Here is a 54,065-nt window from a genome sequence, read left to right on the forward strand (position 1 = left end):
GACCAGGCGCATCTGAACGACGTGATGGCGAAGCTCGTGGCTGCCGATTTCAAGGCGCGCTGCACCTGAGTGGCGTGCCCTCCAATTTAGTCTGGAAATGGATGTGTGGTGATGTTCAAGTCCATCCGGCATATCTCCGACGTCGAGCCGGCCGTCGCCGGGAAGAAGGAAATCCGTTTCCTCTCTCAGCCCCACGGCGTTACGCTCGGCTGCTACCTGTTCATGGATTCCAAGACCTTCGATTCGCCGGAGGCGATCGAGTGCCGCGGCATCGCGTTCGATCGTACCGGCCACATCGTGTCGCGGCCACTGCACAAGTTCTTCAATGTCGGCGAGAAGGAATGGCTGGCGCCGGACCGGCTGGCCTCGCGCGACGACATCGTCGCCATCTATGACAAGCTCGATGGCAGCATGGTCGCAACCGCATGGGTGGACGGTGAGCTGAAATGGCGATCGAAGAAGTCTTTCAACTCCGATGTCGTCAAGCTGGCGACGCAGCTGATGGATCAGCCGGAGCATGGCCGCATCAACGCCTTTGCCAAGGAGGTCGCGAGCGCCGGCATGACGGCGATCTTCGAGTTGACTCATCCCGACGCCCGGATCGTCGTCGCTCAGAATCAGCCGGAGCTACGGCTACTGCATGTGCGCGACAACGTTACCGGCCAGTATGTCATGCTCGACAGAGGTCATGCCGTTCATGACCTGATCGTCCGCCATGGCATCCCGCTGGTCCACCGTTTCGACGGCCTGTCGCTCTCGGCCGCGATCGATTCGCTGGCCGACATGCAGGGCAGGGAGGGCTACGTCGTTCAGTTCGCCAATGGCGACATGGTCAAGATCAAGTGCCCCTGGTACTTGCGCATCCATCGCAGTCTGTCGTTCCTGCGCGAGCGTGACATCGCGTGGCTGGCGCTGAACGAGGAGCTGGACGACGTCAAGGGTCACCTGGTCGAGGTCGGCATCGATCTGGGCGCCGTGAACGAGGTGGAGGCGCGGCTTAAGAGCATGCTGTCAGGATTTCTCGATGAGATCGAGGCGATCTGGGAGCGGGGCCGGGATCTCGACCGCAAGAGCTTTGCGATCGCCAACAAGGATCATCCGCTGTTTGGCCTCGCGATGCAGCGCTACCTCGGCAAGGAGGTGACCTTGCTGGAATGGTACGGACGCACGCGGCTGAAGGACGATTTCAGCCTGCGTGCGCTGGTCGACGAGACGCTGATCGATGCGCTCGATGGTTGAGCACGGGAGGTGACGCCGCCCGTGCATCTGATGGATATGCGCTGCAAGGCGTCGACCTGCCGCTGGCTGGTGCGGCGACAAGACCCGCTGCGCCCTACACCCAGCCGCCGTCCACGACATAGTGCTGGGACGTGCAGGCCGACGCTTCATCGGAAGCGAGGAATACGGTGAACTTCGCGATTTCGTCGGGAATGAGCTTCCGCTTCAGGCATTGCCGCTGCATCAGCTCGACCTCGCCCTCCGGTGTCATCCATTTTTCCAACTGGCGCTCGGTCATGATCCATCCCGGCGCGATCGCGTTGACGCGGATGTTGTAGGGGCCGTAGTCGCGCGCCAGCGAGCGGGTGAGACCGATCACGGCTGACTTGCTCGCGGTGTAGGCGGCCATGCCGCCTTGTCCGGCCATCCATGAGATCGAGCCGAAATTGACGATGGCGCCGGCCTTCGCGGCCTTCATGTCCGGCAACACGGCCTGCGCCGCGAAGAACTGGTGCTTCAGGTTGACCGCAACGCGGTCGTCCCAATATTCCGGCGTCATCTCTTCGGTGCTGTGGCGTTCGTCATTGGCCGCATTGTTGATGAGGATGTTGATCGCGCCGTGCGCCGTGCGTGCCTCGGCGACGCCGGCGCGCAACGCGGCGGTATCGGTGAGGTCGACGCACTGGAAATGCGCGCTCAGACCTCGATCCGACAGCTCGCGTTCCAGACGTCGGCCTTCGTCGACCTTGATGTCGAAGAACACGACATCGGAACCTTGATCCGCAAAGCGCCGCACGATTGCAGCGCCGATTCCCGATGCTCCCCCGGTCACGAGAACGACCTTGCGGGCGAGATCGGAATAGGTGGCGGCCATGGGCTTCTCCCGACTTTTATTTTTGTGGGCGAGGGGCCGCCCAATTCGCTCCCCAAGCCTAATCGTTCGAGGTGTGAGGTGTACAGGTCAGAATTATAGTTGCGCACCTCAGAAAATGAGGACAGGATTACCGGAATAAGAGAAGACGGTTGGGAGGAATGGGATGAGACTGCTCGCAAAGCTGGGACTCGCCGCTGCCGCATGCCTGCTCTGGGCCAACGCCGCCAGAGCCGACACCACCGTCAAATGGCTGCACATCGAGGTCAATCCGGCCCAGGTAAAGATCTGGGAGGAGGTTGCCCGCGCCTATGAGGCGTCGCATCCGGGCGTCAAGGTCGAGATGCAGTTCCTCGAGAACGAGGCCTACAAGGCCAAGCTGCCGACCATCCTGCAATCCAAGGACCGGCCGAACATCATCTACAGCTGGGCCGGCGGCGTCCTGAAGGCGCAGATCGAGGCCGGCGTCCTCGAAGACATCACCGATCAGGTCAAGGGCTACAGCGACGGCCTGACGCCGGCGGCGCTCGCCGCCTTTACCAGCGACGGCCATGTCTACGGCCTGCCGATCTCGCTCTCGCAGGTCGGCTTCGTCTGCAACAAGGAACTGATGGCCAAGGCCAAGGTCGATCCGGCCACCATCAAGAGCTGGGACGATCTGCTGGCCGCCGTGAAGACGTTGAAGGCCGCGGGCGTCACCCCGATCGTCGTCGGCGGCGCCGACAAATGGCCGCTGCACTTCTACTGGACGCATCTGTCGGTGCGCATCGGCGGCAAGCCGGCTTTCGAGGCGGCGCTGCGCGGCGACAATGGCGGCTTCGCCGGCGAGACCTTCGTCAAGTCCGGTGAGCTGTTCAAGCAGCTCGTCGATCTGCAGCCGTTCCAGAACGGTTTCCTCGGCTTCAAGAACCCGCAGGCCGTCGGTTATTTCGGCGACGGCAAGGCGGCGATGACGCTCGCGATCAGCTCCATCTACAACCTGCAGCGCGCGCTCGCGGCCGACAAGGTCGGGTTGAGCGAAGACAAGATCTGCTGGTTCGATTTTCCGACCGTGGACGGCGGCAAGGGTGCGCCGACGGATACGCTCGGCGGCATCACCGGCTGGCTGATCACCAAGGGCTCACCGAAGGAGGCGGTCGACTTCCTAAAATACTTCATCTCGAAGGACGTCCAGACGCGGCTCGCGGCAGGCAATTTCGTCATTCCGGTGGTGCAGGGCGCGGAGGCCGGCCTCAACAATGCCTTCATGAAGCTGATCGCGGCCAACCTGGCGAAGTCGAACTATCACCAGAACTTCTATGACCAGAGCCTCGGCCCGTCGGTCGGCCGCGTCGTCAACGATGTCAGCGCGGAAATCGCCGGCGGCAGCATGAGTCCGCAGGAGGCGGCCAAGGCAATCGAGGCGGCGCGCAAGCAGGGCAACTGACGTGGTGCGTCCGATCGCGACGTCGCCGGCGATGGATGTCGCGCCGGCATCGCTCTCCTCGCATGCGGTGCGCGGCCCGAGCTGGGACGGCCGCTTCACCGTGCTGATCCTGTTCCTGCCGCCGGCGCTCTTGCTGTTCACACTGTTCGTCGTGCTGCCGATCGGCGAGGCCGCCTGGTACTCCGGCTTCAACTGGAACGGATTCAACAAGCCGACCAACTGGATCGGCTTCGACAACTACCGCTTCGTGCTGGAGACGCGGGCGTTCTGGCTCGCGCTGCGCAACAATGGCATGATCATCGTGGTCTCGCTGGCCGTCCAGCTGCCGCTGGCGCTGACGCTGGCCGTGATGCTGGCGGACCGTTTTCGCGGCGCCGTGGCGCTGCGCATGCTGTTCTTCATGCCCTACATCCTGGCCGAGATCGCGACCGGGCTGATCTTCAGCTTCGTCTATGACGGCGATTACGGCCTCGTTGCCTCGATCTGGCGCAGCTTCGGCGCCGAGCCGCCGCATCTGCTGGCCTCGACCGACACGGCGATGCCCGCGGTGCTGGTCGTGGTCGTCTGGAAATATTTCGGCTTCCACATGATGCTGTTCATCGCGGCGCTGCAGAGCCTCGACAAGAGCCTGATCGAGGCGGCCCACATCGACGGCGCGACCCGGTCGCAAACCCTGCGCCACGTCATCATCCCATTGCTTTATCCGACGATCCGGCTTTCGGTGTTCTTTGCGATCATCGGCTCGTTGCAATTGTTCGACCTGATCATGCCGCTGACGCGCGGAGGCCCCGCCGACTCCTCCAACACGATGGTGAGCTTCCTCTACAACAACGGCATCTCGCGGATGCGGGTCGGCTATGGCAGCGCCATCGGCGTCATCCTGTTCGTGATCTGCGTGACCTTTGCCTTCTCCTACAAGCGATGGTTCATGCGCGATGAGTGACGCCGAGACCACCCGTGCGCCGTTCGATCCCGCCGTGCTGCTCAAGGCGGTGTTCCTCGCCCTTGTCGCCATCTTCGTGCTGGTGCCGCTGCTCGCGACCCTGCTCGGCGGCTTCAAGTCGCTCGGCGAATTGCGCGTCAACCCGTTCGGCCTGCCGCGTCATTGGGAATGGCAGAACTATGCCGACATCCTGTTCTCCGGGCGCTACTGGCAGCTGCTGCGCAACTCGCTCATCATCTCGACGCTGACCGTGACGTTGACGCTGATCGTTGCCTCGATGGCGGCGTTCACCTTCGCCCATGTGCGGTTCTACGGCAGCTCGATGCTGCTGAGCTATCTGACGCTCGGCCTGCTGTTTCCGGCGGCGACCGCGGTGCTGCCGCTGTTCATCAAGGTGCGCGATCTCGGCCTGCTCGACACCTATTTCGGCGTCGCGCTGCCGCAGGTCGCCTTCAGCCTCGCCATGAGCGTGCTGCTATTGCGACGCTTCTTCAAGGACATTCCCTACGAGCTGCTCGAAGCCGCGCTCGTCGACGGCTGCAGCTACATCAAGTTCTTCCGTTACGTGACGCTGCCGCTGTCGCGGCCGATCCTGGCGACCGTCGGCACCATCACCTTCGTCAACAGCTGGAACGCCTATCTGCTGCCGCTGGTGATGCTCAACACCGATGCGCTCTATCCATGGCCGCTCGGCATCATGGTCTATCAGGGCGAGTATTCGGCCGAATGGCACCTGATCCTGGCCTTCATCACGCTGACCATCCTGCCGACGATCGTTCTCTTCCTGTTGGCGCAGAAGCACATCGTCGCCGGCCTCACGGCGGGCGCGGTCAAGGGATGAACGGCATCTCACGGAGATCACAATGCGACGAATAGGAATAGGTATCATCGGCTGCGGCGTCATCAGCACCGCCTATCTGAAGGCCGCTCAGCGCTTTCCCGTCCTGGACATCAAGGCGCTCGCCGACATGCGCAGCGATGCGGCGGAGCGCCAGGGCGCCGCGTTCGGCCTGCCGGGGATGCGGGTCGATCAGTTGCTCAAGCGTGACGATGTCGAGATCGTCGTCAATCTCACGGTGCCGCTCGCCCACACCGACGTCAGTCTGGCGGTGCTGAACGCCGGCAAGCACGTCCATTCGGAGAAGCCGCTCGGCATCGACGTCGCGGAGGCCCGCAAGGTGATGGATCTCGCCGCCGAGAGGAACCTCCGTGTCGGCTGCGCGCCCGACACGTTCCTCGGCGGTGGTCACCAGACCGCGCGCAAGCTGATCGACGACGGCGCGATCGGCCGGCCCGTGGCGGGCAGCGCCTTCTTCGGCTGCCCCGGCCACGAGCGCTGGCATCCGGCGCCGGGGTTCTATTATCTGCGCGGTGGCGGGCCGATGCTCGACATGGGGCCGTATTACATCACCGATCTCGTGCAATTGCTCGGCCCGGTCGCGAGCGTGATGGGGTCGACCGCGCGCCCGAGATCCGAGCGCCTCGTGACCAGCCAGCCGATGAACGGCACGCTGATCCCGGTCGAGGTCGCGACCCATGTCGCAGGCACGCTCGAATTCGAGAGCGGGGCGGTGGTCTCGATCACGATGAGCTTCGATGTGCCCAAGCATCGGCACGCGCCGATCGAGATCTATGGCGAGGCGGGCAGCATGCTGGTGCCGGACCCGAACCGCTTCGGCGGCGAGGTGCAGGTCGCCAGGACCGGCGGCGAATGGGAGACGGTGCCGCTGACGCACGGGCATGTCGACGGTGAATTCCGCTCCATCGGCGTCGCCGACATGGCCTCCGCGATTCTGAACGACCGGCCGCATCGCGCCAGCGGCGCGCTGGCCTTCCATGTGCTGGAGGTCATGGAGGCGTTCCAGACCTCGGCGAACGAAGGCCGGCGGGTCAGGATCGAGAGCCGCGTCGAGCGGCCGGCGATGCTGCCGGTGGGATGTGAAACCGGACAGATCGATTGAGGACGGACCGATGCGCAAGGCAATGATTGTGTGGGGCGGCTGGCCGGGGCATGACCCCGATCTCTGTGCCTCGATGATCCGCGGGTGGCTGAAGGCCGAAGGCTTCGAGGTCCGGATCGAGACCACGACGGCGGCATTCGCCGATCCCGCGATTCACGACCTGTCGCTGATCATCCCGATCTACACGATGTCCAAGATTGAGAAAGCGGAAGCGCTCAATCTCTGCGCGGCGGTCCGCAACGGCGTCGGGCTTGCCGGCCATCACGGCGGCATGGGCGATGCCTTCCGCGATTCCGTCGACTACCAGTTCCTGTGCGGCGGCCAGTGGGTTGCGCATCCCGGCAACATCATCGACTACCGGGTCGACTTGACCAGGCCGGACGATCCCATCATGAAGGGCCTGACGAGTTTCGAGCATCGATCCGAGCAATATTACATGCATGTCGACCCGGCCAACGAGGTCTTGGCGACCACGACCTTCACCGGCGAGCACGCGCCCTGGATCGAGGGCGTGGTGATGCCGGTGGTCTGGAAGAAGCGATATGGTGCGGGCAGGGTATTCTATTCCTCACTCGGCCATCGCGCCTATGAGCTCGACGTGCCGGAGATCCGGACGTTGATGACCCGCGGCATGCTATGGGCGGCGCGCGAGTGACGGACGCAGCGACCCCGTCGCCGGTGCGCGCCACGCTCGAGGACGTCGCGCGGACGGCGGGTGTGTCGCTCGCCACCGTCGACCGCGTCATCAACCGGCGCGAGGGCGTGCGCGCCAAGACGGTGGCGCGCGTCGAGGCGGCCGTCGCCAAGCTCGGCTACCGCGCCGACATCGCCGCCGCACGGCTCGCACGGGGCCAGAGCTTTCGCTTCGCCTTCGTGCTGCCGACCGGCGGCAACACGTTCATGACACATCTGACCGAGCAGGTTCAGCGCACGGCGGAGTGGCTGGCGGGCCAGCGCGGCTTCATCGACATTCTGCATGTCGACGTGTTCGATCCGGACGTGCTGGCCGGCGCGCTCGAAAACCTGTCGCCGGTCTATCAGGGCGTGGCCGTCATCGCGCTCGACCACCCCAGGGTGCGCGCCGCGATCGACGACCTCACCGGGCGCGGGGTCGCCGTGGTGACCCTGGTCTCGGATGCGCCGACGTCACGGCGCCTGCACTATGTCGGGATCGACAACCCGGCGGCGGGACGGACCGCAGCCACGTTGATGGGCCGTTACCTCGGCGGCCGCGAGGGGACGGTCGCCGTCATCGCGGGATCGTTGTCGCTGCGCGATCATTCCGAGCGGCAGTTCGGCTTTCACCAGATCCTGTCCAGCGAGTATCCGCATCTGCGCGCGCTGCCGACCATCGAGGGCCGCGACGACAGCGAGCGTACGCGGGAGCTGACGGCGGCGCTGCTCGCCCGCCACGCCGATCTGCGCGGCATCTATTGCTGCGGCGCCGGCAACCGCGGCATCGCCGATGCGCTCGAAGATTCGGGCCGCGCGCGCGAGGTGGTCTGGATCACGCACGAACTGACCGATTACACGCGGCGGTTCCTGGTTCGCGGCACGCTCGATGTCGTCATCAACCAGGATCCCGGCCACGAGGCGCGGTCGGCGGCGCGTGTCCTGCTCGCGCATTGTTCGGGCGAGCCGATCAGCCCCGACCAGGAGCGCATCCGCATCGACATCTTTCTGCGTGACAACCTGCCGTAGCCGAGGGGCCTAGAGCCAGCCGAAGATCGCGACCGCCAGCACCGCCTGGGCCAGGAAGCCGATGACGAAGGCGGCGGTGCGGAACAGCGGCAGCCCGAGGGTGTAGACGATCACATGGGCCACGCGCGACCAGAAATAGACGGCGCAGGCGAGCACCGTCCATTTGGTGGAATAGTCGATGGCGCTGAGGATCAGCACCAGCGGCACGAAGATGACGAGGTTTTCCACCGCGTTGTCGTGCGCGAACATCAGCCGCGTCGCCCACGGCGCGTGCGGCTTGTCGTTGCGGGTGGGATTGGCCATCGCGCCGCCGAGGCCACGGACCTGGCAGCGGTTCAGGATGTAGGGAACCCACAGCAGGCCGGTCAGAATGACCGTCAGCGTCAGCCAGAACAGTTCGCGCGTCATCGAGATCCCCTCAACTGATTCCCATCCCGTCCCGGCGGGACGGAGCGGTTATAGTCAATCGCGGTGACCAGCGCTATGCGCGGACGCGGACATACGACCCCGGCGCGTCCTCGAGTGGCGGATAGGCCTCGCTGCCGACGCTGCGGGCGGGAACTTCCTCCGGATCGAGCTGGCCGAGCCATTCGCGCCAGTCGGGCCACCACGAGCCCTTGTGCTCCTGCGCGCCCTTGATCCAGTCCTGCAGCGAGATGTCGTGGATCTGGTCGTTGGTCCAGTACTGGTATTTGCCGGAGGAGGGCGGGTTGACGACGCCGGCAATGTGCCCCGAGCCCGAGAGCACATATTTCACCGGGCCGCCGAAGAATTGCGAGCCGTAAAGCACGGAATCGGCCGGCGCGATGTGGTCCTCGCGCGTCGCCAGATTGTAGACCGGCACCTTCACCTTGGAGAGATCCAGCAGCGTGTTGTCGAGTACCATGGTGCCCGAGGTCAGCCGGTTCTCGAGATAGCAGTTGCGCAGGTAGTAGGAGTGGTTCGCCGCCGACATGCGCGTGGCGTCCGAGTTCCAGTGCAGCAGGTCGAACGCGGACGGCGGCTGGCCCTTCAGGTAGTTGTTGACGACGTAGGACCAGATCAGGTCGTTCGACCTGAGCATGTTGAAGGCCATCGCCATCTTGCTGCCTTCGAGCACGCCCGAGGCCTGCATGTCGCGTTCCAGCGCCGAGATCTGGGTTTCGTCGACGAACACGAGCAGATCGCCGGCATGGGTGAAGTCGACCTGCGCGGCCAGGAAGGTCGCCGACGTCACCCGCTGGCGGCGCTTGTCGGCGAGCCAGGCGAGCGTTGTCGCGAGCATGGTGCCGCCGACGCAATAGCCGATCGTGTGCACCTTGAGTTCGCCGGTCACCTTCTCGATGACGTCCATCGCGGTGAGGGGACCTTCCTTCATGTAGTCGTCCCAGGTCTTCGTCCCGAGCTTCTTGTCGGGATTGACCCAGGAGATCACGAACACCGTGAGCCCCTGATCGACGCACCATTTGATGAAGGATTTCTCGGGGCGCAGATCGAGGATGTAGAACTTGTTGATCCAGGGCGGCACGACCAACAGAGGCGTCCGCAGCACCGTCTCCGTCGACGGCGCGTATTGGATCAGCTGCATCATCTCGTTCTGGAAGATCACCTTTCCCGGCGTCGTCGCCATGTTGACGCCGACCTCGAGATTGGCCGGATCGGACTGGCGGATCTTCAAGGATCCCTTGCCGGCCTCGATGTCCTCGGCGAGCATCTGCATGCCGCGGACCAGATTGTCGCCGCTCGATGCCACCGTCTGCCGCAGCACCTCCGGATTGGTGAAGACGAAGTTCGACGGCGCCAGTGCGTTGGTGATCTGGTTGACGTAGAACTCGGCCTTTTTGCGCGTGTGCGGATCCAGCCCCTCGGCATTGTGGACGAGGTCCTGCGCCCACTGCGTCGTCAGCAGGTAGGCCTGCATCACGAAATCGAAGAACTGGTTGGACTTCCATTCCGGGTCGGCGAAACGCTTGTCGCGCGGCGACGGCGAAATGGCCGGCGGCGCCTCTTCGCCGGCGAGCCGCCGCGAGGCGGACCCCCAGAGATCGAGATAGCCCTTGGCGATCTTGGTCTGGATGTCGCTGGCGCGATCCTTGTCCGACAGCCAGTAGTCGGCGACCGCCGTGAACGACTTCACGACTTCGGCGAGTTCGGTCGGCGGCCGGTCCTGAACTTCACCGGTTTCCCGCGGCTTCAGATAGGCCGCGAGAGCCTTGCCACTGGTCTCCATCGCGCGCGCGATGTTGGTCGCGAAGGCTTCGGCGTCGAATGTTTTTGTTGATTGGGCGGTGCTGTTCGGAACGTCGGTCATGGCGTCCTCACACTATCGCGTCCAAGACGTTTCGTCACCGCGCGAGATCAATAATCCGCGAGTTTGCGGCGAATTCGATTTCTGCGTGTTGCGTTGCGAAAAAGTCTCTTGCTTTGGCCTTGTTTACAGCGCACGGGGAAGTCCTGTTCAAGCAGCCAATGTTTCGAGTGACAATTGGTTGTGCTGCGGCAAAATGTGCCGTGTTGCGATTGGCGGTTGGTGGAGTTCAGGGGGAGCCTTGGCGTGACGGGGGTGATGGACCAGAGTTGGCGGACGTGGGCACGCGCCCTTGCGGCGGGATTGGCGCTTGGCGCATCCTTGTTGCTCGCCGGCTGTTCCAGCCCGATCGCCGACATGCCGTCGCTCGAGGCCGACGCCAATGCCCGCCCGCGAGAGCCGGACGGCTACCTTCCCGTGAACGATCTCCCGCGCGACCGCGAGACACCGATGATCTCGCCGGAAGAGCGCGCCAAGATCGAAAAGGAGCTGAAGGCCGCGCGCGACCGGCAGGCGTCGGCTGGGACGGGCGTCAAGGACCGCTGAGCCGCCAAGCCCGATGACGTAATTTTCTGGCGCGCCGCGGCGTCCATGGTAAAACGTCGGAATCAACCGCACGTCAGCGTGTCGCCGCCAACCAGGCCGTAAGGCCGTGCTAAGCTCATGTTTCAGCACGGATTTCAGGGCATGACCCGCGGCGCCGCAGAGCCAGCGATGCTGGCTCGTCCGCCCCCGGTTGCCGGAGCCGAGAGACCCATGGAAGATTTCTATCGCATCCGCCGTCTGCCGCCCTACGTGTTCGAGCAGGTCAACCGGGCCAAGGCGGCCGCGCGGAACGCCGGGGCCGACATCATCGATCTCGGCATGGGCAATCCGGATCTGCCGGCGCCGCCGCATGTGCTCGAGAAACTCAAGGAGACCCTGGGCAAGCCGCGCACCGACCGCTACTCCGCTTCGCGCGGCATCGTCGGACTGCGCCGGGCGCAGGCGGCCTATTACGACCGCCGCTTCGGGGTGAAGCTGAACCCCGACACCCAGATCGTCGCTACGCTGGGCTCCAAGGAAGGCTTCGCCAACGTCGCGCAGGCGATCACGGCGCCGGGCGACGTCATCCTGTGCCCGAATCCGAGCTACCCGATCCATGCCTTCGGCTTCCTGATGGCCGGCGGCGTGATCCGCTCGGTGCCGTCGGAGCCGACGCCGCAGTTCTTCGAGGCGGCGGAGCGCGCGATCGTCCACTCGATTCCGAAGCCGCTGGCGCTGATCGTCTGCTATCCAAGCAACCCGACTGCCTATGTCGCGAGCCTCGACTTCTATCGCGACCTCGTCGCATTCGCAAAGAAGCACGAGATTCTCATTCTCTCCGACCTCGCTTATGCCGAGGTCTATTTCGACGACCAGAACCCGCCGCCCTCGGTGCTGCAGGTGCCCGGCGCGATGGATGTCGCGGTCGAATTCACCTCGATGTCGAAGACCTATTCGATGGCCGGCTGGCGCATCGGCTTTGCGGTCGGCAACGAGCGCATCATCGCGGCGCTGGCGCGCGTGAAATCCTATCTCGACTACGGCGCTTTCACGCCGGTGCAGGTCGCGGCGACCGCCGCGCTGAACGGTCCGGACGACTGCATCCGCGAGATGCGCGACGTCTATCGCAAGCGCCGCGACACGCTGGTCGAATCGTTCGGCCGCGCCGGCTGGGAAATCCCGTCGCCGGAGGCCTCGATGTTCGCCTGGGCGCCGCTGCCCGAGAAGTTCAAGAGCCTCGGCAGCATGCAGTTCGCGACGCTGATGGTGGAGAAGTCCGGCGTCGCGGTGTCGCCCGGCGTCGGCTTCGGCGAGCATGGCGAAGGCTATGTTCGCATCGCGATGGTCGAGAACGAGCAGCGCATCCGGCAGGCCGCCCGCGGCGTCCGCCGCTTCCTTGAAAGCGGCATCGAAACGTTGCACAACGTCGTTCCCATCGCCAATCGGCGCTGAACCCTCCGGTATTTTCCTTTCGACAGGTTCTTTGATTCCATGGTCGCACCCCTGAGAGTGGGCATCGCGGGCCTCGGCACCGTGGGTGTCGAGGTCGTTCGTCTGATCGAGCAGCAGGGGCGCGTGCTCACCGAGCGGACAGGGCGCCCGGTGCGCGTCGTCGCCGTGACCGCACGGTCGAAGGCCAAGAAGCGCGGCATCGATCTGTCCGGCATCACCTGGGCCAAGGATCCGCTGGCGCTGGCTGCCGATCCCGAGGTCGACTGCCTGGTCGAGCTGATGGGCGGCGCCGGTGATCCCGCGCTGTCGGCGATCGACACCGCGCTCAAGGCCGGCAAGTCGGTGGTGACGGCCAACAAGGCGCTGATCGCCAAGCATGGCCTGAAGCTCGCCAAGGCGGCCGAGAAGCATGGCGGCGCGCTGAATTTCGAGGCTGCGGTCGGCGCTGCCATTCCTGTGGTCAAGACCTTGCGCGAGGGGCTGGCCGGCACCGGCATCAACCGTGTCTATGGCATCCTCAACGGCACCTGCAACTACATCCTGACCCGGATGGAGCAGGAGGGCCTGTCGTTCGACGAGTGCCTGAAGGATGCGCAACGTCTCGGCTATGCCGAGGCTGATCCATCGTTCGACATCCACGGCCACGACACCGCGCAGAAGCTTGCGATCCTGGCGAGCCTCGCCTTTGGCACCCAGGTGGCGCAGAACGCCGTCTACGTCGAAGGCATCTCCTCGATCGCGCCGGAGGACCTGCGTGCGGCCGCCGAGCTTGGCTACCGGGTCAAGCTGCTCGGCGTCGCCATGCGGACCGCCAAGGGCATCGAGCAGCGCGTGCATCCGACCATGGTGCCGAAATCCTCGTCGATCGCCCAGGTGATGGGCGTGACCAACGCGGTCACGATTGACGGCGAAGGCATTCCGCCGATCACGCTGGTCGGTCCGGGAGCAGGGGGCGCCGCCACGGCGTCCGCCGTCGTCGCCGACATCGCCGACGTCGCTCGCGGCATCCGCGCCGCGCCATTCGGGCGACCGGTCGAGAAGCTGCAGGCGACCGAGAAGGCGCCGATGGAGCGGCATGAGGGCGGCTACTACATCCGTTTGTTGGCACGCGACCATGCCGGCACGGCGGCGACCATTGCGACCCGGCTCGCCGAGCAGAAAATCTCGATCGAGTCGATCGTGCAGCGCCATCCCAACGGCAGCGAGCCGGCGAAAGCCGCCGGCAAGGCTGCGCCGGTGCCGGTCATCCTGATCACCTATGCGACCCATGAGGACGCGGTGTACAAGGCCCTGCAGGCGGTGCAGCGCGACAAGGTCATCAGCGGTAAGCCGCAGGTCATCCGGATCGAGAAGAACTAGGGCATGATGCCCACGGAACCGCTTGTCCCTGCTCAAACAAACGCATGGCGTTTGCCCAAACTTCATGCTCAAAGCGGGGGAGTCGGCAGGCGCGAAACGGCCATCCGGGCCAGCCGTCTGATCGGTGCGCCGCCTGTGCTGGCGACGTTTGAGCGGTAGAATTTGATGGCGGATGTCCGCCGTGACGCCTTGAGGAGTTGACCGATGTCGACGCAGATTTCCGTCCCGCAGCAATTGTTGCTCGAGCGCATCCTGACGCTGGAGCTGGTGCGCGTGACCGAGCGTGCGGCGGTGTCGGCAGCGCGGTTGCGCGGCCATGGCCAGGAAAAGCCCGCTGACCAAGCGGCCGTGGACGCGATGCGCCGCGAGCTCAACAAGCTGCCGATCGAAGGCACGGTCGTGATCGGCGAGGGCGAGCGCGACGAGGCGCCGATGCTCTATATCGGCGAGAAGGTCGGCCTCAATGCCGGCCCGAAGGTCGACATCGCGGTCGATCCGCTCGAAGGCACGACCTTGTGCGCCAAGAACATGCCGGGCGCGATCGCGACCATGGCGATGGCCGATGGCGGCACGCTCCTCCATGCTCCCGACGTCTACATGCAGAAGATCGCCGTCGGCCCCGGCTATGCCAAGGGCGTCGTCGACATCGACGCGACGCCCGTCGACAACGTTCGCCGCCTGGCGAAGGCGAAGGGCGTCGAGCCCGGCGCGATCACCGTGCTGGTGCTCGACCGTCCGCGCCATGCCGACATCATCCAGGCCGTGCGCTCGACCGGCGCTGCGGTGCGGCTGATCACCGACGGCGACGTCGCCGGCGTCATCCACTGCGCCGACCCGGACAACACCGGCGTCGACATGTATCTCGGCACCGGCGGCGCGCCGGAAGGCGTGCTGGCGGCCGTGGCGCTGCGCTGCATCGGCGGGCAGATGCAGTGCCGCCTGATCCTCGACACCGAGGAAAAGCGCGAGCGCGCCCACAAGATGGGCGTCGGCGACCCCAAGATGATCTACGGGATCGAAGACATGGCCCGCGGCGACTGCCTGTTTGCGGCCACCGGCGTCACCACCGGCTCGCTGCTGTCGGGCGTCAAGTTCCGCAAGGACGGCGTCATCGAGACCGAGACCGTCGTGATGCGCTCGGTCACCGGCACGGTGCGCTACATCCGCGCCGAGCACCGGCAGCTGGAGAAGTTCCACCTCGACTGACGGCGGAGCGTCGCGATGTCTGATCTCTCGATGGTCAAGGCGCTGGTGTTCGACGTGTTCGGCACCGTCGTCGACTGGCGCACCAGCCTGATCGACGACTTCACAGCGTGGTCGAAGACCCGCGGCATCGAGGGCGACTGGACCGCGCTGGTCGACGGCTGGCGCGGGCTTTATGTCGGCTCGATGGACGAGGTGCGCAAGAATCCGGCGCGCGGCTATCTCATCCTCGACGTGCTGCACCGCCGCTCGCTGGAGACGCTCGTCGCGAAGCTCGGCATCACCGGTCTCACCGAGGTCGATCTCGATCATCTCACACGCGGCTGGCACCGGCTGCATCCGTGGGCCGACAGCGTCGCCGGGCTGACCCGGCTGAAGTCCAAATTCATCATCGCGCCGCTCTCCAACGGCAATGTCGCGCTGCTCACCAACATGGCGAAGTTCGCGAGGTTGCCGTGGGACCTCGTCCTCTCCGCCGAGCTGTTCGCGCACTACAAGCCCGATCCCGAAACCTATCTCGGCGCCGCGCGTCTGCTTGGGCTTGCGCCCGGCGAGGTCATGATGGTCGCCGCGCACAACAACGATCTCGAAGCTGCGCAACGCTACGGTCTGAAGACCGCCTTCGTCGCCCGTCCGACCGAATACGGCCCGTTGCAGAGCCGCGACTTCGAGGCCACCGGCGCCTGGGATATCGTCGCCGCTGACTTCAACGGTATCGCCGATCGGCTCGGCTGCTGATCCGCCTTGCTGATCCTCCTGCCTCACGCGCCCGCCACGATCACGCCGTACCAGCCGAGGCCCTTGTAGGTCTCGTAGCCCGGCGTGGCGTGAAATGCGACCGTGCGTCCGGACGTGTCCTGATAGAAGCCGCTGCGCTTGCCATCGAGCCTGAGTGACACGCGCTCGCTCAGGATGCCCTGGCCGTCCGAAGCCGCGATGACGCGCAGACCCGAGTCGACCAGCAGCGCGCGTGCCTTGTCAGCTTCGTTGACGCGGACGCCCTGGACGATCGCGCGTGCCTGGGCTTCCCAGTCGAAATGAATGGCGAGCACGCCCAGCGGCTTGCCGTGGGCCTTGCCGTCCTCGCGCACGGACGCGCAGTAGGTCGCGACCTGGGCATTGCCAAGCAGCGGCTGGCACTCGACGTCGCCGGCGACGTAGTCGTCGCCGGACCGCAGGCCGCGCGCCTCGCGGAACCATCTGGTCTCGGCCACGCTCTGGCCGACGACGTTGAAGCGGTCGGCGCGGCCGTTGGCGATCACCTTGCCGCTGGGATCGCACAGCCACAGATCGAGGTAGACGGTGTAGGCCGACAGGATCACCGCGAGCCGCTCGGACACGTGGGCGACGCTCGCCGCGTCCGTCGCGGCGGCGCAATCGACCACGGCGGAATCGGTCGCCCACCAGCGCACGTCGCAGGTCCGCTCATAGAGATTGCGGTCGATCAGCTCGATGGCGTTGAGCGCCAGATCGACCATGCGTTCGCCGCGCGCCCGCTCGGTCATGCGCTCGATCGAGCCTTTCAAATTTCCGGTGCGGGTCGTCAACTGGCCTTCGAGCTCGCGTGCGATGGTCTCGACCTGCTGGCCGACCGCGCGCACTTCCTGTGCCACCACCGCGAATCCGGCGCCTTGTGCCCCGACGCGCGAGCTTTCGATCAGCGCGTTCAGCGCCAGCATCTTCATCTGATTGGTGATCTGCTGGATCGACCTGGTCTTCTCGCAGGCGATCTGGTTGACCTCGCCGGTGAGCCGGGCGATCAGCGCGGTGACATCGGTCTCGTCATTGTCGGGAGAGGGCTGCGCGGGCGCGATGGAGGGCGCATTCTTGAGATCAGGCGCAATCAGCATCGGTATCAACTCCATGTTGCTGCGCGTCTCCGTCGGCGTGGAGACCGCGAAAATAGCCGGCTCAATATTTGATGGAAATTGTACGGAGTTCGCCTAACGGCTGTTTAATGCACTCTCTCAAACATAGCTCAAATGTTAGGCAATCACGCGCATTGGGCACCAGTTCCGCGAAATTCCGGTGGTTTCCATCTTCGGAACCCCCTGCGGCCGGCGAATTGCAGATAGTTTGCAGGCTGACTTCCGAATCGTTGCGCCGCCCGAGGCTCACGCCGTCATGACACCATCCGCCACCGCCTTGCCCCTGAGCGCGCCGCCCGCGTTCCTCGGCGTGCGGCTGTCGTTGACCGGCAAATTGTGGCGCGACCGGCTCGGGACCCGCGCCGCGGCGCAGGCGCTGGCGATGGTGCAGCGCTATCAGCTGCCGGAGATGCTGGCGCGGGTCCTGGCCGGCCGCGACGTCGACATCGATGAGGTGCCGGACTTCCTCGATCCCACCATCCGCAAGATGATGCCGGATCCGTTCACGGTGACGCAGATGGAAGCTGCGGCCAACCGCATCGCCGATGCGGCAGTGCGGGGCGAGAAGGTCGCGATCTTCGGCGACTACGATGTCGATGGCGCGACGTCGGCGGCGCTGCTCGCCTGGCACCTGCGCCATTGCGGGCTCGATCCCCTGATCCACATTCCGGATCGCATCTTCGAGGGCTATGGCCCCAACGTCGACGCCATCCGTGCGCTGGCAAACAAAGGCGCGACCCTGCTGGTGACGGTCGATTGCGGCACCACCAGCCTCGAGCCGCTGGCGGAGGCGCGGCGGCTCGGCATGTCGGTGGTCGTGATCGACCACCATCAATGCGGCGAGGAGCTGCCGGAGGTCGAGGCGCTGGTCAATCCGAACCGACCTGATGATCTCTCCGGCCTCGGTTATCTCGCCGCGGTCGGGCTGACCCTGGTGACGCTGGTCGCCGTCAACAGGGAGCTGCGCGGCCGCGGCTTCTGGACCGCGGAGCGCCCGGAGCCCGACCTGCTCGGCATGCTGCATCACGTCGCGCTCGGCACCGTCGCCGACGTCGCACCGCTGATCGCGCTCAACCGCGCCTTCGTCGCCAAGGGGCTGATCGCGATGCGCCGCCGCGACCATGTCGGCCACACCGCGCTGATGGATGTCGCACGGCTCAATGGCCCGCCCGAGGCCTGGCATCTCGGCTTCATGCTGGGTCCGCGCATCAATGCCGGCGGCCGCATCGGCCGCGCTGATCTCGGCGTGCGCCTGCTGCTGGAGGGAGACGTCTCGGAAGCCGCACGGATCGCCGCCGAGCTCGACCGGCTCAACGGCGAGCGCCGAATCATCGAGCAGCAGGCCGAGGCGCAGGCCGAGGCCGAGGCGCTGGCTTCGCTCGGTCTGGAGGACAAGGGCGCCGTCATCGTGACGGCGTCGGAAGGCTGGCATCCCGGGGTGGTCGGGCTGGTCGCCTCGCGCCTGAAGGAAAAGTTCGCCCGTCCCGCCTTCGCGATCGCGCTGGAGCCCGGCGGCATCGGCACCGGATCGGGCCGCTCGATCCCCGGCGTCGATCTCGGCAAGGCGGTGCGCCATGCGGTGGAGCAGGGCATCCTGATGAAGGGCGGCGGCCATGCGATGGCTGCCGGCGTCACCCTGCGCAAGGAGCGGCTGGCGGAGTTTCGCGCTTATCTCGAAAGCGCGCTCGCCGCCGACGTCGCCGAGGCGCGCCACGTCAACGAGATCCTGATCGACGGCGCGATCAGCGCGCGCGCCGCGACGCCGGAGCTGGTCGCGACGCTCAACCGCGCCGGCCCCTTCGGCAGCGGCAATCCGGAGCCGATCGTGGCGCTGCCGTCGCATCAGCTCGTCTATGCCGACGAGGTCGGGCAGGCGCATCTCAAGCTGCGCTTCAAGTCCGGCGACGGCGCCACCGTCAACGCCATCGCGTTCCGCTCGGTCGGCCAGAAGCTCGGCAATGCGCTGCAACAGCATCGCGGCCAGATCCTGCATGTCGCCGGCACCCTTACCGTCGACCGCTACCAGGGCGTCGAGCGCGTGCAACTGCGCGTGCTGGATGTTGCCGTGCCGGATCATGGTCCGGCGATGATCAGGTAGAGCCACACTCACAGTGTCGTCCCGGACAAGCTTCGCCGACGCTCGCGTCGGCGAAGCGCCGATCCGGGACCCATACGCCGCAGCAGATGTTGTGAGGACGAGATGCCCATTGCGATCGTGCCACGCAGGTCTCCCTGTGGGTATGGATCCCGGGTCGGCGCCCCACGCGCTACGCGCGCGCGGCTTGCCCGGGACGACAGTGGAGCGTGTGACGCGCATCGTGCCTCACACGACCAAGTACAAGCATGACCGTTCGTTCTCGCCGCGCATTCGCGCCCGAGTGATGCATCGTCAAAGACCCTCCTGATAAGAGAGGGCGCAGGGAATGCCGGGTGAAGGCCCCACCCATGGCCCGCCTGCATCAAAAAAAGCAGGCGGCAGTCACCACAGGCAAAGCCGTTTCAACCGGCATTCCCTGCGCGATGGTTTTCACGATTATACGCGATCTCCCCGGTGTCCGGCTTGATAGCCACCGTCGTCGGTGTGATCATCATCACCCACCAACTTGGCGCCAGCGTCGGGGCGCCAGGACCACGCGACTTCACGTCCGCAACCTGCCGTTCGTCGGCGCGCCTCAGCACGCTGCGACCGATCGCGGCCACCGCATCCCGCCCTCCACGTTCGTGACGATCGCGAAGCGCCCCTCTCATGAGGACGAGATGGTGGCAATATTTCCGATTTTCGGAATAAATGCAAGCGGAAAATATGGATGTCGGCGACTCGTCAGAGACAGGTCGTTGATGTGGCTTGCCAAAATAATCCGAAGCATATCTCAGAGCACGGCCATTTGAAGCTCAGCGCCAGGACGGCTTCGGCAGCGGGGCTGGATTGAACTTCGGGATCGGCCGCGGAACGGGAGGAGGCACGGCGTCGTCGGACACCGAAAACAGCAGGATGGCTTCGAATGGCACGTCGGGAGCTTCGGCCGCAAAGCCGGCGCAGGTGACGGGCGTGCCTCTGCAGCAGCCTTCGAGGCTCAGGGTCAGTTCGTCCGGGCCGAACAGCGAGGGCTGTCCGGGGGTGTGACGTCTCGTCGTGATGATCGCGGTAAAACGATCGCCATGCGCCTCGTAGCTTCCGGCATAGCTCAGCACGCTATCGCCGCCGCAGACCTTGCCGCCCACGAGTTCGACGATGCCCGTTCCCTGGCCCTTGGGGGTCCTGAACCAGGCGGAATAGGTGCCGTCCTTCATCATCTGCCGTCGATCGCGCTGTGGGGTCCCGCCTATCGTCGTGGGGCGGGAATTAAGGGAAGGTGAAAGCCGATGTTCGAATCGACCCGGACCGCCGATTTTGTTCGTGTACGAATGGTTGGCCGCCCTCGCCGTGCTCCCGGCGCCTTCCATCGGTCGTTCGTCGGGACGAATCGACACCACGCCGCGCCGTTCCGCCTTTCCTCAGGAAATTTGTCTGAAGCGATCGCGGGCCGCGTATAAGGGAACGAGACCCAGGTCACCTTGAGGGATATGTGATGGCATCCGAAACGCGCTCGCCTCGTCTTGCGGTCCTGATCGACGCCGACAATGCCTCGGCCAAGATCGTGGACGGGCTGTTCGAGGAAATCGCCAAGATCGGCGAGGCCAGCGTGCGCCGGATCTATGGCGATTTCTCCAGTCCGCGCTCGAAGCCGTGGGCCGATACGCTGGCCAAATATGCCATCGTGCCGCAGCAGCAGTTCGCCTACACCACGGGCAAGAACGCGTCCGACATCACGCTGGTGATCGACGCGATGGACCTGTTGCACAGCGGCCGGTTCGACGGCTTCTGCCTGGTGTCGTCCGACAGCGATTTCACGCGGCTCGCGGCGCGCATCCGCGAGCAGGGCATCGATGTGTTCGGATTCGGCGAGCAGAAGACGCCGGAGAGCTTTAGGCAGGCCTGCCGCCGCTTCGTCTACACGGAGAACCTGCGTGGCGGCACTGCGAGCAGCAAGGATGCCGACAGCATGGCTGCACCGAAATCGCTGCTGCCGATCAGCGCCGCCACGCCCGTCATCGAGAAGGTGATCACGCAGATGGAGAGCGAGGACGGCTGGGTCGCGCTCGGCGTCGTCGGGACGCAACTCTCCAACCTCGTGTCCGACTTCGATCCGCGGACCTATGGCTGCCGCAAGCTGAGCGACCTCGTGCGCAAGACCGGCGCCTTCGAGTTCGAGGAGCAGACCAAGGGCGGCGGCTCGGTGCGCATCCGCGTCAAGACGGCGGGCGGCTCGCACGCCAAGGCGAAGCCGCCGAAGGCGGGGCAGCGCGATCAGGCCAAGTCGTGATATTGCCTGCGCGTGTTGATGTCAGCTTGATAGTCGCGCTCTTGACAACAAGCGAGGCCGGGTGGGCAAAGCCGCCGCCGAAGGCGGCAGCGTGCCCACCTTCGGGCGGCGTGCTCAGCGGTGGGATGGTGGGCACGGCGCCACGACGAGTTCGGAGGTCGTGAGAGCACCGCTGTGCCTTTGCCCACCCTCCCTTTTCTTCGCAGCTCACCCACCCTGCCGTAGCTTCGCCAGCACCTTGAGCCCGCCATAGCCGTCGGCTGGCTGGAGGCCGGCCTTGGCCTGGAAGTCGCGGATCGCCTTCATGGTGTCGTTGCCGACGCGGCCGTCGGTGCCGCCGGTGTCGAAGCCGGCGGCGGTGAGGCGCTTCTGCATCTCCTGGACTTCGGCGAGCGTGAGCGCGCGCTCGGAGCCGGGGAAGGGCTGCAGGAAGGGCGGGCTGCCCAGGATGCGGTCGCCGAGATGGCAGATCGCGAGCGCGTAGCTCATCGCCGGATTGTAGGACTTCACCGAATAGAAGTTCGGACCCAGCAGGAAGGCGGGGCCGCCCTCGACCGGAATCCACAGCTGCGCCGAGGCGTTCGGTTGCGGGAACGGCTGGCCGTCGGCACGCGTCACGCCGGCCGCCTGCCAGGCGGCGTAGCTGCGGCTGCCCGACATGTTGCCGGGCGCGCGCACCTCGTAACCCCAGTGTTCGCCGCGATGATATTTGCCGCGGTTGACGAGATAGCGCGCGGTCGAGCCGAGCGCGTCGTCGGGGCGGCCGAACGGGTTGATCTTGCCGTCGCCATCGTAGTCGAAGCCGACGTTGAGCCACACCTCGGGCATCCATTGCGTGTGGCCCATCGCGCCGGCCCAGGAGCCGCGCATCTCCTCCGGCGTGCTCCAGCCGCGGTCGACGATTTTGAGCGCGTTGGTGAGCTCGGTTTCCCAATAGGCCTTACGGCGCGGCTCGTTCCAGGCGAGCGCGGCCAGCGCCGGAAACACCGGGCGCATGTGGTTCTGCTGCACCAGGGGATCGCCGAACGCGGACTCGACGCCCCACAGCGCCAACAAGGTGCCGCGCTCGACGCCAAAATCCTTCTCGATGCGCGCGAACAGCGCCTCGTTCTTCTGCAGCGCGACCTTGCCGTTGATGACGCGCCAGTCGGAGACGCGGCGGTTGATGTATTGCCAGAGCTGCTCCTTGAACTCGGGCTGGTTGCGCATCTCCTTGAACACGGTCATGTCGGGCTCGATGCGGGCCATGACGCGGATCCAGGTGGCCTGCGAGATACCCTTGGCGAGCGCGCGGGCGCGAAAGCCGTCGCGCCAGGCCTCGAATTCGGCAGGCGCCGCGGAGGCCGGCAAGGCAGGGACGAGCAGCGCGGCGGCACCGATGCCGGAGCGGAGCAGGGCGCGGCGGGTCAGGGAATCGGGCTGGGTCATGGACGGCAGTCTAACCGCTCCGGGCCGGGACCGGCAAAGCCCGCGACGGGCGGGAACTCTCACGTGCCGTGCAGCTCGGTGGCCACCTGCGCCAGCCAGCGCCTGATGATGGCGAGGTCCCGCCCGTCCAGGCCGCCGGCTAGCCGCCGCTCCAGTGCAGTTGCTTTCAGCCGCGCCTTGGCCAGCAGCGCGAGGCCGTGACGGGTCAGGTTCCACTGCAGCACCCGGCCATGGATGGGGTGCGGCGTTCGCTGGATGGCGCCGTCGCGTTCCAGGTTGGCGATGATCACGTTCACCGTCTGCGGCGTCAGCAGCGCGACGCGGGCGCAGTCGGCCCCGGACAGGCCCGGATAGGCCTTCAGCATCGTCAGCACCACGAATTGCGGATGGGTCAGGCCGGTCGAGGCGAGCGCGCGGTCGAGCGACAGCCGCGCCGCCGCCTGGGCCTGGCGCAGGAGATAGGCGAGGTGGCCGTCCTCGCCGCGCTTGCCCTCGCCGGGCACCGGCAGGGATGGCGCGATGCGTCGCGGCGCCGATCGAGGGGTTGTCTTGCGGGAGGTCGTCTTGCGCATGATATCAGAGCTCTGATAAGTCATCAGAAGGCTGATAACATAAGAGATGACCCATGTCACATGCGCGCAGCGAGTGCACGACGTTCCGGAGCCAGGCGCCGGAGCTGTATGACGCCATTCTTGCGGTGAGCCAGCAGGCGGCCAAGGCCGGCCTCGACAAGCAGTTGCTCGAGCTGGTCAAGATCCGGGCGTCGCAGATCAACGGCTGTGCGTTCTGCGTGCAGCATCATTTGCTGCTGGCGGAGAAGCTCGGCATCTCCGCCGACAAGATCAATCTCGTGGTGGTATGGCGCGAGGCGCCGCAATTCTCGGCCCGCGAGCGTGCGGCGCTGGCCTTCACCGAGGCGCTGACGAAGCTGGATGGCGGGGTGAGCGACGAGGTCTACGCGCTGGCGCGCGCGGAGTTCTCGGAAGCCGAGCTGGTGTTCCTGACCTCGGCGATCGGCGTGATCAACCTCTGGAACCGCTACGGTGTCGCGTTCCGCTGGACGCCGGCGGAGCGCCCCGCACGGCCTGCCTGAACGGCGGGAACCCGGGCGGCGAGATGCGAGTTGGGCCTCCAAAGCAGAGGAGGTGCGCATGACGGAGCCGAACGAGCCGCTCAAGCCCGATGATTTTCCGCTCGAGGCCGGGAAGGGGTGTGTCTGCCGCCAGGACGGCAAGCCGATCGCACGCGCCAACACCGATGCGATGGCCCAGGAGATCGCCGATCGCCTCAACGCCGAGGAGCACCGCCGCGAAGAGGACAAATGGTCGGCGTGATCGCAGCGTGCGGCGAACGACTACTTGTCTAATGACCTGGACGGATCGCGTGGCTGCCCTCACCCTGACCCGTCGGCAGGGCTATCGGATTTGACGATCGAAGTGTTGCGCTCGTCTGTCTCCACGTCGTCATGCCCCGGGACGGAGCCCGGGCATGACGATGTGGAAACGTTTCGCGAAACACTCGGACTGGTCAGATGCGATAGCTCTGGTCAGGACGGGGGAGAGGAGCGCAGCCGCGATGCTTCGTATTCTTGTCTGCTCGCACGTTTTGTCCGGCTGAACCGGAATGCGCTTCGCAGACATTCAGAGCGCGCTTGTAGCCGCAACTGCGAGAAGCGCTGACGGCTCGCTGATAAATTGTGTATTCCGCTCGCGCATGTGGTCCCCTCAGAACGGATTGGCGGGCTGTGCGCGCTTCGGCCCTTCCGGCTTGGGTTCGAAAGCGAGGCTGGGCTCGGTCGGCATCACGCGGGCTCCGGCGGCACGAGCGACCTGGCCGGTGGTCGAGAGCCGTGCCTGTTCGGCGGATTTGATCTCCGGCGGATGCCAACGGTCGCGCACCAGCACCGTCAGCGCGCCGACGCACCCCAAGGCGATCGCTGCCGAGACCAGCGCGGCTCCGGTTCTGCTTTGCGGTTTGTCTGTCACGATCCGTCGTCCTCCTGTCGGTCGACAACCCGGAGCGGACGCAATGGGTTCCGGGCCCTGTCGGGGGGCCGGGGACGCCGTCAGTTCGGGGCGTGCACGGCGTCAGCCTGAGGGCCGGCGGCCGGCGGGAGCGTGCCCGTGATGGCCGGAGCGGCAACGGACGAGGAGACCATCTCCGTCCCGATCTCGTGGCCGCGGCCGCCGATCAGCCGCTCATAGGCCGCGATCAGGGTCATGTAGGGATTGACCCAGATCCAGCCGTCACGCGTGAACAGCTGGACGTCGAAATGCAGATGGCGCGTGGTGCCGTTGGGGTGGTCGAGATAGTTCGAGACCACGCCGATCGGCTGGCCCTCGCGAAGGCTGCGGCCGTTCAACAGGCCGTCGGCATCCAGCGCCGACGGGTTCATGTGCATGTAGCGGAAACGGATGTGCTCGGTGCCGGTGTTGACCTGCACCGTCACCGCCTGCTGCCGGGTCGAGCGGATCACGACGCCGTCGCGCACGGCGAGCACGCGCTGCCGCCACGGGTCGCACGCCTCCGGGCCGTCGCGGCGCACCGGGCAGGCGCCGGGCCTGATGTCCTGACCCTGATGGCCGAAGCCGCTGGCGCATTGGCCGACATTGAAGCTGCGGGCCTCGCAGAAATTGTCGCGCCAGGGGTACTGGCTCCACGGTTGGTCGAACTTGTCGCTCGCGCGGCGGCGGCCGAACGATTGCGAATGCACATAGGCCGGCGCGTCGAGCGGATAGCGGATCTGCGAATAAGCGGTGAGGTCGGCGCGTCCGCTCTGGCCGCGGGCGCCGCTGTTGACGACGATGTCGCCGGCTGGGCGATAGGTGAAGTCCGGATCGGGCGCGGGCGGCCGTTCGATCGCCGCCGGCGCGATCTCCGGCGGCAGGCGCCGCGGCTGGCCGCCGGCGATGCGCAGCGCCTTCAGGAAGCGCTCGGCGATCGGACTGGCCTCGCGGCAGGCGAGTCGCCGCGGTCGCGGCGCGCTGTCGAGGCACTGGATCGAGACCACATAGGGCACGCCGAAGCGGGTGAAGGCGTAGCGGACGTAGCCTTCACGGATGAAGCGGCGCAGATCCGGATATTGCGCGGCAAGCGCCTTGACGCTCTCGCCTTTGCCGCCTGCGGGATCGGCGACGTCGTAGGTGAGGACGGAGCCGGTGATCTGGATTTCGACCGGCCTTGCGAAGACGCGCGACGGCAGGCCCGAGGTCGCCTCGGTCGGCAGCGAGAACACGGCGTCGTAGCCGGACGGGCCGGCATCGAACAGATCGGTCTGGAAGTCCGCCTGATGGCGCGGCAGCGCTTGCGGATCGATTGCGCCCTTCCGGCGTGCGGCGAGATAGGCCGTGGTGTCGAAGGGCAGCAAAACGGGGACCGGACTGCGTCCGATCCCCGTGAAAATCGCCGAGGTCACGCCGTTGAGCTGGACCAGCGCGGGCCGCTGGCGCGGATCATCGGCGGCGACGCTGCGCCGGCGCGCCGTGAGCGCAAAGTCGGCGGCGACCTCGGGCGCCGCGTTGAGCTCGGAGCGGAGCTGGTCCATCGCCGCGCGCCAGTCGGCGCGGTTGATGGTGACGGCGGGCGTCGCGAACGCATCGGCCGCCTGCGCCGTCGGCGTCAGCGTGTGGATCGCCGCCAGGGCGGCGAAGACGATGGTGACCCGTGCCCCCAATCCCTCAGCGCCCCCCGGCGTCAGTTCATTCCGCTGCCCCGCGCATCAGGCTCAGTCCTTGGCGCGCTCGCAATAGGAGCCGTCCTCGGTCATGACGACGATGCGGGTGCCGACTGTGATGTGCGCCGGCACGCCGGTGCGCACGCCATTGGAGAGCACCGCCGGCTTGTACGACGACGACGCGGTTTGGCCCTTGGTGACCGGCTCGGTCTCGACCACCTCGAGCGTGACGCGCTGCGGCAGGGTGATCGCCACCGGCACCACGTCGTGCATCGACAGCTTGACCGTCATGTTTTCCTGGAGATAGGCCGCCTGGGTGCCGACCACGTCCTTCGGCACCTGGACCTGGTCGTAGGTCTCCGGGTTCATGAAGTGGAAGCCGTCGGCATCCTCGTACAGGAAGGTGAAGTTGCGCTCTTCGATCGTCGCCTTCTCGACCTGGTCGGTGGTCTTGAAGCGCTCGGAGATCTTCACGCCGTCGCTGATTCGGCGCATTTCGATCTGGCTGACCGGGGTGCCCTTGCCAGGATGGATGTTCTCGGCGGTCACGACGACGTAGAGCTTGCCGTCTTGCTCAATGACGTTACCCTTGCGAATAGAGCTGGCGATGACTTTCAAAGCTGTTTTTCCTGATATTGAACGGGGACCGCGGACGGAGCCGGGGCGCCACGCGGCGCGGAATGCGGTTTCGGGGCGCAACATACTGATTTTGTCCGGCGGTGCCAGTCTTTTGCGGCGCCCGCGGGCGATGCCCTGATGTCCCGAGAGCCGTCTCCGTCCCCCTGGTGGTCGCCGCAGCGGCACGCCGACATCAGGCCATTCCTGCTGGCGCGCGCCGCCGTCATGCGCGGCTTGCGGGCCTGGTTCGACGAGCAGGGGTTCACCGAGGTCGAGACCGGCATCCTGCAGGTTTCGCCCGGCAACGAGACCCATCTGCACGCGCCGGCCACCGAACTGACCGGGGCGGATGGAACCCGGCATCGGCGGTATCTCAGGACCTCGCCGGAATTCGCCTGCAAGAAGCTGCTGGCGGCCGGCGAGCGCCGAATCTTCGAGTTCGCCCGCGTGTTCCGCGACCGCGAGCGCGGCGACCTGCATCTGCCGGAATTCACCATGCTGGAGTGGTACCGGGCCGAGGCGCCCTATGATGCGATCATGGCCGACACGGTGGTCGTGATCGCCCATGCCGCCCAGGCGACCGGAATTCGGCAGTTTGCCTTCCGCAGCCGGACCGCCGATCCGTTTGCCGAGCCGGAGCTGCTGACGGTCGCCGCCGCCTTCGACCGCCATGCCGGCATCGACCTGCTGGCGACGATCCGTGACCGCACGGGCGACCGTGACGCGCTGGCGGCCGCGGCCGATGGCCGGATCCGGATCAGCGACGACGACACCTGGTCGGACCTGTTCAGCAAGGTGCTGGTCGAGCATGTCGAGCCGCATCTCGGGCAGGGACGTCTGACCGTGCTATATGAATATCCGACGCCGGAAGCGGCGCTGGCGCGGGTCAAGGCCGGCGAGCCCCGGGTTGCCGAACGGTTCGAGGTCTATGCCTGCGGCGTCGAACTCGCCAATGGGTTCGGCGAGCTCACCGACGCGTCGGAGCAGCGCCTTCGATTCGAAGCCGAGATGGCGGAGAAGCAGCGGCGCTATGGCGAGCGCTATCCGCTCGATGAGGATTTCCTCGCCGCTGTGGCCGAGATGCCGCAGGCGAGCGGCGTCGCGCTCGGCTTCGATCGCCTGGTCATGCTGGCGGCCGGCGCGGTCAGGATCGATCAGGTGGTGTGGACGCCGCCGGCAGGAGAGAGATGAACAGGATCGAACGTCCTACGACGCTGCGGAGCGCAGCCGACCTCGTCGCGCAGGGCCTCGCCGACCCGGCCGAGCAGCCGGCGCTGGAGCGCGTGGCGCAGCGCTACGCGGTCGCGGTGACCACGCATCTGGCCGATCTGATCGACGCCGACGATCCCAACGATCCGATCGCGCGCCAATTCGTGCCGAGCGTGGACGAACTGAACGCAGCGCCCGGCGAGCGCGGCGATCCGATCGGTGACGATGCGCATGCGCCGCTGCCGGGCATCGTTCACCGCTATCCCGACCGCGTGCTGCTCAAGCTGGTCCATGTCTGCGCGGTCTATTGCCGCTTCTGCTTCCGCCGCGAGATGGTCGGGCCGGGCAAGGACAATGCGCTGTCGGAGGAGGCCTATCGCGGCGCGCTCGACTACATCCGCGGCCATGGCGACATCTGGGAGGTGATCCTCACCGGCGGCGATCCGCTGATGCTGTCGCCGCGGCGGCTGAAGGAGATCATGGCCGATCTCGCTGATATCGACCACGTCAGGATCATCCGCATCCACACCCGCCTGCCGGTCGCCGATCCCCAGCGCATCACGCCGGCCCTGGTCGACGCGCTCCAGGTGCCGGGCGCCGCGACCTGGGTCGCGTTGCACGCCAACCATCCGCGCGAATTGAGCCCGCCGGTGCGCGCGGCCTGTGCGCGGCTGATCGACGCGGGGATCCCTCTCGTGAGCCAGTCGGTGCTGCTGCGCGGGGTCAATGACGACGCGGCCACGCTGGCGGCCCTGATGCGCGCGTTCGTCGAGACCCGCATCAAGCCGTATTATCTGCACCACGGCGACCTCGCGCCGGGCACGGCGCATCTGCGCACCACCCTGGCACACGGGCAGGCGCTGATCCGGTCGCTGCGCGGCCGCGTGTCGGGCCTGTGCCAGCCGGACTACGTGCTCGACATCCCCGGCGGCTACGGCAAGGCGCCGGTCGGGCCGCAATACATCAGTGCCGAGGATTCTGTTGAGCAGGATCATGCTGCGGCTGCGCAAACGCGCTATCGTGTGGTTGACTATTGCGGCGAGGCGCACCTCTATCCGCCTGCGGGCGAATGATCTGACGCGCCGATTCCGCTGACACGGAGGAGCAACATGAATAGACTTGTGATCGCGATGGGGCTCCTGGTTCTCGTGGCCGATGGCGGAGCGCTGGCCCAGGGCGGCAGCTCCTCCGGCGCCGCCAAAGGGCCGTCGTCGATGGAAGCACCGCGAGGCCACCGTCAACCGCGTCCGGCCGATCTGCCGAAGGCCGATCAGGCCGAGGACAATTCGATGAGCGGCGTGAGCAAGGAAGACCGCGAGCTCGACCGCAAGATCAAGAGCATCTGCCGCGGCTGCTGATCGATCCCCGGCGGCGCGCAAGACACGCGCCGCGCGATTCATCCATCAGCCACTCATCCGGCCTCAAGCCGAGCGTTCGCGCATGGTGTCGCTCGCCTTGGTTCGCCGCGCCGCGACGGCGTCGGCGAGCTGCTCCAGCACCTCGACCGTCGTGTCCCAGCCGATGCAACCGTCGGTGATGCTCTGGCCGTAGGTCAGCGGCACGCCGGGCTTGACGTCCTGCCGTCCGGCCACGAGATGGCTCTCGATCATCACGCCGATGATGCGCTGCTCGCCACGGGCCAGCTGGTGCGCGATGTCGCTCGCCACCAGCGGCTGGTTCTCCGGCTTCTTGCTGGAATTGGCGTGGCTGGTGTCGATCATCAGCCGCGCCGCCAGGCCGGCCTTGACCAGTTCGGCGGACGCCTGCTCGACATGCGTGGCGTCGTAGTTGGGGCCGCTGCCGCCGCGCAGGATGATGTGGCAGTCCTCGTTGCCGGTGGTGGCCGCGATGCCCGAACGGCCGCCCTTGGTCACCGCCATGAAATGATGCGGATGCGCCGCCGATTTCACCGCGTCGGTGGCGATGCGGATGTTGCCGTCGGTGCCGTTCTTGAAGCCGACCGGGCACGACAGGCCGGAGGCGAGCTCGCGATGGATCTGGCTCTCGGTGGTGCGGGCGCCGATCGCCGCCCAGGCCACGAGGTCGGCGATGTATTGCGGCGTCGTCATGTCGAGGAATTCGCATCCCGCCGGCAGGCCGAGATTGTTGACGGCCGACAGCACGTTGCGCGCGAGCCGCAGACCCTTGTTGATGTCGAACGAGTTGTCGAGACCGGGATCGTTGATCAGGCCCTTCCAGCCGACGGTGGTGCGCGGCTTCTCGAAATAGACCCGCATCACGAGCTCCAGCCGGTCACCGAGGCGCTCGCGCAGGGCGGCGAGGCGGCCGGCATAATCGATCGCGGCGTTGGGATCGTGGATGGAGCAGGGGCCGACGACGACCAGCAGGCGGTCGTCGGCGCCGGTCAGGATGGCGTGGATGGCGTTGCGCGCGGCCATCACGACACGGGTCGCGGTGAGGGTGCGAGGGATTTCACCCATCACCTCCACCGGCGGGCTCAACTCCTCGATTTGCTTGATACGAAGATCGTCTGTGGTGCTCAGCACGGCGTGCTCCTGCGGTCTTGTGCGCTCCTGCCGGCCATAAAAAAAGCCGCCAGGCGGTCTGGCGGCTTGTTCGGATATCTTGCTGCAATGTGTCAGATTGAGCGCGATCCTCCCGCCGCCAGCGAGCTGTCGTAGCTAAAGTACCAATAGAAGCTGGTGGCGGCGTTGATCATGGTGATCCTATAGCGGCCTCGCGGCCGCGTGTCAAAACCTGCGACGCCGGCTCAGCCGTTGCGGGCGGCGAGCGCCATGCCGATCATCGACAGCCCGCCGAACAGCAGGTTGATGCCGACGAGCAGGCCGATGGCCCACATCGCCGTGCCCGGCAGCCCGGAAATGATGATGCCGGCAATCGCGATGTCGACGACGCCCGAGATCGCCAGCCACGACCAGCGTCCGGACAGTTCGCGCCGGTGCTCCAGCGCGTACATGATCGTGGCCACGCCCTCGGCGAGGAAATAGACGCCGACCACCACGGTCAGGGTCACCGTGCCCTGGACCGGCTGGGCCACCAGGATGAAGCCGGCGACGATGGCGAGAACCGCCGACAGCAGCGACCACCAGAAACCCGGCATGCTGCGCACCCAGAAGGTGAGCGCGAGCCCGGCGATGCCCGAGATCAGGAACATCCAGCCGAGAAAGATGGTGACGGCCAGGCTGGCCAGCGGCGTCAGGATCATGGCGGCGAGGCCGAGAACGGCCAGCAGGATGCCCTCGATCAGGAAAGCCTTCCAATGGGCCTGAACCGCCGCGCTCATTCGCGACCTCATGCGCTCGATCTCGGGCGGGACGGCATCCTGGGGAAGGGTCATGATCCAACTCCGACAAATTCGAAGCGCCGAACGTGGCGCCCACACGCCCCCGAGATGGTGAGCCGCCGCGGCCTGGACAAGCGCAAAGGACGAAGAGTTCGTGGCAGCACTCGGCACGGCGGATGCGAAAGGGCATCGTGAGCAAAATTCGCGGGAAGCGCAGAGTACGGCAGGCGAGGTACCGGCCGCGCGGCGTGCCGAGGTCCGGCCATCCAGGCTACGCCGTCGTTCGCATCCGGTTGCGGCCGAAGATGTAGATCGTCATCGTGACGATCAGCAGCGCGGCGCCGAGCACCATGGCCGTCAGTCCCAGGGGAACGAGCACGCCGGCGAGGTTGCGGTCGGGGTTGAGCAGCCAGTGCCGGACCGAGGTCAGCACGAATCCGAGCCCGATGAAGCCGGCCGCGCCGCCGAGCAGCAGCAACGCCCACATCCGGCGCAACTGGCTCAGCCGGGCGCGCGCGACGTCCGTTCGCGGCGTGTGGTGATGGGCCACTTTGCGGACCAGGCGTATGGCGAGCCCGATCGAGGAGAATCCGATCAGCACGCTGACGCCGCCGAGCCAGAGCCGCATCGTCGGATCGAGGCCGGTTCCTCGCTGCAGCATCAGCAGCGGATAATCGAACGCAGCGTGCAGCGCGACCGGGGCAGCCAGCATGAGCGCCCAGCTCGAGATGCGGGCCCAGTCGCGGTTGTGGCGGTTGGCGCCGAGCGCCGTCCCGGTGCGGGCGATCGCGAGATAGGCGCCGGCGATGATGCCGAGCGCGCCGTGGAACGGCACCGTCAGCACGCTGCGCAACACCGCCAGCGAGCGCCACATCTCGGCATGCTGGACCAGATAAGCGAGGTTCTCGTAGGCGGCGAAGCCGAGCCCGACCGCCGCGCCGTAGAACACCGTGTCCATGGCGTTGCCGAACTGCCGGCGCCGCGACGAGATGGCGGCGATCACGGCCACCTTCGCGATCTCCTCGGGCAGCGCGACGCTGAATAGCGCGCGGCTGAGCTGCGCCGTCCAGGGATTGTCGATCGACAGGCCGATGTTGTGGAACGGCATCCTGACGACGCCGAGCAGCACGACGCTGGCCGCGCCGAGCAGGAAGGCGGTCCAGATCTTGAGCGGAGGGCCGGAATTGTCCGCAGCGGCGACCACGAGCCACAGGATCAGAAGCGCGGGCGCGATCGCGGCGGTGCCGATGACGGTCGGGAGGGCTTCGAGCAGGTTCATTTGTGGTGGCAGATAAGCCATGTTGTCCGATCGTCCAATGCCGCCGGCGAAACCGCGTTCCCCTTCCGTGCGTGGCATTGATTTGTCATCGGTCTGCGGCTGCACGGCAAGACCAACCTGCAGGCCATGACGCCGCAGGAAGCATCATCGGACCCGGAAGACGGCGCGGGGACGCCTATCGGATCTGTCAGCTGCGTGAGACCGTCGCGCCTCGACACGTTCTCACTGGCGGCCGTCGTCTCGGGAATTGTCCGATCGGAGCAGGCCAGCGACATCACCAGGTCCGGGTGGATCTCGGCGCGGCAGCATCGCCGTCACGTGCCGGCGTCTCCCTGCGAGGCTGGACCGGCGTCCAGGCGTCGGTTCGGGACGGTGCTGGCGCCTGGGCCGTTGTGGGCGTCTCCACGCAGCTCAATCTCGGGGTGGGATCGGCGACCCGCCGGCATTCCAGGCCCTCGGCCAAGGCGGCCTGACTGACGACGCACGCAACGACGACAAGAAGAACTCTCATGGGTGCCCATCCTTCCTACGCGACCCGTCATACAATTCTCGGCGCGATCACGTCGAGGGCGATGCCGCGCCTTGGTTCGCCCCAAAAGTGTGCAAATGTTTGGCCAATCTGCCGCCGTCATTCAAAATTCCTGCTGAGGACGTGCGCGCAAATGCGTCGCATTGCACGTGATGGGGGCGTTCGTGTGGGCGACCTCGCAAGGTTCAGCCGCGACGTTTCGGCCGGTGGACGAACGGGCTTGCCGTCACGCATCGATCATGATCGGTTCGCGGCATGAATCATTCCGCTTTGCCTCGCTATCGCCGGGGCTGGGTCGACGACGCCGTCGCGGCCATCGAGGCCGACCAGTGCCGGACGGCCGACACCCACCTCATCCGCCTGATCGTGCCGGCGCTGGCCGGCATCGACCTCTATCTGAAGGACGAGTCGACGCATCCGACCGGCAGTCTGAAGCATCGGCTGGCCCGCTCGCTGTTCCTGTATGCGCTGTGCAACGGCCACATCCGTGAGGGAACGCCGGTCGTCGAAGCTTCGTCCGGGTCGACGGCCGTCTCGGAAGCCTATTTTGCGCAGATGATCGGCGTGCCGTTCTACGCGGTCATGCCGCGCACCACGTCCGCGGAGAAGATCGCGGCGATCACCCATTACGGCGGCAATTGCCACCTGATCGACGACGGCCGGTTCCTCTATGCCGAGGCGGCGGCGCTCGCGAGCCGCCTCGGCGGCCACTACATGGACCAGTTCACCTTCGCCGAGCGCGCCACCGACTGGCGCGGCAACAACAACATCGCCGAGTCGATCTTCAACCAGTTGCAGGGCGAGCGCCGCCCCCTGCCGGAATGGATCGTGATGGGCGCGGGCACCGGCGGCACGTCGGCGACGATCGGCCGCTATCTGCGCTATCGCCGGCATCCGACGCGGCTGTGCGTCGCCGATGTCGAGCACTCCGCGTTCTTCGACGCCTTCTGCAAGGGCGATTGCGCGCAGACCTGCGAGCGGCCGTCCCTGATCGAGGGGGTCGGCCGTCCGCGCTGCGAGCCGTCCTTCGTGCCGGGCGTGGTCGACCGCATGATGAAGGTGCCGGATGCCGCCTCGATCGCGGCGATGAACGTGCTGACGCGCCGGCTGCGGCGGCCGGTCGGCGGTTCGACCGGGACCAATTTCCTGGTGCTGTGCCGTCTCGCGGCCGAGATGCGGCACGCCGGCGTGGCCGGCTCGCTGGTGAGCTTGATCTGCGATTCCGGCGAGCGCTACCGCCAGACCTATTACGAGCCGCAATGGCTCGCTGCCCGCGGGCTCGATCCGGCGCCCTGCGAGGCGGCGCTGACGGATTTCCTCGATCACGGCGCAGCGCTGCGCCTCGACGTCGCCGACGCCGCCAATCCCTGCCATCCTTGAAGAGCGGGCACGAGAACGGCCGGCCTTGCCTCGGGCAAGACGGGCGGCGAATGCCCGGCAACATGCGCAGTCCCTGATCTGGATCAACGAACGGCTCGCGGAACTGCGGTTTGGTCGCAACCCTGCGACAGACCTCGATGGGCTCGCGGCAACTCTGGTTCTCGGCCACGGGCAGGGAAGGACGATCAGGCAATGGATTACGACAGCTATTTCGACCGCGCCCTCGACCAGTTGCACAGGGAAAGCCGCTATCGCGTGTTTGCCGATCTCGAGCGTCTCGCCGGCCGCTTTCCGCGCGCGATCTGGCATTCGCCCGAGGGTCCGAAGGACGTCGTCATCTGGTGCTCCAACGACTATCTCGGCATGGGCCAGCATCCGAAGGTGATCGGCGCCATGGTCGACGTCGCCGCGCGCATGGGCACCGGCGCCGGCGGCACCCGCAACATTGCCGGCACCAACCATCCGCTGATCGAGCTGGAGCGCGAGCTCGCCGACCTCCACGGCAAACAGGCGGCGCTGGTGTTCACCTCCGGCTACGTCTCCAACGAGACCGGCATCTCGACGATCGCAAAGTTGCTGCCCAACTGCCTGCTGTTGTCGGACGCGCTGAACCATAATTCGATGATCGAGGGCGTCCGCAAGTCTGGCGCGGAACGGCAGATCTGGCGTCACAACGACCTCGCCCATCTGGAGGAGCTGCTGCGCGCCGCCGATCCCGACCGCCCCAAGCTGATCGTCTGCGAGAGCCTGTATTCGATGGATGGCGACGTTGCTCCGCTGCACCGCATCTGCGATCTGGCCGAGCGCTACGGCGCGCTTACCTATGTCGACGAGGTCCATGCGGTCGGCATGTACGGCCCGCGCGGCGGCGGCATTGCCGAGCGCGACGGCGCGATGGCCCGCATCGACATCCTCGAAGGCACGCTCGCCAAGGCCTATGGCTGCCTCGGCGGCTACATCGCCGCCAATGCCAATCTGATCGACGCCGTCCGCTCCTATGCGCCGGGCTTCATCTTCACCACCGCGCTGCCGCCGGCGGTGTGCGCCGCCGCGACGGCGGCGATCCGCCACCTCAAGACCTCGCAATGGGAGCGCGACCGGCACCAGGACAGGGCGGCCAGGCTGAAGGCCGTGCTCAACACCGCCGGCCTGCCGGTAATGCCGTCCGACACCCACATCGTACCTGTGCATGTCGGCGATCCCGAGAAGTGCAAGACGGCCTCCGATCTGCTGCTCTCCGAGCACGGCATCTACATCCAGCCGATCAACTATCCGACCGTGCCGCGCGGCCTGGAGCGGCTGCGGATCACCCCGTCACCCTACCATGATGACGGCCTGATCGATGCGTTGGCCGAAGCGCTGGTCGACGTCTGGGACCGGCTCGGACTGCACCGGGCACCGCAGGCGCTGGCGGCGGAATGAGCCTGTCCCGCTGAGCTGTCACGCCGCCCTGTCAGTTTGATCTGCCGCAATGCCGCCCGCGCTCGTGCGGGCGTAGTCTCCGGCGTGAGGAGACAGGCCGGTTCGGCACGGCCGGGCCGGCGCACAGGCGAGGCAGCCATGGCAAAGATCATCGAAGCGCTGCTGCAGGAGCACGAGAATCTCGAGAAGCTTCTTTCGGTGCTCGAACACGAGCTGGAGCTGTTCGATCACAATCGGCGGCCCGACTACGACATCCTGCAGAGCATCATCGCCTATTTCGAAGACTACCCGCAGCGCTGTCATCATCCCAAGGAGGAGATGATCTTCGGCAAGCTGCGCATCCGTGACCCGGCGGCCGCCGCGACCTACGGCGATGTCGACGACGAGCACGAGACCGAGGCGCTGCGGCTGCGCGGCTTTGCCGAGGCGGTGAACGCGGTGCTGTCGGACCAGGAAATCCTGCGCGAGAGCTTCCACGCCGCGGTGCACCAGTTCATCGACAGCCAGCGTGAGCATTTGCGCAAGGAGGAGACGCTGCTGTTTCCTGCCGCCCTGCGTGCACTGCACGCGGAGGATTGGGCCGATATCGATGCCCGCATGTCCGACCGCAAGGACCCGCTGTTCGACGGCGACGTGGCCGAGAAATTCCACAATCTGGAGCGGAGCATTCTGCGGTGGGAACAGGAAGCGGAGCTGGCGCGAACGGCTGGACGCTGACGGACACCATGTCTCACGGGCGCATTGTCTCAATTGCGCCGGGCAGCCAGACGTCTATAATTCCCGATCAGGGGCAGGTAACTTCTTTCACGGAGTTGGCTATGACCGCTTTGACCACCAGGCTCGAGCCGGTCCCCGCGACATTGGCGGGCGGCGTCGATCCCGCCGACAGTCCGGCGCGGACGCCGATGTCGCAGCAAAGCGCCTTCGGCTGCCACGGCTACGACATCCATCTGCAGGAGTTCGTACGCCTGTCGGGCTGCCAGGAGCGTGCGCTCCGGCGTGAGAAGAAGCGCGCCTTGGTCCTGAGCTGACGGCGCGGCCGCCGTCCGACGCCGCAGACGACGACCGATCCGTCGCCATCAGATCCGGGAATGCTCGTTCAGCGCTGCAAGGAACCGCTCGCAGTCCGCGTACGCGCTTTGCTCGCCCGGTGTTTTGCTGCCCGGATCGCTAACGTGTCATTAATCAGCCGGCGCGACCCTCCTCGCATACTCCCGCGAGGGAGTGCGATGGAACCGGACCGCCGGAGCCGGCAGTCGCGACAAAAGGCCGGCGGCGTAACGCCCGCCGGCCTTCTTGCGTGCGCGGGGCGGGGCGTATCGTGGTCGAGCCAAGCCCCGTCATCCCCCACGTGCCGTCTCAGTTGCGGCGTGCCAGCGAGCGCAGGAAGCCCTGGTATTCCTCGTTCAGCTCCATGTCGACGGCAGGCGCCAGGCGCAGCAGCACGTTGGCAATGAAGGCCTGGTCGTTGCGCGGCTCTTCCAGCACCTCGCGCAGCACCGGGACGTTGTCCTCGATGTGATGCAGGAAGGCGACGCCTTTCTCGGCGGTCTCGGTCCAGCGCGCCCGCGTCCATTTCGCCAGCGGATACATGATCTCGTGAATGAAGTTGGATTTGCGCGCCTTCTCGAAGAAGCGCAGGCCCGCGCTCCAATATTCCTTGGCGCGCAGCGGCGGCGGAGGCAGATCGCCTGCCAGCATCTTCTTGCCGGCCTGGCCGACGAAATCATCGAGCGTGGTCGGTGCATCGATTGCAGCGCGGAAGTGCCAGAGCGCGAACGAGCCTGGAAAATCCTGGCCCAAGCGATCGAGCAGGGCGGTCTCGACCTTGTCGAGCGCGGCCTTGTCGCCCTTCAGCGCCGCCGTCATGGCAAAGGCGAAAAGCGCATCGTTGCCGACCTCGTGGACGCCGCCGTTCTTGAGTTGCGCGGCCGACAGAGCCGGCGTCTTGCCGTCCGCGGGCACCACGGCCTCGCCGGCGCGCTGCGCCTTGATGAAGGCCGTAATCTCCAGCCACCCCATCAGGCTGGCGATGAAGGCATCGGGATCGACATGTACGATCGCGAGATTGAGCGGCTCCTTGCGCGTCCTCAGCTCCGTCATGTCGGTCATGTCGCACTCCGTCGCCGCAGCCCGTCCGCGTGCCGGTCGTTCTGTCGCGTTTGCGACAGGACGGCGCGGTCAACGAGATCTTTGCGGGCTGAGGCAGCAAGAAGGGTGCCAGCGCTTCGCCCCTGCGGGCCGACCGGCGTACGGAACAGGTCTTGCTCGTCCTGCTTCGTCATTCGCAAACGAAAGCACGAGGAGGGCCCGCGCTTGTTCACCCGCGTCTGCAAGGCCGACACGATCGACGAAGGCGGCATGCGGCTCGTCATCGCCGACGCACAGCTCATCATCCTCGCCTGGCCCGACGAGGGGGAGCTCAAGGCATTCCAGGGCGTCTGTCCGCACACGGCGGCGCCGATGGAGGAGGCGGGTTTCGATGGCCGCCTGCTCAGCTGCCCCGTGCACAACTGGACCTGGGACGCGCTGACCGGCCTGCCGGTGCACCCGCCGGAGAGCGCCCTGGCCGAGTATCCGGTCAAGGTCGAGGACGGCGTGGTCTATGTCGACACCGACGGGATCTCGCCGTTGTTCGCGGCGCGTTGAACTTCGCCTCATGAGGCCGCAAAGTCCGCCACGGGCGGCTTGCCCGGCCGGGCAAACGCCTCTATACGTTCGGCGCGCGCGGCACGGAATCACCGTCGGGTGGTTCAGCCGACCTCGCAAAGCATGGGCGCAAGCTGCTGTTTTGCTGAAGGTTTTACCAAGAACGTGCAAGCGGCGATGGCGCCGGGGCGTTGTGCTCCGTCACGTCGTGCGTATTGCTCCCTTCGTCTATCGGTTAGGACGCCACCCTTTCACGGTGGAGAGAGCGGTTCGATTCCGCTAGGGAGCGCCACTTCGCGCCGCTCATTCTCAATCGCTTGAACGTCGAACCTTCATCCTTAGTGCCGCCCGTGGTCTCCGTACCTCTACGCAGCGCCGTCTCTGTCTGGTCCAATCAACCGTCCATTAGGGTCCTTGCCGTACTTCGGCGGGGGAGCAGGAGCAGGATGATGGCCGCGATCAAGAAGCGGGAAGCCCGCAAGTCGATGAAGCAGCCGGCGTGGATCACGCTGGATGGCGGATTCGCGGTGCGGCATTGCCTGGTTCAGGACATCTCCAGCGCCGGCGCCAAGCTGACCCTGGAGGATGCGGCGGCGCTGCCGGCGACGATCCGGCTCGCCTTTGCGCGCGATGCGCGCACCGGTCGGCTGTGCCAAGTGGTCTGGCGCCGCGGCGCCTCGGTCGGCGTCAAGTTCATCGGCAAATAGCAAACAGGGCCTTGCTGACCCAAGGTCGGAGCGCGCAGCGGACGGGTTTCGGCGAGCGCCGCCGCCGAAGATGCGCTAACAAGCGGCCATGCTCAGATCCATCGCCCTCGGCGCGCTCGCCTCGCTCGTTCTCGTGACCATCGCATCGGCGGGCTCGCCGGGTGAATCCTTGCTGTCGCCGAAAGCCGCAACAACGAGCCGACCGGGACCTCGTCCCGGTGCCGCCACCGCCAATCCCTGCGCGGCCTACGGCGCCAACTTCAGGCGGATCGAGGGCACCGACACCTGCATCAAGGTTGGCGGGGCGGTGGGCGTCGCGACGGGCGGGTCAATCGGGCGTTGAAGCACGGGCCCGCTCACGACAGCGGAGGGGCGACATGGTGAATGAATCCCTCGCGCTGTGAGATTCGCCGGTACCAGTTCATCATGTGAGGCAGCTCCGGCTTGACGACGCCCTCCACACCGAACCAGCGCCGCGCATAGCAACCGAGTGCGATGTCGGCGAGTGTGAAGCTTTCGGCTTCGACATAGGCCCGCGTCGACAGATGCGTATCGAGGATGCGCCACATCGATGCGGCCTCGTCGGCGGCCTTCTGCAGCGCATTCATGTCGCGTGCCGCGGGCGGGGTGCGGACGAGGCCCCAGAACAGCGGACGCTCGATCGGCTGCACCGTCGACAGCGTCCAGTCCAGCCAGCGTTCGACCGCGGCGCGTTGTCGCGGCTGGCGCGGATAGAGCGACGCCTCGCCGCCATGGGCGAGGCAGAGATAACGCAGGATGGCGTTGCTCTCCCACAGCACGAAATCGCCGTCCACCAGCGTCGGGATCCGGCCGTTCGGATTCATCGCGAGATAGTCGGCCTCGGTGTTGCGGCCGAACTGCATGCCGGCATCGATGCGCTGGAAGCCTGCGCCGAGCTCGGCAAGACACCACAGCACCTTCTGCACGTTCACCGAATTGGGACGGCCCCAGATCGTCAGTCTGTTGTCGGCGGACACGTTCGGCTCCTGTCTTGCTATGCGCTACGGGCGTCATTGATACTGCATCTCACGCAAAAAGCCCCGCTGCGGGCGGGGCTTTTCGGTCGAACGGTGAGTTCTCGGTGATCAGCGGCCGAAAAACAGCCACAGCAGAATGATCACCGGGATTGGCACGCCCAACAACCACAGCAAAAGTCCTCGACCCATCGCGGCCTCCTCATACTCTCGTCGTTTCATCGATCGCAGCGACAACGCGAGCATGGCCTCGATGTTCCGGCATTGTTGGGCGGACGGCCGTCGCTCACCAATGCCCGGTGTTCGGCATCGACAGCCACGGCTCGGCAGGGGCCTTCGGCTCGCCCTTCTGCAACAGCTCGATCGAGTGCAGGTCGGGCGAGCGGACGAAGGCCATGTTGCCGTCGCGCGGCGGCCGGTTGATGGTGATGCCGAGCTTCATCAGGCGGTCGCAGGTGGCGTAGATGTCGTCGACCTCATAGGCGAGATGGCCGAAGAAGCGGTCCTCGCCGTAGCTCTCCTCGTCCCAATTGTAGGTGAGCTCGACGAGCGGCGCGCCGCGCGTGGACGGCAGGCTCTTCAGCAGGTGTTCATCTTCGGGTGCGCAAAGAAACACGAGGGTGAAGCGGCCCTTGTCGTTGTCGATGCGGCGCACCTCCTTGAGGCCGAGCGCATCGGAATAGAATTTCAGCGCTGCGTCGAGATTGCGCACGCGCAGCATGGTGTGGAGATAACGCATCGTTTCTTGTCTCCCTGAACGTGAAGCGGGTGTTCAACGGCCGCTTGCGGACCTCGATCCATAGCAGCAATCGGCTCTCCCGCGCATCAGCCCTGGTCGCACACGATTGCCTGCTCGCGGGGAATTGTGGCTCGTCCGATCGCCCGTCGGAAGCGATCCGTGCAGCGGACGCGGGTTCGCCGTATGCCAGCGAATCGCTATTTTGGCAGTGATTCGCGGCGCCGATGAACGGCGCGATGCGGCCATATGCAGGTTTTTCAGCGCTTTTCGGCGGTCTGGTGCGGCCAAAATCACGCAGGAGAGTCGAAAATGCCTGGAAATATAGGGGAAAATGAATCACATGCTCCATTCGATCGGCATCGCAGCTTGACTTCTCCTCGCTGCATTGGAATTTTGGCGCCGCTGTGGGTGCTTCGGGGCCCCTTGAAATGCAGGAGAATCCCGAAATATCGCGGGGTGATACGCCACCAGACGACTGAAGTCCCGGCTGTGCAATGCAGCCAGAAAGCCCCGACCAGTCTGCGCAGCAATGCGCTGATAGCCGCGCAGTCGTCACGTCATTCATCGGTACCAATCCTAAGGAGATACGATGGCTACCCAACTTTCCAAGTCGCAACTGATCGAGAAGATTGCGACCACGACCGAGCTGTCCAAGCGTGACGTCAAGAACGTCATGGAGACGCTCACCGACGTCGGCCACAAGGAGCTGAAGAAGAACGGCGTGTTCCTGGTGCCGGGCTTCGCCAAGTTCGTCGTCGTCAAGAAGCCCGCCGTGAAGGCGCGCAAGGGCACCAATCCCTTCACCGGCGAGGAGATGATGTTCAAGGCCAAGCCGGCCCGCAAGATCGTGCGCGCCCGCCCGGTCAAGGCTGCGAAGGACGCCGTCGCCTGATCCGACCGCATCGGCCGTGATCGCGATCAGAGGCCCCCTGCAGAGGGGGCCTTTTTTCGTGGGAAGGATTTCTGGGAAGGATTTCGTGTCGTTGCCGATGAGGGCGGCTGCGCCGGCACCGCGAGCTGCAACGATCCGCTGAAACGACAGCAGCGCCAGCACGACGGAATATGTTCGTCGCCTGGCGCCACCCTCGAAAAAACTGGGCCCTGAAATCCCCAGTGATCATGTGTCTTGGTCAGCCCCAGGAAGGTTCAAGAGATTTCGGCATTGATTTCGATTGCACCGCCAATTGGCGGCAAAGGCTATCACTGTTGAGCGGAGACGATTTCATCCCGCACGGTGCAACCTCCGTTCTGAGAACGGCCAGCGCCGGCGCCGCCCAGACACCCCTGGGGACAAGTTCGCGTTTGTTGCGCAGCAAGTGATTGATCCCGCGGCCTTAGAGGCGACGGTCTGCGGCTGTGGACAGGCTGAGGATTGGTTGTGGAGAACCGGGCGTCGGTGCCCGCATTCTCACACCTGGTCGGCGCCGAGATCGGCGGGATCGACAGGCGCGTCCGGCGCGGCGCTGACAGAGTCACTCCCGCTGTGATGCGACGCGATCACGACGAAACCGCCATAGCCGATGATGTTGAACAGAAGCTCGAGCCAGGACGCCATTTTCGATCCATCCCAACGTCGTCCAACTCTTGGACCTGCTTTTCGTTCCGGCGCGTATGCGCGTACCTGAGCTGAAACCAATCCGCCGGTGCCTGCGTTGTTTCGACGCAATCGAATCGGAGGACATGACCATGAGAAAAGCACTGGCTGTTCTGGCGACCGCTGGCGTGGTCGCCGCACTCGCCGCGCCGGCGCCGGCTGAGGCGCGCGGCATCGGGCCGGGTCTCGCATTCGGCCTGGCCGCAGGGGCGCTGACGGCGGGAGCGCTGGCGGCATCCCAGCCCTACTATTATGGCCCGAACTACGGCTATTACTACGGTCCGCGCTACGCCTACGGGCCCGGGCCATATGCCTATTACGGCGGCCCCTATTATCATCGGCCTCACTATTGGCGCCACCACTGGTAAGCGCGCTCGAGCCGTTCGATGCAGCGTCGTTCGATGCAGAGCCCGGGCAAGCCCCGGGCTCTTGCTTCATGCACTGCGCGACCCGGCTCTAGTCCGCTGCCTCGCCACGCTGGGCCTTTCTCCAGGCCTTCCGCGCAAATTCTTCGCGTTCGCGGGCGAACTTCTCCTGGGTCGTCTTGAAGCGCGCAATTCGTGCCGTGATCTCGGCGCGCTCCTGCGTGCGCCGATTGTCCTGTGTCTCGTCGTGTCCCACGAAGCCTCTCTGCGTCGATCACTATCGGGCGAGTCCGGCCATGGGACGCGTGACAAACTTCCTGGCGAATCGCTGACGCGATGTGGCTGCCGGATTGAGGCGTGATTGCGGAAACCCCCGCTTGGCAGGGCGCGAAGCGCGCCCAAAGCTGGGGAGAGCGGCCGGCCGATGAGCGAGGTCTCGCCGCCATCCTGCGGTAGAGCCCGCGATCGAGACTCGCAACGCTTGCAGTCCGATCGCCATCGGTGCGATTGGCTCGAGGTGCTGCCACCGGCGGGTGCCGCCGCGGACGTGGTATGAAGAGGCGATCAACGACGCGACGCGTGATGGTTCGGAGCCACTGCCCAATGATTGCATCCGATCTGCAGGAGGGCGTGAACCGCCTGGGCGACATGATCGCCGCCGCCAGGGTCATCGTGCCGTTTACCGGCGCCGGCATCTCGACCGAGGCCGGCATCCCCGACTTCCGATCCCCGGGCGGACTGTGGACGCGCAACCGGCCGATCCATTTCGAGGAGTTCGTGGCCAGCCAGGACGCGCGCGACGAGGCCTGGCGCCGGCGCTTCGCGGTGCAGGAGACGTTTGCCGCGGCGCGGCCCGGGCGCGGTCATCGCGCGCTGGCGTCGCTCTACCGCGCCGGCAAGATCCCGGCCGTCATCACCCAGAACATCGACAATCTGCACCAGGAGTCCGGATTTGTTGCTGATCATGTCATCGAGTTGCACGGTAACACCACCTATGCGCGCTGCATCGGCTGCGGACAGCGCTATGCGCTCGGCTGGGTGAAGGAGCGCTTCGATCTGCATGGTGCCGCGCCGGATTGTCCGGCTTGCGCCGCGCCGGTGAAGACGGCGACGGTGTCCTTTGGCCAGGCCATGCCGGAGGACGAAATGCGGCGTGCGACGGAGCTCGCGCAACATTGCGATCTGTTCGTCGCAATCGGTTCATCGCTGGTGGTGTGGCCGGCGGCGGGCTTTCCCTTGATGGCAAAGCAGGCGGGTGCGCGCCTTGCGATCATCAATCGGGAACCAACGGATCAGGACGACATCGCCGACCTCGTCATTCGCTTCGATATCGGTGAAGTACTCGGACCATTCGTCCGTAATTGAACGGAAATTGATGCATTTTTGTCGGCAAGTCTGTTCATATGCCTCACTGAATCCGATTTTTGTCTATGCGCGGCACGAGGGAATGTTATCTTTGATTCGAGAGATTCGCGTGACTCGTCTTGGGTATAGGTGATGAGCACGCGCAGGCGCCGTTGCAGGGGTGGCGGCTCACAATTCATCTGTGAGGTCCGGGGTTATGGGGTCGGACGGATTTGAGTCCAAGAAGCTTGGAGTACCGGTGACTGGTGCAACTACACCAAACCGGCTCGGAGCAGAGTATCAAGGCGGCGTCGCACGCGACCAGGCGATCGATGCGCTTGCGGGGCTCGGCGAGAATCTCGTCGAAATCGGCGGCGTCATCAAATGGTTCGACGCCTCGAAGGGATATGGCTTCATCGTTCCCGACAATGGTTGGCCGGACGTGCTGCTGCACGTGACGGTGCTCAGGCGCGACGGCTACCAGACCGCCTATGAAGGTGCACGCCTGGTGGTGGAGTGCGTCCAGCGCGCCAAGGGCTATCAGGCGTTCCGGATCGTTTCGATGGACGAGTCCACGGCGATCCACCCGGCGCAGATGCTGCCGCCGCGGACCCATGTGACGGTGACCCCGACCAGCGGACTGGAACGTGCGCAGGTCAAGTGGTTCAACCGGCTGCGCGGTTTCGGCTTCGTGACCTGTGGCGAGGGGAGCCCGGATATCTTCGTCCACATGGAGACCCTGCGCCGGTTCGGCATGACCGAGCTGCGGCCCGGGCAGTGGGTTCTGGTGCGGTACGGGCCGGGCTCCAAGGGCATGATGGCGGCCGAGATCCACCCCGAGACGGGATCGCCGGCGCTGTCGTCGCACTGAGCGGAGCATCGCCTGAGATTGCAGAGCCCCGGCGAGCCGGGGCTTTGTCATTGTTTGGTCTGGGCTTTTGGCGAGGGGGCGGCAAACGGACCGCCCGCGGCCTTGCTGCGGAGGCTGCGACCGTGTAGTGACGTGGTCCTTCCAGGACAGTCGTCCTTCGGCGACCGTGGTCTTTCGAGGACATCGGGGTATAGCGCAGCCTGGTAGCGCGGCAGTTTTGGGTACTGCAGGTCGTTGGTTCGAATCCAGCTGCCCCGACCATCGTCTCTCACGGTGAACATGCCCGAGCGCGCCGGGTGGCGGCGCGGTATCGAGGCCCGGCAGGGCGGCCAATCGATCGAAACACGGAAATCGCCGCGGCGTTGGTGCGAGCTGCCGACACGAGATGTCGCTATGTCGGCCGTGCAAGAGGCCTGAGAGCGCTCGCCGCACCCGAAAAAAATCCGGATGCTCCCGCAGCGGCAAAACCCGGGAGCATCCGAAGTGGTGCGGGTGAATCCGGGGAAGGAACATCCGCGAGCCCCGACCTCATCGCAATCCCGGTTTCGCGTCTTTGCGCTAAATCAAATCAACCGCGGGGGGCGCGCCGCGACCGCGCTCGGCGCGCTGCGCGGCCGGCGTTGCGCGCAGGCTACAGTGCGAGGGTCGCGCTTCAAAAAACGACACCGGCCGCGATCAGCGGCCGGTGCGACAACAATGAAGCCATCGGTTCTGTGGCGCGAGGGCGGTTCCGCTCAGCCCGCGGTGCCCGTGGCCACCCGGGGCGGCGCCATCTTGAAGTGCTGCTTGGCATAGGCCACGATCTGGCGATCGGTCGGATGATCGGCGGCCTCGACGGCGACGATGCGCTGTCCGATCGCGGGATGTTTCTCGCGCAGATGCTTGGCGAGCTCCGTCTTCGCGCTCGCGGGGCCGATGATCAGGATCTCGCCGGCATCGTTGAGCGCGCCCGCAATCTCCTCCAGAAAATGCTTGTCGGGCGCCGCGTGGCCGCTGCCGGTCGCGTTCGCCTTGTGGTGCAGATGTTTGGTCTGCAGATGCGGATGCAGCGTCAGTTCGTCGGAGCCGGTCAGGCCAATGTGAAACAGCTTGGCCTCGCTGTGATCGAGCCACACGACGGCATGGAAATGGGTCGGCATGATCTGGTCCTCGTCAGCAAATCGCCGCCGTGGCGGCATGCGCGTCGACAGCGAGCGCCGCGACAGGCGGCACCATTCGTGATGCGGACCTTAGCCAGCCCCGATCGCGCCGGGCTTGATGCAGGTCAACCGATCCCGCCGCCTCGCGCACGCGCCTCGCAAAGGCCGTCTCATTTGGGCGCGGGCGGTTTTGGCAGCGGCTTGTCCTGCCGCTTCGACCAGGAGATGTAGTAGGCCACGGTCGTCATGATCGCGATGCCGGCCGCGCTCACCAGGATCTGCGCGAGCAGCGAGCCCGAGCTGAGCATCAAGGTGAAATGGCCGATGAAGGACAGGAAGACGCCGACACAGAATACCGCGAGCGATTGCTGGCCGCAGACCACGAGCGGGTCGAAGCCCTTCCACTCCAGGCCCGACCATTCCTTGGGCACGAAGCGGATCACCAGGATCACGATGACGACGAAATGCAGGAAGCGATAGGGCGCGAGGTTGGTCTTGTCGTTCGGGTTGAACGCCGAATAGAGCCAGTGCGGCAACATCGCGCCGAGGTCCGGGAAGCGGCCGGCCATGGTCATGACCAGGGCGAACAGCAGATAGGCCAGACAGAAATACAGCGTGGCCGGCGCCATGATGATGCCCATCGAGCGACGGGCGCCGCCGAGCGCGCACCATGAGCCGAACACGAACAGCACCTGCCAGCAGTATGGATTGAAGTACCAGGTGCCGGCCGGGTAGGCGGCGAAATTCCAGCCCATCTGGCGCGCCACGAGCCAGAGCACGATCGAGGCGATCATGGTCAGGTCCGGCTGGCGCAGCATCAACCAGAGCACCGGCGGGAAGACGCCCATCAGCACGATATAGAGCGGCAGCACGTCGAGATTGACCGGCTTGAACTTCAGGATCAGGCCCTGCGCCAGCGTATCGCTGGCATGGTCGACCAGACCGGCGACATTGAACTCGTCGATGATCTCGGAGACCCCGAACCGGGTCGCCAGATAGCTGATCGCGACGATGTAAATCACGAACAGCACGATATGGGCGATGTAGAGCTGCCACACCCGCTTGGTCAGGCGCGTTGCGCCGACGATGAAGCCGCGGTCGATCATCATGCGCGCATAGACGAAGGACGCGGTATAGCCCGAGATGAACACGAACAGGTCGGCGGCGTCGCTGAATCCGTAATTCCGGGTCGTGACCCAGTTCACGACATTGTCGGGGATGTGGTCGAGATAGATCGCCCAGTTGGCGATCCCGCGGAACAGGTCGAGCCGAAGGTCGCGCCCTCTGTCGGGCAGCGTGGCATTGATTTTCATGGCCGCTTCAACGCACTGTTTTGAATGGAAAACGTTCGGGGAGCAGAGGGGCGCCGCGGCAATCGACCGAGATTGTCACGGGACGGCAGAATGACTATACGGAGCACGATAGACGGTCACGTCCAGGATGGGAATCACCGTTCGTGCCGAAACTTGCCTGTACCCCATCCCGGCCGCTTCCGCCAAACGCATCACGACCGCTGCTTCGAGGGCCCTTCCAGCCATGACCGCACGCATTTTCAAGCCCGCCAAGAACGCGATGCAATCGGGCAAGGCCAAGACCCGGGACTGGCAGCTGGACTATGAGCCGGAGCAGCCGCGCGCGGTCGAGCCGCTGATGGGCTGGACGTCCTCGTCGGACATGAAGCAGCAGCTCACCTTGCGTTTCGACAGTAAGGAAGAGGCGATCGCCTATTGCGAGCGCAAGGGCATTCCCTATCAGGTCATCGAGCCGAAAGAGCCGGTGAAGCGGCAGATCGCCTACGCCGACAATTTCTCGTTCCGCCGTGGCGAGCCCTGGACGCACTGAAACGCACTGATTTTGCCCCACGGACCCGGGGGGCATCGATCTCTTGGCCACGCCACGGATACCGTGCCTCGGTCGCCTATCCGGGTGCGCCGTGGCCGGTCGGGATCGGCACCGGACCGTCCTTCGACTGGCCGAGCACCGGAAAGCTCCGGATGGCGCGGACGCCGGGCAGCGCGGCGAACTGGCGCAGCTGCCGGCTCATGCCCTCGACACCGGGCGAGACGCATTTCAGCAGGAAGTCCGCATCCCCCGACAGCCGCCAGCATTGCTGGACCCAGGGCAGGGGCGCGATCGCGGCTTCGAATGCCTCGAGCGCCGTCTGGTGCTGGCTGTCGAGCTGGATCGTGACGAACGAGACCACCTCATAGCCGAGCAGCCGCTCGTCGATGGTGGCGCGGATCGCCTTGATGACGCCGTGGCTGCGCAGTGCCCGGACACGACGCAGGCAGTTCGGCTGGGAGATTCCGACCCGCTCGGCCAGCTCGTTGATGCGGATGCGGCCGTCGGCCTGCAACTGCGTCAGGATGCTGCGGTCGATCTCGTCGAGCTCGGGGCGCTGCGTCATCTCGCCTGATGCCTATTCGGATGGGCCGCTGGAGCCTGCGCCGGTCGGCGCGCTCCGCGGCATCACACCGGAGAGCACCAGCTTTTCGTGGGCGGCGATGATCGCATCCTTGGTCAGCCGGCCGCCCGGACGATACCAGCTGCACAGGCCGGTCAGCAGGGCAATGATGGCGAATGTTGCGACCTGGATATCGACCACGTCGAACACGCCGTCCGAAACGCCGTCGGTGAGAATGTCGGCGAGCTGCCGCTCATAGGCGCCGCGCAGCGCCACCACCGCCTCATAGTTGCGAGGATCGAGGCTGCGCAGCTCCGAATTGGCGATGAACACCTCGCGCTTCCGGGTCATGTGGTAGCTGACGTGGAAGGCGACGAACGCCCGCAGCTTTTCGAGCGGGCCCTGCTTGTCGCGCAGCGCCAAATCGAGCTCGCGCAGGAGGTCGTTGATGTGGTCCTGGATCAGGTCCGACAGCAGCTCCTGCTTGGTGCTGATATGATTGTAGAGAGACCCTGGCTGAATCCCGACCTCGGCGGCGAGCTGCCGCAGGCTCATCGCCTCATAGCCGTGCTCGAAGATCAACCGCAGGCCGGCCTTGCGGATCGCCTCCATCGTCGTCGGACCATGCGACCCGATCGTGCGCGCCATCTCATCCTCGCCGGGCGATCATAGGGGCGCCGATCAAGGCGGCCCGACACGGCCCGTCATCCTGCTGGGTACGAAAACACTCGTCTTCTCAAAGAGAAGCTCATTGGCTCGAACTCTACAACAAATCGCTTGAGAATAGAATTTAAAAACGTATGATCGTTTAATTCGAGAATAAAGGACGGCCCTCAGTGGTCGCCGAGGGGCAGGGAGGGACAGCGTGCCGGCAAAGATGATACACCCGCTGTCGCAGCGGTCTCCCCGGCCGCGTGCGGTCTGACGCGCGCTCCACGGCTCCTCCTCCGGCCCCAGCAACGAAGACGCCGATCATGACGCTTCATTCCTCCGTCGATCCCTCGTCGTCCGATTTCGCGCGCAATACGGACGCCATGCGCGCACTCGTGGCCGAGCTGCGCAGCAAGCTCGCGCAGGTCGCCGAGGGCGGCGGCGAGGCCTCGCGCAAGCGGCATTTGTCGCGCGGCAAGATGCTGGCGCGCCAGCGCGTCGACCTGCTGCTCGATCCCGGCACCGCGTTTCTGGAGCTGTCGCCCCTGGCCGCCCATGGCCTCTACGGCGGCGACGTGCACTCGGCCAGCATCGTCACCGGCATCGGCCGCGTCGCGGGGCGCGAATGCGTCGTCGTCGCCAACGACGCCACCATCAAGGGCGGCACCTACTATCCCATGACGGTGAAGAAGCATCTGCGCGCGCAGGACATCGCGCGGCAGAACAATCTGCCCTGCGTCTACATGGTCGATTCCGGCGGCGCGTTCCTGCCGCTGCAGGACGAGATCTTTCCCGACGAGCGGCATTTCGGCCGGATCTTCTACAACCAGGCGCAGATGTCGGCCGCGGGCATTCCGCAGATCGCGGTCGTGATGGGCTCGTGCACGGCGGGCGGCGCCTATGTCCCGGCGATGTCGGACGAGAGCATCATCGTGCGCAATCAGGGCACGATCTTCCTCGGCGGTCCACCGCTGGTGAAGGCCGCGACCGGCGAGGTGGTGAGCGCCGAGGAGCTCGGCGGCGCCGACGTGCATTCGCGGCAGTCGGGCGTGACCGATCACTATGCGCAGAACGATGCGCATGCGATCGGCATCGCGCGCCGCATCGTGGGGACGCTGAAGCCGCCAGGCGCGCGCACCGTGCTCAACATGCGCGAGGTCCGCGAGCCGCGCTATCAGGCGGAGGAGATCTACGGCGTGGTGCCGGCCGACGGCCGCAAGCCGTTCGACGTGCGCGACATCATCGCCCGCGTGGTCGACGGCTCGGAGTTCGACGAGTTCAAGAAGCTCTATGGCCAGACATTGGTGTGCGGCTTCGCCCATATCTGGGGCCATCCGGTCGGTATCATCGCCAACAACGGCATCCTGTTCAGCGAGAGCTCGTTGAAGGGGGCGCACTTCATCGAGCTGTGCTGCCAGCGCAACATCCCGCTGGTGTTCCTGCAGAACATCACGGGCTTCATGGTCGGCAAGAAGTACGAGGCCGGCGGCATCGCGCGCGACGGCGCCAAGCTGGTGACGGCGGTCGCGACCGCGTCCGTCCCGAAGTTCACCGTCGTGATCGGCGGCTCCTATGGCGCCGGAAATTACGGCATGTGCGGCCGGGCCTACGCGCCGCGCTTCCTCTGGATGTGGCCGAATGCGCGCATCTCGGTGATGGGCGGCGAGCAGGCGGCGATGGTGCTGAGCCAGGTCCGCCGCGACGGTATCGAAGCCAAGGGCGAGAGCTGGCCGTCCGAGGAGGAGGAGAAGTTTCGGGCGCCCATCCGCGCGCAATACGAAGCGCAGGGCAATCCGTACTACGCGACGGCGCGGCTGTGGGACGACGGCGTGATCGATCCCGCCGACACCCGCCTCGTGCTCGGGCTCGGATTGTCCGCCGCCGCCAATGCCCCGGTCGAGCCGACCAGGTTCGGCCTGTTCAGGATGTGACCATGACTCGTCCGGGATTGTATCGCCGTTTCCGCAAGCTCCTGATCGCCAATCGCGGCGAGATCGCCGTGCGCGTCATCCGCACGGCGCGTGCGATGGGATTGAAGACCGTCGCGGTGTACTCCGAGGCCGACCGCAACGCGCTGCATGTCGCGCTGGCCGATGAAGCCGTGCTGCTCGGGCCCGCGCGCGCCCGTGATTCCTATCTCAACATCGAACGCCTGATCGAGGCTGCCCGGCAGACCGGCGCCGAGGCCGTGCATCCCGGCTATGGCTTTCTGTCCGAGAGCGCCGAGTTCGCGCAGGCCTGTCTCGATGCCGGGCTGGTGTTCGTCGGACCCACGGCGGCGATGATCACCGCGATGGGCTCGAAGTCCGGCTCCAAATTCCTGATGGAGCAGGCCGGCGTGCCGCTTGTGCCGGGCTATCATGGCGAGGCGCAGGACGAGGCCACGCTCGCCCATGAGGCCGCGCGGATCGGCTTTCCCGTGCTGATCAAGGCCTCCGCCGGTGGCGGCGGTCGCGGCATGCGGGTGGTCAATGCGGCCGGCGATCTCGCCGATGCCGTCACCAGCGCCAAGCGCGAGGCCAAGGCGGCGTTCTCCGACGATCGCGTGCTGATCGAGAAGTACGTCCAGAACCCGCGCCACATCGAGGTGCAGATCGTCGGCGACATCAATGGCAATCTGGTCTCGCTGGTCGAGCGCGAATGCACCTTGCAGCGCCGGCACCAGAAGGTGATCGAGGAAGCGCCGTCGCCGACGCTGTCACCGGCGCAGCGCGAGACGGTGTGCGCGGCGGCGCGCCGTGCGGCCGGTGCGGTCAACTATGTCGGCGCCGGCACCATCGAGTTCGTCTCCGACGGCCGCGACGTGTTCTTCATCGAGATGAACACGCGGCTGCAGGTCGAGCATCCCGTCACCGAACTGATCACCGGCGTCGATCTCGTCGAATGGCAGCTGCGTGTCGCGTTCGGCGAGGCGCTGCCGCTCAAGCAGGACCAGATCACGCTCAATGGCCACGCCATCGAGGCGCGGGTCTACGCGGAAAATCCCGCGAAGAACTTCATGCCCTCGGTCGGCACCATCAGGACCTGGCGAACACCGGCGGAGACCGGCGGCCTGCGCATCGACGCCGGCTACCGCGAAGGCGATGCTGTCTCGCCCTACTACGACGCGATGCTGGCCAAGATGATCGCCTGGGCGCCGACGCGCGAGGTCGCGATCGAGCGGCTCAATCGCGGCCTCGAAGACACCGATGTGCGCGGCATCGTCAGCAACATCCCGTTCCTGTCGGCGCTGCTGATGCATCCGGATGTCCAGGCGAATGCGATCGATACCGGCTTCATCGAGCGGCATCTGTCGCATCTGACGGAGGCGGGCGCGGCGGCGGGGGACCTCGAACTGTGCGCTGCGGTCGCGGCCATTCTGATCGACGAGCAGAAGGCCGCCGCCAAGGAGCAGGGCTCGCCATGGCGCTCCTCCGGCTGGATGCCGGTCGGCCTGCGGCAGCGCGTGTTCTCGTTGCGCCAGGGGAGCGGGGCGGAGCCGCAGACCGTGACGCTGACCTATGGTCCGGGCGTGCAGACTGTGTCGATCGACGGACGAACGACGGTATTCTCCGCCATTCCGACCGATGACGGCGGCTTCGACCTTGTGCGCGACGGCATCAAGTCCCATGTGGTGGCCGTCATCGAGGGCCACGAGCTCTACCTTCGCACCCGCAATGGCCGCTTCGATCTGCACTGGATCGATCCGTTCGGCGGTGACGACGAGGAGCACAGCGGCGAGGACAAGATCGTCGCTCCCTTGCCGGGCACCGTCGTGGCGCTGCTGGCGCAGGAGGGGGCCGTGCTGGAGAAGGGCGCGGCGATCCTGACGCTCGAGGTGATGAAGATGGAGCAAACCCTGCGGGCGCCGTTCGCAGGCGTGCTGAAGGCAATCAAGTGCAAGGTCGGCGACATCGTGCAGGAAGGCGTCGAGCTGGCGGAGGTCGAACCCTCCGCCTGATCCTTCAACCGAAGAGGGCAGCATGAGCGAGAGCGTGCGCATCATCGAAATGGGCCCGCGCGACGGCCTGCAGAACGAGAAGGCCTCCGTCAGCGTCGCCGATCGCATCGCTTTCGTCCGTGCGCTGGTGGATGCCGGCCTGACGACGGTCGAGGTCGGCGCCTTCGTCTCGCCCAAGGCGATTCCGCAGATGGTGGGTTCCGACGAGGTCATGCGCAGCGTGGCGGCGCTGCCCGGCGAATTCCATGTGCTGGTGCCAAACGTGAAGGGCTATGAGGCCGCTCGGGCCGCGGGTGCGAAAGTCATTTCGGTGTTCACTGCGGCTTCGGAGAGCTTCTCCCGCGCCAACATCAACTGCGGAATCGGGGAGTCGCTGGAGCGCTTCAAGCCGGTGATCGCGCATGCCAGGACCGACGGCATCAAGGTGCGCGGCTACGTTTCTTGCGTGCTCGGCTGTCCCTATGAGGGCGAGATCAAGCCGCAGGCGGTCGCGGACGTGGCGAAGGCGCTGTGGGATCTCGGCTGCTACGAGGTCTCGCTCGGCGACACGATCGGTGTCGGCACGCCTGTGAAGGCCAAGGAGATGCTGCGCGCGGTGTGCGACGACGTGCCGGTCACGCATCTGGCAATGCATTTCCACGACACCTACGGCCAGGCGCTGGCCAATCTCTATGCCGGCATGGAGG

The 54,065-nt window shown here is 65.9% G+C and carries 59 protein-coding genes and 2 tRNA genes (2 of these 61 running past the window's edge); 37 read left to right on the top strand and 24 right to left on the bottom strand.

The genetic code is table 11. The features are described from left to right. Both ACQR1B_RS23455 and ACQR1B_RS23460 read left to right on the top strand, forming a co-directional pair. Positions 1–69, top strand: the 3' portion of a protein-coding gene (locus tag ACQR1B_RS23455; RefSeq protein WP_434833931.1) for a threonine ammonia-lyase. Its footprint begins 1,158 nt before the window's first position; the window shows 69 of its 1,227 coding nt (coding positions 1,159–1,227); the start codon falls outside the window, past its left edge; its stop codon occupies positions 67–69. 42 nt (positions 70–111) lie between these two features. Further along, the gene (locus ACQR1B_RS23460) at positions 112–1,239 is read left to right on the top strand and encodes an RNA ligase (protein ID WP_434833932.1); all 1,128 of its coding nucleotides are present in this window, start codon (positions 112–114) and stop codon (positions 1,237–1,239) included. 94 nt (positions 1,240–1,333) lie between these two features. Here the strand turns inward: ACQR1B_RS23460 and ACQR1B_RS23465 are convergent, their stop codons facing one another. Then, positions 1,334–2,092: an SDR family NAD(P)-dependent oxidoreductase gene (locus ACQR1B_RS23465; protein ID WP_434833933.1), complete on the bottom strand. Its 759-nt coding sequence runs from the start codon at positions 2,090–2,092 to the stop codon at positions 1,334–1,336. 163 nt (positions 2,093–2,255) lie between these two features. Between ACQR1B_RS23465 and ACQR1B_RS23470 the strand changes: the two genes are divergently transcribed. The 6 genes from ACQR1B_RS23470 to ACQR1B_RS23495 are packed head-to-tail and all read left to right on the top strand — an operon-like array spanning position 2,256 to position 8,120. After that, positions 2,256–3,515, top strand: a complete 1,260-nt coding sequence (locus tag ACQR1B_RS23470) for an extracellular solute-binding protein (RefSeq protein WP_434833934.1) — start codon at positions 2,256–2,258, stop codon at positions 3,513–3,515. 1 nt (position 3,516) lies between these two features. After that, the gene (locus ACQR1B_RS23475; RefSeq protein ID WP_434833935.1) at positions 3,517–4,458 is read left to right on the top strand and encodes a carbohydrate ABC transporter permease; all 942 of its coding nucleotides are present in this window, start codon (positions 3,517–3,519) and stop codon (positions 4,456–4,458) included. Continuing rightward, on the top strand, positions 4,451–5,299 hold the full coding sequence (locus tag ACQR1B_RS23480; protein ID WP_434833936.1) for a carbohydrate ABC transporter permease: 849 nt from the start codon (positions 4,451–4,453) through the stop codon (positions 5,297–5,299). The genes ACQR1B_RS23475 and ACQR1B_RS23480 overlap by 8 nt, the downstream gene beginning before the upstream one ends. A 22-nt stretch (positions 5,300–5,321) precedes the next feature. After that, positions 5,322–6,419 carry a Gfo/Idh/MocA family protein gene (locus tag ACQR1B_RS23485; protein WP_434833937.1) on the top strand — a complete coding sequence of 366 codons (1,098 nt, stop codon included), beginning with the start codon at positions 5,322–5,324 and terminating at the stop codon, positions 6,417–6,419. Between the two features lie 10 nt (positions 6,420–6,429). After that, the gene (locus tag ACQR1B_RS23490; protein WP_434833938.1) at positions 6,430–7,074 is read left to right on the top strand and encodes a ThuA domain-containing protein; all 645 of its coding nucleotides are present in this window, start codon (positions 6,430–6,432) and stop codon (positions 7,072–7,074) included. After that, positions 7,071–8,120 (top strand): LacI family DNA-binding transcriptional regulator, encoded by a 1,050-nt coding sequence (locus ACQR1B_RS23495; protein ID WP_434833939.1) that lies wholly within the window; start codon positions 7,071–7,073, stop codon positions 8,118–8,120. The genes ACQR1B_RS23490 and ACQR1B_RS23495 overlap by 4 nt, the downstream gene beginning before the upstream one ends. Before the next feature lie 9 nt (positions 8,121–8,129). Here ACQR1B_RS23495 and ACQR1B_RS23500 read toward each other — a convergent pair whose 3' ends face one another. Further along, positions 8,130–8,528 (bottom strand): MAPEG family protein, encoded by a 399-nt coding sequence (locus ACQR1B_RS23500; RefSeq protein ID WP_434833940.1) that lies wholly within the window; start codon positions 8,526–8,528, stop codon positions 8,130–8,132. Between the two features lie 73 nt (positions 8,529–8,601). Next, on the bottom strand, positions 8,602–10,410 hold the full coding sequence (locus ACQR1B_RS23505) for a PHA/PHB synthase family protein (RefSeq protein WP_434833941.1): 1,809 nt from the start codon (positions 10,408–10,410) through the stop codon (positions 8,602–8,604). A gap of 180 nt (positions 10,411–10,590) precedes the next feature. Here ACQR1B_RS23505 and ACQR1B_RS23510 point away from each other — a divergent pair, with 180 nt between their 5' ends. The 5 genes from ACQR1B_RS23510 (at position 10,591) to ACQR1B_RS23530 (ending at position 15,684) form a co-directional block, all read left to right on the top strand. Further along, positions 10,591–10,953: a hypothetical protein gene (locus tag ACQR1B_RS23510; protein ID WP_434834057.1), complete on the top strand. Its 363-nt coding sequence runs from the start codon at positions 10,591–10,593 to the stop codon at positions 10,951–10,953. A 210-nt stretch (positions 10,954–11,163) separates the two neighbouring features. Then, on the top strand, positions 11,164–12,384 hold the full coding sequence (locus tag ACQR1B_RS23515; protein WP_434833942.1) for an LL-diaminopimelate aminotransferase: 1,221 nt from the start codon (positions 11,164–11,166) through the stop codon (positions 12,382–12,384). Positions 12,385–12,423: 39 nt separating this feature from the next. Then, positions 12,424–13,743, top strand: a complete 1,320-nt coding sequence (locus ACQR1B_RS23520; protein WP_434833943.1) for a homoserine dehydrogenase — start codon at positions 12,424–12,426, stop codon at positions 13,741–13,743. Between the two features lie 204 nt (positions 13,744–13,947). Next, the gene (gene glpX / locus ACQR1B_RS23525) at positions 13,948–14,949 is read left to right on the top strand and encodes a class II fructose-bisphosphatase (protein WP_434833944.1); all 1,002 of its coding nucleotides are present in this window, start codon (positions 13,948–13,950) and stop codon (positions 14,947–14,949) included. 15 nt (positions 14,950–14,964) lie between these two features. Then, a complete protein-coding gene (locus ACQR1B_RS23530) occupies positions 14,965–15,684 on the top strand; it encodes a haloacid dehalogenase type II (RefSeq protein ID WP_434833945.1) in 720 nt (239 codons plus the stop codon). Positions 15,685–15,707: 23 nt separating this feature from the next. On the opposite strand, the gene ACQR1B_RS23535 is transcribed toward ACQR1B_RS23530, so the two are convergent. After that, positions 15,708–16,796, bottom strand: coding sequence for a methyl-accepting chemotaxis protein (locus ACQR1B_RS23535; RefSeq protein WP_434833946.1), 1,089 nt, complete (start codon positions 16,794–16,796; stop codon positions 15,708–15,710). A 274-nt stretch (positions 16,797–17,070) separates the two neighbouring features. Here ACQR1B_RS23535 and recJ point away from each other — a divergent pair, with 274 nt between their 5' ends. Further along, entirely contained in the window at positions 17,071–18,912 is a 1,842-nt protein-coding gene (gene recJ, locus ACQR1B_RS23540; RefSeq protein ID WP_434833947.1) for a single-stranded-DNA-specific exonuclease RecJ, read from the top strand. 401 nt (positions 18,913–19,313) lie between these two features. Here recJ and ACQR1B_RS23545 read toward each other — a convergent pair whose 3' ends face one another. Together ACQR1B_RS23545 and ACQR1B_RS23550 are read right to left on the bottom strand one after the other, a co-directional pair. After that, positions 19,314–19,514 carry a hypothetical protein gene (locus tag ACQR1B_RS23545; RefSeq protein ID WP_434833948.1) on the bottom strand — a complete coding sequence of 67 codons (201 nt, stop codon included), beginning with the start codon at positions 19,512–19,514 and terminating at the stop codon, positions 19,314–19,316. 192 nt (positions 19,515–19,706) lie between these two features. Beyond that, positions 19,707–20,108: a hypothetical protein gene (locus tag ACQR1B_RS23550; RefSeq protein ID WP_434833949.1), complete on the bottom strand. Its 402-nt coding sequence runs from the start codon at positions 20,106–20,108 to the stop codon at positions 19,707–19,709. A 275-nt stretch (positions 20,109–20,383) separates the two neighbouring features. Here ACQR1B_RS23550 and ACQR1B_RS23555 point away from each other — a divergent pair, with 275 nt between their 5' ends. Beyond that, on the top strand, positions 20,384–21,178 hold the full coding sequence (locus ACQR1B_RS23555; protein ID WP_434833950.1) for an NYN domain-containing protein: 795 nt from the start codon (positions 20,384–20,386) through the stop codon (positions 21,176–21,178). Positions 21,179–21,385: 207 nt separating this feature from the next. Here the strand turns inward: ACQR1B_RS23555 and ACQR1B_RS23560 are convergent, their stop codons facing one another. Continuing rightward, positions 21,386–22,606 (bottom strand): lytic murein transglycosylase, encoded by a 1,221-nt coding sequence (locus ACQR1B_RS23560; protein WP_434833951.1) that lies wholly within the window; start codon positions 22,604–22,606, stop codon positions 21,386–21,388. Positions 22,607–22,665: 59 nt separating this feature from the next. After that, positions 22,666–23,178 carry a MarR family winged helix-turn-helix transcriptional regulator gene (locus ACQR1B_RS23565; RefSeq protein ID WP_434833952.1) on the bottom strand — a complete coding sequence of 171 codons (513 nt, stop codon included), beginning with the start codon at positions 23,176–23,178 and terminating at the stop codon, positions 22,666–22,668. A gap of 53 nt (positions 23,179–23,231) precedes the next feature. Here ACQR1B_RS23565 and ACQR1B_RS23570 point away from each other — a divergent pair, with 53 nt between their 5' ends. Next, positions 23,232–23,699 carry a carboxymuconolactone decarboxylase family protein gene (locus ACQR1B_RS23570; RefSeq protein WP_434833953.1) on the top strand — a complete coding sequence of 156 codons (468 nt, stop codon included), beginning with the start codon at positions 23,232–23,234 and terminating at the stop codon, positions 23,697–23,699. 58 nt (positions 23,700–23,757) lie between these two features. Next, positions 23,758–23,940 carry a hypothetical protein gene (locus ACQR1B_RS23575; RefSeq protein ID WP_434833954.1) on the top strand — a complete coding sequence of 61 codons (183 nt, stop codon included), beginning with the start codon at positions 23,758–23,760 and terminating at the stop codon, positions 23,938–23,940. A gap of 390 nt (positions 23,941–24,330) precedes the next feature. Here ACQR1B_RS23575 and ACQR1B_RS23580 read toward each other — a convergent pair whose 3' ends face one another. The 3 genes from ACQR1B_RS23580 to efp form a co-directional block, all read right to left on the bottom strand. Next, the gene (locus tag ACQR1B_RS23580) at positions 24,331–24,594 is read right to left on the bottom strand and encodes a hypothetical protein (protein WP_434834058.1); all 264 of its coding nucleotides are present in this window, start codon (positions 24,592–24,594) and stop codon (positions 24,331–24,333) included. A gap of 77 nt (positions 24,595–24,671) precedes the next feature. Next, the gene (locus ACQR1B_RS23585; protein WP_434833955.1) at positions 24,672–26,279 is read right to left on the bottom strand and encodes a M23 family peptidase; all 1,608 of its coding nucleotides are present in this window, start codon (positions 26,277–26,279) and stop codon (positions 24,672–24,674) included. Positions 26,280–26,330: 51 nt separating this feature from the next. After that, positions 26,331–26,897 (bottom strand): elongation factor P, encoded by a 567-nt coding sequence (gene efp / locus ACQR1B_RS23590; protein WP_434833956.1) that lies wholly within the window; start codon positions 26,895–26,897, stop codon positions 26,331–26,333. Between the two features lie 138 nt (positions 26,898–27,035). On the opposite strand from efp, the gene epmA reads away from it, so the two are divergent. Genes epmA through ACQR1B_RS23605 form a run of 3 tightly spaced genes read left to right on the top strand, consistent with a single transcriptional unit; the run spans position 27,036 to position 29,464 of the window. Then, positions 27,036–28,088 (top strand): EF-P lysine aminoacylase EpmA, encoded by a 1,053-nt coding sequence (gene epmA / locus ACQR1B_RS23595; protein ID WP_434833957.1) that lies wholly within the window; start codon positions 27,036–27,038, stop codon positions 28,086–28,088. Continuing rightward, the gene (locus ACQR1B_RS23600) at positions 28,085–29,179 is read left to right on the top strand and encodes a lysine-2,3-aminomutase-like protein (protein WP_434833958.1); all 1,095 of its coding nucleotides are present in this window, start codon (positions 28,085–28,087) and stop codon (positions 29,177–29,179) included. Before epmA ends, ACQR1B_RS23600 begins: the two co-directional genes overlap by 4 nt. Before the next feature lie 36 nt (positions 29,180–29,215). Further along, the gene (locus tag ACQR1B_RS23605; protein WP_434833959.1) at positions 29,216–29,464 is read left to right on the top strand and encodes a hypothetical protein; all 249 of its coding nucleotides are present in this window, start codon (positions 29,216–29,218) and stop codon (positions 29,462–29,464) included. 63 nt (positions 29,465–29,527) lie between these two features. Here ACQR1B_RS23605 and ACQR1B_RS23610 read toward each other — a convergent pair whose 3' ends face one another. The 3 genes from ACQR1B_RS23610 to ACQR1B_RS23620 form a co-directional block, all read right to left on the bottom strand. Further along, positions 29,528–30,613 (bottom strand): 3-deoxy-7-phosphoheptulonate synthase, encoded by a 1,086-nt coding sequence (locus ACQR1B_RS23610; protein ID WP_434833960.1) that lies wholly within the window; start codon positions 30,611–30,613, stop codon positions 29,528–29,530. A gap of 224 nt (positions 30,614–30,837) precedes the next feature. After that, positions 30,838–31,425: an HdeD family acid-resistance protein gene (locus ACQR1B_RS23615; RefSeq protein ID WP_434833961.1), complete on the bottom strand. Its 588-nt coding sequence runs from the start codon at positions 31,423–31,425 to the stop codon at positions 30,838–30,840. A 217-nt stretch (positions 31,426–31,642) separates the two neighbouring features. Further along, entirely contained in the window at positions 31,643–32,671 is a 1,029-nt protein-coding gene (locus ACQR1B_RS23620; protein WP_434833962.1) for a PrsW family intramembrane metalloprotease, read from the bottom strand. A 763-nt stretch (positions 32,672–33,434) separates the two neighbouring features. Here ACQR1B_RS23620 and ACQR1B_RS23625 point away from each other — a divergent pair. The 4 genes from ACQR1B_RS23625 to ACQR1B_RS23640 all read left to right on the top strand — a co-directional run bounded on the left by ACQR1B_RS23625 (position 33,435) and on the right by ACQR1B_RS23640 (position 37,012). Next, positions 33,435–34,559, top strand: coding sequence for a PLP-dependent cysteine synthase family protein (locus tag ACQR1B_RS23625; RefSeq protein ID WP_434833963.1), 1,125 nt, complete (start codon positions 33,435–33,437; stop codon positions 34,557–34,559). A gap of 192 nt (positions 34,560–34,751) precedes the next feature. Continuing rightward, on the top strand, positions 34,752–35,981 hold the full coding sequence (gene hemA / locus ACQR1B_RS23630; RefSeq protein ID WP_434833964.1) for a 5-aminolevulinate synthase: 1,230 nt from the start codon (positions 34,752–34,754) through the stop codon (positions 35,979–35,981). A 138-nt stretch (positions 35,982–36,119) separates the two neighbouring features. Further along, on the top strand, positions 36,120–36,698 hold the full coding sequence (locus ACQR1B_RS23635; RefSeq protein WP_434833965.1) for a hemerythrin domain-containing protein: 579 nt from the start codon (positions 36,120–36,122) through the stop codon (positions 36,696–36,698). A 101-nt stretch (positions 36,699–36,799) separates the two neighbouring features. Continuing rightward, entirely contained in the window at positions 36,800–37,012 is a 213-nt protein-coding gene (locus ACQR1B_RS23640) for a hypothetical protein (RefSeq protein WP_434833966.1), read from the top strand. Positions 37,013–37,340: 328 nt separating this feature from the next. On the opposite strand, the gene ACQR1B_RS23645 is transcribed toward ACQR1B_RS23640, so the two are convergent. Then, a complete protein-coding gene (locus ACQR1B_RS23645; RefSeq protein WP_434833967.1) occupies positions 37,341–38,093 on the bottom strand; it encodes a hypothetical protein in 753 nt (250 codons plus the stop codon). Between the two features lie 204 nt (positions 38,094–38,297). Between ACQR1B_RS23645 and ACQR1B_RS23650 the strand changes: the two genes are divergently transcribed. From ACQR1B_RS23650 to ACQR1B_RS23665, 4 genes are all read left to right on the top strand, one after another. Further along, positions 38,298–38,630, top strand: a complete 333-nt coding sequence (locus ACQR1B_RS23650; protein WP_434833968.1) for a Rieske 2Fe-2S domain-containing protein — start codon at positions 38,298–38,300, stop codon at positions 38,628–38,630. 217 nt (positions 38,631–38,847) lie between these two features. Further along, a tRNA-Glu gene (locus tag ACQR1B_RS23655) sits at positions 38,848–38,922 on the top strand. A 154-nt stretch (positions 38,923–39,076) separates the two neighbouring features. Further along, positions 39,077–39,337: a PilZ domain-containing protein gene (locus ACQR1B_RS23660; RefSeq protein WP_434833969.1), complete on the top strand. Its 261-nt coding sequence runs from the start codon at positions 39,077–39,079 to the stop codon at positions 39,335–39,337. Between the two features lie 88 nt (positions 39,338–39,425). After that, positions 39,426–39,680 (top strand): porin, encoded by a 255-nt coding sequence (locus ACQR1B_RS23665; RefSeq protein ID WP_434833970.1) that lies wholly within the window; start codon positions 39,426–39,428, stop codon positions 39,678–39,680. Positions 39,681–39,693: 13 nt separating this feature from the next. Here ACQR1B_RS23665 and ACQR1B_RS23670 read toward each other — a convergent pair whose 3' ends face one another. From ACQR1B_RS23670 to ACQR1B_RS23680, 3 genes are all read right to left on the bottom strand, one after another. After that, positions 39,694–40,335 (bottom strand): glutathione S-transferase family protein, encoded by a 642-nt coding sequence (locus tag ACQR1B_RS23670; protein WP_434833971.1) that lies wholly within the window; start codon positions 40,333–40,335, stop codon positions 39,694–39,696. A gap of 108 nt (positions 40,336–40,443) precedes the next feature. Then, positions 40,444–40,578 (bottom strand): hypothetical protein, encoded by a 135-nt coding sequence (locus ACQR1B_RS23675; RefSeq protein WP_434833972.1) that lies wholly within the window; start codon positions 40,576–40,578, stop codon positions 40,444–40,446. 40 nt (positions 40,579–40,618) lie between these two features. Continuing rightward, positions 40,619–41,071: a VOC family protein gene (locus ACQR1B_RS23680; RefSeq protein ID WP_434833973.1), complete on the bottom strand. Its 453-nt coding sequence runs from the start codon at positions 41,069–41,071 to the stop codon at positions 40,619–40,621. Positions 41,072–41,660: 589 nt separating this feature from the next. Between ACQR1B_RS23680 and ACQR1B_RS23685 the strand changes: the two genes are divergently transcribed. Beyond that, on the top strand, positions 41,661–41,963 hold the full coding sequence (locus ACQR1B_RS23685) for an HU family DNA-binding protein (protein ID WP_006614754.1): 303 nt from the start codon (positions 41,661–41,663) through the stop codon (positions 41,961–41,963). 516 nt (positions 41,964–42,479) lie between these two features. On the opposite strand, the gene ACQR1B_RS23690 is transcribed toward ACQR1B_RS23685, so the two are convergent. Further along, complete coding sequence (locus ACQR1B_RS23690) at positions 42,480–42,626, bottom strand: hypothetical protein (RefSeq protein ID WP_434833974.1); 147 nt, start codon at positions 42,624–42,626, stop codon at positions 42,480–42,482. 131 nt (positions 42,627–42,757) lie between these two features. Between ACQR1B_RS23690 and ACQR1B_RS23695 the strand changes: the two genes are divergently transcribed. Further along, a complete protein-coding gene (locus ACQR1B_RS23695) occupies positions 42,758–43,033 on the top strand; it encodes a hypothetical protein (protein WP_434833975.1) in 276 nt (91 codons plus the stop codon). An 88-nt stretch (positions 43,034–43,121) separates the two neighbouring features. On the opposite strand, the gene ACQR1B_RS23700 is transcribed toward ACQR1B_RS23695, so the two are convergent. Continuing rightward, positions 43,122–43,286, bottom strand: a complete 165-nt coding sequence (locus ACQR1B_RS23700; RefSeq protein WP_434833976.1) for a hypothetical protein — start codon at positions 43,284–43,286, stop codon at positions 43,122–43,124. A 347-nt stretch (positions 43,287–43,633) separates the two neighbouring features. On the opposite strand from ACQR1B_RS23700, the gene ACQR1B_RS23705 reads away from it, so the two are divergent. From ACQR1B_RS23705 to ACQR1B_RS23715, 3 genes are all read left to right on the top strand, one after another. Beyond that, positions 43,634–44,395, top strand: a complete 762-nt coding sequence (locus ACQR1B_RS23705) for a Sir2 family NAD-dependent protein deacetylase (RefSeq protein WP_434833977.1) — start codon at positions 43,634–43,636, stop codon at positions 44,393–44,395. A gap of 196 nt (positions 44,396–44,591) precedes the next feature. After that, positions 44,592–45,245, top strand: a complete 654-nt coding sequence (locus tag ACQR1B_RS23710) for a cold-shock protein (protein WP_434833978.1) — start codon at positions 44,592–44,594, stop codon at positions 45,243–45,245. Between the two features lie 184 nt (positions 45,246–45,429). Further along, positions 45,430–45,506 (top strand) — tRNA-Pro (locus ACQR1B_RS23715). 473 nt (positions 45,507–45,979) lie between these two features. On the opposite strand, the gene ACQR1B_RS23720 is transcribed toward ACQR1B_RS23715, so the two are convergent. Further along, positions 45,980–46,384: a translational machinery protein gene (locus ACQR1B_RS23720; RefSeq protein WP_434833979.1), complete on the bottom strand. Its 405-nt coding sequence runs from the start codon at positions 46,382–46,384 to the stop codon at positions 45,980–45,982. A gap of 170 nt (positions 46,385–46,554) precedes the next feature. After that, on the bottom strand, positions 46,555–47,697 hold the full coding sequence (locus ACQR1B_RS23725; protein WP_434833980.1) for an OpgC domain-containing protein: 1,143 nt from the start codon (positions 47,695–47,697) through the stop codon (positions 46,555–46,557). Positions 47,698–47,920: 223 nt separating this feature from the next. On the opposite strand from ACQR1B_RS23725, the gene ACQR1B_RS23730 reads away from it, so the two are divergent. Then, positions 47,921–48,226, top strand: a complete 306-nt coding sequence (locus ACQR1B_RS23730; protein WP_434833981.1) for an ETC complex I subunit — start codon at positions 47,921–47,923, stop codon at positions 48,224–48,226. A gap of 76 nt (positions 48,227–48,302) precedes the next feature. On the opposite strand, the gene ACQR1B_RS23735 is transcribed toward ACQR1B_RS23730, so the two are convergent. Both ACQR1B_RS23735 and ACQR1B_RS23740 read right to left on the bottom strand, forming a co-directional pair. Further along, on the bottom strand, positions 48,303–48,791 hold the full coding sequence (locus ACQR1B_RS23735; protein ID WP_434833982.1) for an Lrp/AsnC family transcriptional regulator: 489 nt from the start codon (positions 48,789–48,791) through the stop codon (positions 48,303–48,305). A 12-nt stretch (positions 48,792–48,803) separates the two neighbouring features. Beyond that, a complete protein-coding gene (locus tag ACQR1B_RS23740) occupies positions 48,804–49,436 on the bottom strand; it encodes a TetR/AcrR family transcriptional regulator (RefSeq protein WP_434833983.1) in 633 nt (210 codons plus the stop codon). Between the two features lie 326 nt (positions 49,437–49,762). Between ACQR1B_RS23740 and ACQR1B_RS23745 the strand changes: the two genes are divergently transcribed. The 3 genes in view from ACQR1B_RS23745 to ACQR1B_RS23755 are tightly spaced (at most 22 nt apart) and all read left to right on the top strand, a layout consistent with a single transcriptional unit that may run on beyond the window. Continuing rightward, positions 49,763–51,370 (top strand): carboxyl transferase domain-containing protein, encoded by a 1,608-nt coding sequence (locus ACQR1B_RS23745; RefSeq protein WP_434833984.1) that lies wholly within the window; start codon positions 49,763–49,765, stop codon positions 51,368–51,370. Between the two features lie 2 nt (positions 51,371–51,372). Further along, positions 51,373–53,379, top strand: a complete 2,007-nt coding sequence (locus ACQR1B_RS23750; protein ID WP_434833985.1) for an acetyl-CoA carboxylase biotin carboxylase subunit — start codon at positions 51,373–51,375, stop codon at positions 53,377–53,379. Between the two features lie 22 nt (positions 53,380–53,401). Then, positions 53,402–54,065, top strand: partial view of a hydroxymethylglutaryl-CoA lyase gene (locus ACQR1B_RS23755; RefSeq protein ID WP_434833986.1) — the 5' portion only. Its footprint extends 242 nt past the window's final position; the window shows 664 of its 906 coding nt (coding positions 1–664); it begins with the start codon at positions 53,402–53,404; its stop codon lies beyond the right edge, outside the window.

The sequence above is a fragment of the Bradyrhizobium oligotrophicum genome (assembly GCF_051168495.1).
Classification (GTDB): Bacteria; Pseudomonadota; Alphaproteobacteria; order Rhizobiales; family Xanthobacteraceae; genus Bradyrhizobium; species Bradyrhizobium oligotrophicum_A.

Coding starts and splice junctions, on each gene's coding strand:
- ACQR1B_RS23460 (WP_434833932.1), top strand. CDS start 112: ATGTTCAAGTCCATCCGGCATATCTCCGACGTCGAGCCGGCCGTCGCC.
- ACQR1B_RS23465 (WP_434833933.1), bottom strand. CDS start 2,092: ATGGCCGCCACCTATTCCGATCTCGCCCGCAAGGTCGTTCTCGTGACC.
- ACQR1B_RS23470 (WP_434833934.1), top strand. CDS start 2,256: ATGAGACTGCTCGCAAAGCTGGGACTCGCCGCTGCCGCATGCCTGCTC.
- ACQR1B_RS23480 (WP_434833936.1), top strand. CDS start 4,451: ATGAGTGACGCCGAGACCACCCGTGCGCCGTTCGATCCCGCCGTGCTG.
- ACQR1B_RS23485 (WP_434833937.1), top strand. CDS start 5,322: ATGCGACGAATAGGAATAGGTATCATCGGCTGCGGCGTCATCAGCACC.
- ACQR1B_RS23490 (WP_434833938.1), top strand. CDS start 6,430: ATGCGCAAGGCAATGATTGTGTGGGGCGGCTGGCCGGGGCATGACCCC.
- ACQR1B_RS23500 (WP_434833940.1), bottom strand. CDS start 8,528: ATGACGCGCGAACTGTTCTGGCTGACGCTGACGGTCATTCTGACCGGC.
- ACQR1B_RS23505 (WP_434833941.1), bottom strand. CDS start 10,410: ATGACCGACGTTCCGAACAGCACCGCCCAATCAACAAAAACATTCGAC.
- ACQR1B_RS23515 (WP_434833942.1), top strand. CDS start 11,164: ATGGAAGATTTCTATCGCATCCGCCGTCTGCCGCCCTACGTGTTCGAG.
- ACQR1B_RS23520 (WP_434833943.1), top strand. CDS start 12,424: ATGGTCGCACCCCTGAGAGTGGGCATCGCGGGCCTCGGCACCGTGGGT.
- glpX (WP_434833944.1), top strand. CDS start 13,948: ATGTCGACGCAGATTTCCGTCCCGCAGCAATTGTTGCTCGAGCGCATC.
- ACQR1B_RS23530 (WP_434833945.1), top strand. CDS start 14,965: ATGTCTGATCTCTCGATGGTCAAGGCGCTGGTGTTCGACGTGTTCGGC.
- ACQR1B_RS23535 (WP_434833946.1), bottom strand. CDS start 16,796: ATGCTGATTGCGCCTGATCTCAAGAATGCGCCCTCCATCGCGCCCGCG.
- recJ (WP_434833947.1), top strand. CDS start 17,071: ATGACACCATCCGCCACCGCCTTGCCCCTGAGCGCGCCGCCCGCGTTC.
- ACQR1B_RS23550 (WP_434833949.1), bottom strand. CDS start 20,108: ATGATGAAGGACGGCACCTATTCCGCCTGGTTCAGGACCCCCAAGGGC.
- ACQR1B_RS23555 (WP_434833950.1), top strand. CDS start 20,384: ATGGCATCCGAAACGCGCTCGCCTCGTCTTGCGGTCCTGATCGACGCC.
- ACQR1B_RS23560 (WP_434833951.1), bottom strand. CDS start 22,606: ATGACCCAGCCCGATTCCCTGACCCGCCGCGCCCTGCTCCGCTCCGGC.
- ACQR1B_RS23565 (WP_434833952.1), bottom strand. CDS start 23,178: ATGCGCAAGACGACCTCCCGCAAGACAACCCCTCGATCGGCGCCGCGA.
- ACQR1B_RS23570 (WP_434833953.1), top strand. CDS start 23,232: ATGTCACATGCGCGCAGCGAGTGCACGACGTTCCGGAGCCAGGCGCCG.
- ACQR1B_RS23575 (WP_434833954.1), top strand. CDS start 23,758: ATGACGGAGCCGAACGAGCCGCTCAAGCCCGATGATTTTCCGCTCGAG.
- epmA (WP_434833957.1), top strand. CDS start 27,036: ATGTCCCGAGAGCCGTCTCCGTCCCCCTGGTGGTCGCCGCAGCGGCAC.
- ACQR1B_RS23600 (WP_434833958.1), top strand. CDS start 28,085: ATGAACAGGATCGAACGTCCTACGACGCTGCGGAGCGCAGCCGACCTC.
- ACQR1B_RS23605 (WP_434833959.1), top strand. CDS start 29,216: ATGAATAGACTTGTGATCGCGATGGGGCTCCTGGTTCTCGTGGCCGAT.
- ACQR1B_RS23615 (WP_434833961.1), bottom strand. CDS start 31,425: ATGACCCTTCCCCAGGATGCCGTCCCGCCCGAGATCGAGCGCATGAGG.
- ACQR1B_RS23620 (WP_434833962.1), bottom strand. CDS start 32,671: ATGGCTTATCTGCCACCACAAATGAACCTGCTCGAAGCCCTCCCGACC.
- ACQR1B_RS23625 (WP_434833963.1), top strand. CDS start 33,435: ATGAATCATTCCGCTTTGCCTCGCTATCGCCGGGGCTGGGTCGACGAC.
- hemA (WP_434833964.1), top strand. CDS start 34,752: ATGGATTACGACAGCTATTTCGACCGCGCCCTCGACCAGTTGCACAGG.
- ACQR1B_RS23635 (WP_434833965.1), top strand. CDS start 36,120: ATGGCAAAGATCATCGAAGCGCTGCTGCAGGAGCACGAGAATCTCGAG.
- ACQR1B_RS23640 (WP_434833966.1), top strand. CDS start 36,800: ATGACCGCTTTGACCACCAGGCTCGAGCCGGTCCCCGCGACATTGGCG.
- ACQR1B_RS23645 (WP_434833967.1), bottom strand. CDS start 38,093: ATGACCGACATGACGGAGCTGAGGACGCGCAAGGAGCCGCTCAATCTC.
- ACQR1B_RS23660 (WP_434833969.1), top strand. CDS start 39,077: ATGATGGCCGCGATCAAGAAGCGGGAAGCCCGCAAGTCGATGAAGCAG.
- ACQR1B_RS23665 (WP_434833970.1), top strand. CDS start 39,426: ATGCTCAGATCCATCGCCCTCGGCGCGCTCGCCTCGCTCGTTCTCGTG.
- ACQR1B_RS23675 (WP_434833972.1), bottom strand. CDS start 40,578: ATGCTCGCGTTGTCGCTGCGATCGATGAAACGACGAGAGTATGAGGAG.
- ACQR1B_RS23680 (WP_434833973.1), bottom strand. CDS start 41,071: ATGCGTTATCTCCACACCATGCTGCGCGTGCGCAATCTCGACGCAGCG.
- ACQR1B_RS23685 (WP_006614754.1), top strand. CDS start 41,661: ATGGCTACCCAACTTTCCAAGTCGCAACTGATCGAGAAGATTGCGACC.
- ACQR1B_RS23690 (WP_434833974.1), bottom strand. CDS start 42,626: ATGGCGTCCTGGCTCGAGCTTCTGTTCAACATCATCGGCTATGGCGGT.
- ACQR1B_RS23695 (WP_434833975.1), top strand. CDS start 42,758: ATGAGAAAAGCACTGGCTGTTCTGGCGACCGCTGGCGTGGTCGCCGCA.
- ACQR1B_RS23705 (WP_434833977.1), top strand. CDS start 43,634: ATGATTGCATCCGATCTGCAGGAGGGCGTGAACCGCCTGGGCGACATG.
- ACQR1B_RS23710 (WP_434833978.1), top strand. CDS start 44,592: ATGGGGTCGGACGGATTTGAGTCCAAGAAGCTTGGAGTACCGGTGACT.
- ACQR1B_RS23720 (WP_434833979.1), bottom strand. CDS start 46,384: ATGCCGACCCATTTCCATGCCGTCGTGTGGCTCGATCACAGCGAGGCC.
- ACQR1B_RS23725 (WP_434833980.1), bottom strand. CDS start 47,697: ATGAAAATCAATGCCACGCTGCCCGACAGAGGGCGCGACCTTCGGCTC.
- ACQR1B_RS23730 (WP_434833981.1), top strand. CDS start 47,921: ATGACCGCACGCATTTTCAAGCCCGCCAAGAACGCGATGCAATCGGGC.
- ACQR1B_RS23735 (WP_434833982.1), bottom strand. CDS start 48,791: ATGACGCAGCGCCCCGAGCTCGACGAGATCGACCGCAGCATCCTGACG.
- ACQR1B_RS23740 (WP_434833983.1), bottom strand. CDS start 49,436: ATGGCGCGCACGATCGGGTCGCATGGTCCGACGACGATGGAGGCGATC.
- ACQR1B_RS23745 (WP_434833984.1), top strand. CDS start 49,763: ATGACGCTTCATTCCTCCGTCGATCCCTCGTCGTCCGATTTCGCGCGC.
- ACQR1B_RS23750 (WP_434833985.1), top strand. CDS start 51,373: ATGACTCGTCCGGGATTGTATCGCCGTTTCCGCAAGCTCCTGATCGCC.